This window comes from Arthrobacter sp. ISL-69 (genome assembly GCF_018613775.1).
GTDB lineage: Bacteria > Actinomycetota > Actinomycetes > Actinomycetales > Micrococcaceae > Arthrobacter.
In genome coordinates this window covers 1-55,798 of sequence record NZ_JAGGPO010000024.1, presented here as the reverse complement: position 1 = coordinate 55,798, position 55,798 = coordinate 1, and the positions used below count along the sequence as shown (strand labels likewise).

Annotated in this window: 57 protein-coding genes and 3 pseudogenes (1 of these 60 cut by a window edge); 32 read left to right on the top strand and 28 right to left on the bottom strand. The window is 65.3% G+C overall.

What is annotated here, in order from left to right; all coding sequences use genetic code 11:
• Together J7I79_RS17630 and metE are read left to right on the top strand one after the other, a co-directional pair.
• On the top strand, positions 1-626 hold the 3' portion of the coding sequence (locus J7I79_RS17630; RefSeq protein WP_214955394.1) for a methylenetetrahydrofolate reductase. 346 nt of this gene lie to the left of the window's left edge; the window shows 626 of its 972 coding nt (coding positions 347-972); the start codon falls outside the window, past its left edge; the stop codon is at positions 624-626.
• Positions 627-733: 107 nt separating this feature from the next.
• The gene (gene metE, locus J7I79_RS17625) at positions 734-3,079 is read left to right on the top strand and encodes a 5-methyltetrahydropteroyltriglutamate--homocysteine S-methyltransferase (protein ID WP_214955392.1); all 2,346 of its coding nucleotides are present in this window, start codon (positions 734-736) and stop codon (positions 3,077-3,079) included.
• A 77-nt stretch (positions 3,080-3,156) separates the two neighbouring features.
• On the opposite strand, the gene J7I79_RS17620 is transcribed toward metE, so the two are convergent.
• Positions 3,157-3,663: a DUF2004 domain-containing protein gene (locus tag J7I79_RS17620; protein WP_214955390.1), complete on the bottom strand. Its 507-nt coding sequence runs from the start codon at positions 3,661-3,663 to the stop codon at positions 3,157-3,159.
• Positions 3,664-3,761: 98 nt separating this feature from the next.
• Here J7I79_RS17620 and J7I79_RS17615 point away from each other — a divergent pair, with 98 nt between their 5' ends.
• Positions 3,762-5,162, top strand: a complete 1,401-nt coding sequence (locus J7I79_RS17615; protein ID WP_214955388.1) for an aldehyde dehydrogenase family protein — start codon at positions 3,762-3,764, stop codon at positions 5,160-5,162.
• A 3-nt stretch (positions 5,163-5,165) separates the two neighbouring features.
• Here J7I79_RS17615 and J7I79_RS17610 read toward each other — a convergent pair whose 3' ends face one another.
• Complete coding sequence (locus J7I79_RS17610; RefSeq protein WP_214955386.1) at positions 5,166-6,080, bottom strand: LysR family transcriptional regulator; 915 nt, start codon at positions 6,078-6,080, stop codon at positions 5,166-5,168.
• A 210-nt stretch (positions 6,081-6,290) separates the two neighbouring features.
• Between J7I79_RS17610 and J7I79_RS17605 the strand changes: the two genes are divergently transcribed.
• From J7I79_RS17605 to nrdF, 7 genes are all read left to right on the top strand, one after another.
• Positions 6,291-7,715 (top strand): FAD-dependent oxidoreductase, encoded by a 1,425-nt coding sequence (locus J7I79_RS17605; protein ID WP_214955384.1) that lies wholly within the window; start codon positions 6,291-6,293, stop codon positions 7,713-7,715.
• Positions 7,715-8,446 (top strand): DUF1365 domain-containing protein, encoded by a 732-nt coding sequence (locus J7I79_RS17600; RefSeq protein WP_214955382.1) that lies wholly within the window; start codon positions 7,715-7,717, stop codon positions 8,444-8,446. Before J7I79_RS17605 ends, J7I79_RS17600 begins: the two co-directional genes overlap by 1 nt.
• Positions 8,443-9,864, top strand: coding sequence for a class I SAM-dependent methyltransferase (locus tag J7I79_RS17595; protein WP_396020209.1), 1,422 nt, complete (start codon positions 8,443-8,445; stop codon positions 9,862-9,864). Before J7I79_RS17600 ends, J7I79_RS17595 begins: the two co-directional genes overlap by 4 nt.
• 437 nt (positions 9,865-10,301) lie before the next feature.
• Positions 10,302-10,547 carry a glutaredoxin-like protein NrdH gene (gene nrdH, locus J7I79_RS17590; protein WP_104173085.1) on the top strand — a complete coding sequence of 82 codons (246 nt, stop codon included), beginning with the start codon at positions 10,302-10,304 and terminating at the stop codon, positions 10,545-10,547.
• A 40-nt stretch (positions 10,548-10,587) separates the two neighbouring features.
• Positions 10,588-11,061: a class Ib ribonucleoside-diphosphate reductase assembly flavoprotein NrdI gene (gene nrdI / locus J7I79_RS17585; protein ID WP_181038801.1), complete on the top strand. Its 474-nt coding sequence runs from the start codon at positions 10,588-10,590 to the stop codon at positions 11,059-11,061.
• A gap of 2 nt (positions 11,062-11,063) precedes the next feature.
• Complete coding sequence (nrdE, locus tag J7I79_RS17580) at positions 11,064-13,247, top strand: class 1b ribonucleoside-diphosphate reductase subunit alpha (protein WP_396020208.1); 2,184 nt, start codon at positions 11,064-11,066, stop codon at positions 13,245-13,247.
• A gap of 88 nt (positions 13,248-13,335) precedes the next feature.
• A complete protein-coding gene (nrdF, locus tag J7I79_RS17575) occupies positions 13,336-14,310 on the top strand; it encodes a class 1b ribonucleoside-diphosphate reductase subunit beta (protein ID WP_214955378.1) in 975 nt (324 codons plus the stop codon).
• Positions 14,311-14,501: 191 nt separating this feature from the next.
• Here the strand turns inward: nrdF and J7I79_RS17570 are convergent, their stop codons facing one another.
• A complete protein-coding gene (locus tag J7I79_RS17570; RefSeq protein ID WP_214955376.1) occupies positions 14,502-15,290 on the bottom strand; it encodes an SDR family oxidoreductase in 789 nt (262 codons plus the stop codon).
• Between the two features lie 101 nt (positions 15,291-15,391).
• Between J7I79_RS17570 and J7I79_RS17565 the strand changes: the two genes are divergently transcribed.
• Both J7I79_RS17565 and J7I79_RS17560 read left to right on the top strand, forming a co-directional pair.
• Complete coding sequence (locus J7I79_RS17565) at positions 15,392-16,018, top strand: TetR/AcrR family transcriptional regulator (protein ID WP_214955374.1); 627 nt, start codon at positions 15,392-15,394, stop codon at positions 16,016-16,018.
• Positions 16,019-16,118: 100 nt separating this feature from the next.
• On the top strand, positions 16,119-16,592 hold the full coding sequence (locus J7I79_RS17560; RefSeq protein WP_251042950.1) for a hypothetical protein: 474 nt from the start codon (positions 16,119-16,121) through the stop codon (positions 16,590-16,592).
• Here the strand turns inward: J7I79_RS17560 and J7I79_RS17555 are convergent.
• The 7 genes from J7I79_RS17555 to J7I79_RS17525 all read right to left on the bottom strand — a co-directional run bounded on the left by J7I79_RS17555 (position 16,565) and on the right by J7I79_RS17525 (position 22,079).
• Complete coding sequence (locus J7I79_RS17555; protein WP_311380606.1) at positions 16,565-16,993, bottom strand: VOC family protein; 429 nt, start codon at positions 16,991-16,993, stop codon at positions 16,565-16,567. The genes J7I79_RS17560 and J7I79_RS17555 overlap by 28 nt on opposite strands.
• Before the next feature lie 100 nt (positions 16,994-17,093).
• A complete protein-coding gene (locus J7I79_RS17550; protein WP_214955372.1) occupies positions 17,094-17,906 on the bottom strand; it encodes an alpha/beta fold hydrolase in 813 nt (270 codons plus the stop codon).
• Between the two features lie 49 nt (positions 17,907-17,955).
• Positions 17,956-18,462, bottom strand: coding sequence for a DUF2087 domain-containing protein (locus tag J7I79_RS17545; protein WP_251042949.1), 507 nt, complete (start codon positions 18,460-18,462; stop codon positions 17,956-17,958).
• Between the two features lie 310 nt (positions 18,463-18,772).
• Positions 18,773-20,155 carry an HNH endonuclease signature motif containing protein gene (locus J7I79_RS17540; protein ID WP_214955368.1) on the bottom strand — a complete coding sequence of 461 codons (1,383 nt, stop codon included), beginning with the start codon at positions 20,153-20,155 and terminating at the stop codon, positions 18,773-18,775.
• Between the two features lie 73 nt (positions 20,156-20,228).
• Entirely contained in the window at positions 20,229-20,924 is a 696-nt protein-coding gene (locus tag J7I79_RS17535) for a maleylpyruvate isomerase family mycothiol-dependent enzyme (protein WP_214955366.1), read from the bottom strand.
• Positions 20,925-20,967: 43 nt separating this feature from the next.
• Positions 20,968-21,264: a hypothetical protein gene (locus J7I79_RS17530; RefSeq protein ID WP_214955365.1), complete on the bottom strand. Its 297-nt coding sequence runs from the start codon at positions 21,262-21,264 to the stop codon at positions 20,968-20,970.
• Positions 21,265-21,431: 167 nt separating this feature from the next.
• Positions 21,432-22,079 (bottom strand): hypothetical protein, encoded by a 648-nt coding sequence (locus J7I79_RS17525; protein WP_214955363.1) that lies wholly within the window; start codon positions 22,077-22,079, stop codon positions 21,432-21,434.
• 154 nt (positions 22,080-22,233) lie between these two features.
• Here J7I79_RS17525 and J7I79_RS17520 point away from each other — a divergent pair, with 154 nt between their 5' ends.
• From J7I79_RS17520 to J7I79_RS17500, 5 genes are all read left to right on the top strand, one after another.
• Positions 22,234-23,055 (top strand): amino acid ABC transporter substrate-binding protein, encoded by an 822-nt coding sequence (locus J7I79_RS17520; protein ID WP_214955361.1) that lies wholly within the window; start codon positions 22,234-22,236, stop codon positions 23,053-23,055.
• Between the two features lie 42 nt (positions 23,056-23,097).
• Positions 23,098-23,757 (top strand): amino acid ABC transporter permease, encoded by a 660-nt coding sequence (locus J7I79_RS17515; protein WP_104173191.1) that lies wholly within the window; start codon positions 23,098-23,100, stop codon positions 23,755-23,757.
• Entirely contained in the window at positions 23,744-24,544 is an 801-nt protein-coding gene (locus J7I79_RS17510) for an amino acid ABC transporter ATP-binding protein (protein ID WP_285291473.1), read from the top strand. The genes J7I79_RS17515 and J7I79_RS17510 overlap by 14 nt, the downstream gene beginning before the upstream one ends.
• Positions 24,545-24,617: 73 nt before the next feature.
• Positions 24,618-25,589 (top strand): dienelactone hydrolase family protein, encoded by a 972-nt coding sequence (locus J7I79_RS17505; RefSeq protein WP_214955360.1) that lies wholly within the window; start codon positions 24,618-24,620, stop codon positions 25,587-25,589.
• Positions 25,582-26,409 (top strand): CPBP family intramembrane metalloprotease, encoded by an 828-nt coding sequence (locus J7I79_RS17500; RefSeq protein WP_214955358.1) that lies wholly within the window; start codon positions 25,582-25,584, stop codon positions 26,407-26,409. Before J7I79_RS17505 ends, J7I79_RS17500 begins: the two co-directional genes overlap by 8 nt.
• On the opposite strand, the gene J7I79_RS17495 is transcribed toward J7I79_RS17500, so the two are convergent.
• Positions 26,305-27,324, bottom strand: a complete 1,020-nt coding sequence (locus J7I79_RS17495; RefSeq protein ID WP_214955356.1) for a ribonuclease Z — start codon at positions 27,322-27,324, stop codon at positions 26,305-26,307. The two genes, J7I79_RS17500 and J7I79_RS17495, sit on opposite strands and share 105 nt — an antisense overlap.
• 36 nt (positions 27,325-27,360) lie before the next feature.
• On the opposite strand from J7I79_RS17495, the gene J7I79_RS17490 reads away from it, so the two are divergent.
• Positions 27,361-27,879 carry a DNA alkylation repair protein gene (locus J7I79_RS17490; RefSeq protein ID WP_214955354.1) on the top strand — a complete coding sequence of 173 codons (519 nt, stop codon included), beginning with the start codon at positions 27,361-27,363 and terminating at the stop codon, positions 27,877-27,879.
• On the opposite strand, the gene J7I79_RS17485 is transcribed toward J7I79_RS17490, so the two are convergent.
• Together J7I79_RS17485 and J7I79_RS24305 are read right to left on the bottom strand one after the other, a co-directional pair.
• The gene (locus J7I79_RS17485; RefSeq protein ID WP_214955352.1) at positions 27,846-28,100 is read right to left on the bottom strand and encodes a hypothetical protein; all 255 of its coding nucleotides are present in this window, start codon (positions 28,098-28,100) and stop codon (positions 27,846-27,848) included. The two genes, J7I79_RS17490 and J7I79_RS17485, sit on opposite strands and share 34 nt — an antisense overlap.
• A 22-nt stretch (positions 28,101-28,122) precedes the next feature.
• A complete protein-coding gene (locus J7I79_RS24305) occupies positions 28,123-30,903 on the bottom strand; it encodes a multicopper oxidase domain-containing protein (protein ID WP_311380605.1) in 2,781 nt (926 codons plus the stop codon).
• Between the two features lie 61 nt (positions 30,904-30,964).
• On the opposite strand from J7I79_RS24305, the gene J7I79_RS17465 reads away from it, so the two are divergent.
• Positions 30,965-31,639: a metal-dependent transcriptional regulator gene (locus J7I79_RS17465; protein WP_214955349.1), complete on the top strand. Its 675-nt coding sequence runs from the start codon at positions 30,965-30,967 to the stop codon at positions 31,637-31,639.
• An 18-nt stretch (positions 31,640-31,657) separates the two neighbouring features.
• Here the strand turns inward: J7I79_RS17465 and J7I79_RS17460 are convergent, their stop codons facing one another.
• On the bottom strand, positions 31,658-32,242 hold the full coding sequence (locus J7I79_RS17460; RefSeq protein ID WP_214955347.1) for a hypothetical protein: 585 nt from the start codon (positions 32,240-32,242) through the stop codon (positions 31,658-31,660).
• A 139-nt stretch (positions 32,243-32,381) separates the two neighbouring features.
• On the opposite strand from J7I79_RS17460, the gene J7I79_RS17455 reads away from it, so the two are divergent.
• Positions 32,382-32,576: a DUF1918 domain-containing protein gene (locus J7I79_RS17455; protein WP_214955345.1), complete on the top strand. Its 195-nt coding sequence runs from the start codon at positions 32,382-32,384 to the stop codon at positions 32,574-32,576.
• 411 nt (positions 32,577-32,987) lie between these two features.
• Here J7I79_RS17455 and J7I79_RS17450 read toward each other — a convergent pair.
• A pseudogene (locus tag J7I79_RS17450) lies at positions 32,988-34,055 on the bottom strand (DUF5129 domain-containing protein); the annotation flags it as partial.
• A 97-nt stretch (positions 34,056-34,152) separates the two neighbouring features.
• Here J7I79_RS17450 and J7I79_RS17445 point away from each other — a divergent pair.
• Both J7I79_RS17445 and J7I79_RS17440 read left to right on the top strand, forming a co-directional pair.
• On the top strand, positions 34,153-34,617 hold the full coding sequence (locus tag J7I79_RS17445; RefSeq protein WP_214955343.1) for a hypothetical protein: 465 nt from the start codon (positions 34,153-34,155) through the stop codon (positions 34,615-34,617).
• Positions 34,554-36,284 (top strand): DUF5671 domain-containing protein, encoded by a 1,731-nt coding sequence (locus J7I79_RS17440; protein ID WP_311380604.1) that lies wholly within the window; start codon positions 34,554-34,556, stop codon positions 36,282-36,284. The genes J7I79_RS17445 and J7I79_RS17440 overlap by 64 nt, the downstream gene beginning before the upstream one ends.
• Position 36,285: 1 nt before the next feature.
• Here J7I79_RS17440 and J7I79_RS24300 read toward each other — a convergent pair whose 3' ends face one another.
• The 9 genes and pseudogenes from J7I79_RS24300 to J7I79_RS17405 all read right to left on the bottom strand — a co-directional run bounded on the left by J7I79_RS24300 (position 36,286) and on the right by J7I79_RS17405 (position 43,438).
• The gene (locus J7I79_RS24300) at positions 36,286-37,347 is read right to left on the bottom strand and encodes a SulP family inorganic anion transporter (protein WP_311380603.1); all 1,062 of its coding nucleotides are present in this window, start codon (positions 37,345-37,347) and stop codon (positions 36,286-36,288) included.
• An 86-nt stretch (positions 37,348-37,433) separates the two neighbouring features.
• Positions 37,434-37,850, bottom strand: a pseudogene (locus tag J7I79_RS24295) (SulP family inorganic anion transporter); the annotation flags it as partial.
• Positions 37,851-38,010: 160 nt separating this feature from the next.
• On the bottom strand, positions 38,011-38,709 hold the full coding sequence (locus J7I79_RS17430) for an endonuclease/exonuclease/phosphatase family protein (protein WP_214955452.1): 699 nt from the start codon (positions 38,707-38,709) through the stop codon (positions 38,011-38,013).
• Positions 38,710-38,868: 159 nt separating this feature from the next.
• On the bottom strand, positions 38,869-39,063 hold the full coding sequence (locus J7I79_RS24290) for a hypothetical protein (protein WP_251042947.1): 195 nt from the start codon (positions 39,061-39,063) through the stop codon (positions 38,869-38,871).
• A gap of 74 nt (positions 39,064-39,137) precedes the next feature.
• Entirely contained in the window at positions 39,138-39,689 is a 552-nt protein-coding gene (locus J7I79_RS17425) for a carbohydrate-binding domain-containing protein (RefSeq protein WP_251042946.1), read from the bottom strand.
• Positions 39,690-39,729: 40 nt separating this feature from the next.
• The gene (locus J7I79_RS17420; protein WP_214955341.1) at positions 39,730-40,518 is read right to left on the bottom strand and encodes a polyphosphate polymerase domain-containing protein; all 789 of its coding nucleotides are present in this window, start codon (positions 40,516-40,518) and stop codon (positions 39,730-39,732) included.
• A complete protein-coding gene (locus J7I79_RS17415) occupies positions 40,515-41,276 on the bottom strand; it encodes a DUF4956 domain-containing protein (protein ID WP_311380602.1) in 762 nt (253 codons plus the stop codon). Before J7I79_RS17415 ends, J7I79_RS17420 begins: the two co-directional genes overlap by 4 nt.
• A gap of 74 nt (positions 41,277-41,350) precedes the next feature.
• Complete coding sequence (locus tag J7I79_RS17410; RefSeq protein ID WP_214955339.1) at positions 41,351-42,445, bottom strand: bifunctional glycosyltransferase family 2/GtrA family protein; 1,095 nt, start codon at positions 42,443-42,445, stop codon at positions 41,351-41,353.
• A 9-nt stretch (positions 42,446-42,454) separates the two neighbouring features.
• Positions 42,455-43,438: a phosphodiester glycosidase family protein gene (locus J7I79_RS17405; protein ID WP_214955337.1), complete on the bottom strand. Its 984-nt coding sequence runs from the start codon at positions 43,436-43,438 to the stop codon at positions 42,455-42,457.
• Between the two features lie 164 nt (positions 43,439-43,602).
• On the opposite strand from J7I79_RS17405, the gene J7I79_RS17400 reads away from it, so the two are divergent.
• Positions 43,603-44,406: a thioesterase family protein gene (locus J7I79_RS17400; protein WP_214955335.1), complete on the top strand. Its 804-nt coding sequence runs from the start codon at positions 43,603-43,605 to the stop codon at positions 44,404-44,406.
• Between the two features lie 26 nt (positions 44,407-44,432).
• Here J7I79_RS17400 and J7I79_RS17395 read toward each other — a convergent pair whose 3' ends face one another.
• Positions 44,433-44,822, bottom strand: coding sequence for a DUF2177 family protein (locus J7I79_RS17395; RefSeq protein WP_214955333.1), 390 nt, complete (start codon positions 44,820-44,822; stop codon positions 44,433-44,435).
• Positions 44,823-44,838: 16 nt separating this feature from the next.
• Here J7I79_RS17395 and J7I79_RS17390 point away from each other — a divergent pair, with 16 nt between their 5' ends.
• Positions 44,839-45,588 (top strand): lipoyl protein ligase domain-containing protein, encoded by a 750-nt coding sequence (locus tag J7I79_RS17390; protein WP_214955450.1) that lies wholly within the window; start codon positions 44,839-44,841, stop codon positions 45,586-45,588.
• Positions 45,589-45,673: 85 nt separating this feature from the next.
• Here J7I79_RS17390 and J7I79_RS17385 read toward each other — a convergent pair whose 3' ends face one another.
• Positions 45,674-45,931 (bottom strand): mycoredoxin, encoded by a 258-nt coding sequence (locus tag J7I79_RS17385; RefSeq protein ID WP_011692168.1) that lies wholly within the window; start codon positions 45,929-45,931, stop codon positions 45,674-45,676.
• Between the two features lie 170 nt (positions 45,932-46,101).
• Here J7I79_RS17385 and J7I79_RS17380 point away from each other — a divergent pair, with 170 nt between their 5' ends.
• Positions 46,102-46,848, top strand: coding sequence for an SOS response-associated peptidase (locus J7I79_RS17380; RefSeq protein WP_214955331.1), 747 nt, complete (start codon positions 46,102-46,104; stop codon positions 46,846-46,848).
• Here the strand turns inward: J7I79_RS17380 and J7I79_RS17375 are convergent.
• Positions 46,810-47,295, bottom strand: a complete 486-nt coding sequence (locus J7I79_RS17375; protein WP_251042944.1) for a VOC family protein — start codon at positions 47,293-47,295, stop codon at positions 46,810-46,812. The two genes, J7I79_RS17380 and J7I79_RS17375, sit on opposite strands and share 39 nt — an antisense overlap.
• Positions 47,296-47,309: 14 nt before the next feature.
• On the opposite strand from J7I79_RS17375, the gene J7I79_RS17370 reads away from it, so the two are divergent.
• Entirely contained in the window at positions 47,310-47,636 is a 327-nt protein-coding gene (locus J7I79_RS17370) for a chorismate mutase (protein WP_055803374.1), read from the top strand.
• 44 nt (positions 47,637-47,680) lie between these two features.
• Here J7I79_RS17370 and J7I79_RS17365 read toward each other — a convergent pair whose 3' ends face one another.
• Positions 47,681-48,067 carry a hypothetical protein gene (locus J7I79_RS17365; RefSeq protein ID WP_214955329.1) on the bottom strand — a complete coding sequence of 129 codons (387 nt, stop codon included), beginning with the start codon at positions 48,065-48,067 and terminating at the stop codon, positions 47,681-47,683.
• A 176-nt stretch (positions 48,068-48,243) separates the two neighbouring features.
• Here J7I79_RS17365 and J7I79_RS17360 point away from each other — a divergent pair, with 176 nt between their 5' ends.
• The 6 genes and pseudogenes from J7I79_RS17360 to J7I79_RS24795 form a co-directional block, all read left to right on the top strand.
• Positions 48,244-48,576 (top strand): DUF6504 family protein, encoded by a 333-nt coding sequence (locus J7I79_RS17360; protein WP_214955327.1) that lies wholly within the window; start codon positions 48,244-48,246, stop codon positions 48,574-48,576.
• The gene (locus J7I79_RS17355; RefSeq protein WP_214955325.1) at positions 48,573-52,073 is read left to right on the top strand and encodes a DNA polymerase III subunit alpha; all 3,501 of its coding nucleotides are present in this window, start codon (positions 48,573-48,575) and stop codon (positions 52,071-52,073) included. The genes J7I79_RS17360 and J7I79_RS17355 overlap by 4 nt, the downstream gene beginning before the upstream one ends.
• A 133-nt stretch (positions 52,074-52,206) precedes the next feature.
• Positions 52,207-54,216 (top strand): threonine--tRNA ligase, encoded by a 2,010-nt coding sequence (gene thrS, locus J7I79_RS17350; protein WP_214955323.1) that lies wholly within the window; start codon positions 52,207-52,209, stop codon positions 54,214-54,216.
• Between the two features lie 22 nt (positions 54,217-54,238).
• Positions 54,239-54,829: an HIT domain-containing protein gene (locus J7I79_RS17345; RefSeq protein ID WP_104173040.1), complete on the top strand. Its 591-nt coding sequence runs from the start codon at positions 54,239-54,241 to the stop codon at positions 54,827-54,829.
• On the top strand, positions 54,822-55,460 hold the full coding sequence (pgsA, locus tag J7I79_RS17340) for a phosphatidylinositol phosphate synthase (protein WP_214955321.1): 639 nt from the start codon (positions 54,822-54,824) through the stop codon (positions 55,458-55,460). Before J7I79_RS17345 ends, pgsA begins: the two co-directional genes overlap by 8 nt.
• A 232-nt stretch (positions 55,461-55,692) precedes the next feature.
• A pseudogene (locus tag J7I79_RS24795) lies at positions 55,693-55,798 on the top strand (pyridoxal 5'-phosphate synthase lyase subunit PdxS); the annotation flags it as partial.

Here is a 55,798-nt window from a genome sequence, read left to right as displayed (position 1 = left end):
ACCAGCCCAAGGACGGCGGGACCCCCGTCGTCGGCTCCCTGCGCTACGCCCAGGACCTCATCGAACTGATCCGCCGCGTGGAGCAGCGCCGTTCGGCCCTGCTGTGTGCCGGCAAGGTGGCGGTCGGCGTGGCCGCGTACCCCACCCGGCATCCGGAGTCGCCCACGGAGGCCCACGACGTCGAAGTGCTGCTGGCAAAGCAGCGCTCCGGTGCCGACTTTGCCATCACGCAGGTGTTCTTCCACACCGAGCAGTTCGCCGACCTCATCACGAGGGCACGCCGGGCGGGAGTCACGATTCCCATCATCCCGGGCGTTATGCCACTGACCAGCGTGCGCCGGCTGACCCGCCTGGGTGAGCTCACCGGCGTCGAACCCGCTCCGGAACTGATGGCACGGCTGGCCGCCGCGGACAGCGACGCCGAACGCCGGCTGATCGGCGTCCGCGCCACGGTGGATCTGGCCAATGCCGCCCTGGACGCCGGAGCACCGGGAATCCACCTCTACACCTTCAACGAACATGCGTGCGCGCTGGAGGTCCTGGACAAGCTGGCGCTGCCGCGGCCCGCCCGTCCGGCGAGCAGGCTCAGTGCCATTGCCCGCCGCCACCAGGAAATGGCGAGCTGAGGTTCGGCCCCGCCCGAAAGCACTGCCCGATCCCCTTAGCACCAAGCAGGTAGCACCTGCAGCACCGAACACCCCCGATTTTCACCAACACATCCAAGGAATTTCACATGACTGAGCAGAACACCCCGGCCGTGGCCACTCCGTTCCCGTCCGCCTCGATCCTGGGCTACCCGCGCATCGGCCGCCGCCGCGAACTGAAGAAGGCCATCGAAGCCTACTGGGCCGGCAAGATCGACGCCGCCGCGCTTGACGCCGCCGCCAAGGAAATCCAGCTGGGCACCGCCAAGCGCCTGCAGGGCCTGGGCCTCACCGAAGCCGCAGCCGTACCCGGCACCTTCTCCTTCTACGACCAGGTGCTCGACGCCGCCGCCCACCTCGGCGCCGTGCCGGCCCGTTTCGGCAACCTTCTCAACGCTGAGGGACAGCTGGACATCGACGGCTACTTCACCCTGGCCCGCGGCAACAAGGACCAGCAGCCGCTGGAAATGACCAAGTGGTTCGACACCAACTACCACTACCTGGTGCCGGAAATCGGCCCGGAAACCCACTTCGCGCTGGCCTCCAACCGCATCGTTGAAGAATTCGAATACGCCCTCGCCAACGGTGTGGAGACCCGCCCGTACATCGTCGGCCCGGTCACCTTCCTGCTCCTGAGCAAGGCTTCCGACGACGCCCCGGCCGGCTTCAGCCCGCTGTCCCGCCTCGAGGACGTCCTACCGGTCTACACCGCGCTGCTGGAAAAGCTCGCCGCCGCCGGCGCCAGCTGGGTCCAGCTGGACGAGCCCGCCCTGGTGGTTGACCAGGACACCTCTGCCGAAGAGATCCAGGCCGCGGTGGCCCGCTCCTACGAGGTCCTGTCCTCGGCAGCGCAGCGCCCGCAGCTGTTCGTTTCCACCCCGTACGGTGCACTGAACGGCCAGCTCGGCACCCTTGCCGCCACCAACATCGACGCCCTGCACATCGACGTCTTCAAGGGCGCCGTCCCCTCCGCAGCAGCACTCGCCGCGCTGGGCAGCAAGACCCTGGTTGCCGGCGTCGTGGACGGCCACAACATCTGGCGCAACGACCTGCAGGCCTCGGCGGACAAGATCGCCGAACTGAAGAAGTCCGTGGCCAAGCTGGCTATCAGCACGTCCACCTCCACCCAGCACGTCCCGCATGACGTCGAGGAAGAGGCGCAGCTGTCCGAGCAGCTCCGCAGCTGGCTGGCCTTCGCCGACCAGAAGGCCGTTGAGGTTGTGACCCTTGCCGGCCTGCTGACCGACGCTGCCGCCGTGCAGCCGGCCATCGACGAGGCCACCCGCATCATCGCCAACCGCGCCGCCGCCGAGGGCGTCCAGCGCGCCGACGTGCGTGCCCGCACCGCGGCCCTGACCCCGGCCGACTTCAACCGCTCCGATTACTCGGTCCGTGAAGCCGCCCAGGAAGAGGCCCTGCACCTGCCGCCGCTGCCCACCACCACCATCGGCTCCTTCCCGCAGACCTCCGAAATCCGTTCGGCCCGTGCCCGCAACAACAAGGGCGACCTCACCAACGAGCAGTACGAGCAGCTCATGAAGGACGAGATCAAGCGCGTTGTGGAGCTGCAGGAAGAGCTCGGCTACGACGTCCTGGTGCACGGCGAGCCCGAGCGCAACGACATGGTCCAGTACTTCGCCGAGAACCTGGAAGGCTTCGACGTCACGGTCCACGGCTGGGTCCAGTCCTACGGCTCACGCTGCACCCGCCCGTCCATCCTCTGGGGCGACGTCACCCGCAGCGCCCCCATCACGGTGGCCTGGGCCGAATACGCCCAGTCGCTGACCAGCAAGCCGATGAAGGGCATGCTCACCGGTCCGGTCACCATCCTGGCCTGGTCCTTCGTCCGCGACGACCAGCCGCTGGGTGAGACCGCCAACCAGGTGGGCCTGGCTCTCCGCGACGAAATCGCCGACCTCGAAGCCGCCGGCATCAAGGTCATCCAGGTGGACGAGCCCGCCCTGCGCGAACTCCTTCCCCTGCGCAAGGCCGACCAGGCCTCCTACCTGGACTGGTCCGTGAACTCGTTCCGCCTGGCCACCGCCGGTGCTGCCGACGCCACCCAGATCCACACCCACCTGTGCTACTCCGAGTTCGGCGCCATCATCGACGCCATCGACGGACTGGATGCGGACGTCACCTCCATCGAGGCCGCACGTTCACGCATGGAGGTTGTCCACGACCTCGAGTCCCACGGCTTCGGCCGCGGCGTTGGCCCGGGCGTCTACGACATCCACTCGCCGCGCGTCCCGGGTGAGCAGGAAGTCACCGAGCTGCTCAGCACCGCTGTGAAGCACGTTCCGTCCCGCCAGCTCTGGGTCAACCCGGACTGCGGCCTGAAGACCCGCGGCTACGCCGAGACCGAAGAGTCCCTGCGTAACCTCGTCGCGGCCACCAAGACGGTCCGCGCCGAACTGCTCGAAGCAGCCAAGTAACAGCACCGCACAAAAGTACGACGGCGGCCAGTCACCTCAGGTGACCGGCCGCCGTCGGGCTTTAACAATCGATTGCTTTACGACTCCCAAACGATTTCGTCGTCCACCACGCCGTCCTCGTCGGCGGAAGCCACCAGCACCTCATCGGTGAAGTGCTCGCCCAGCGTGAAGTCCAGGACGAAGTAGCGTTCGGGCTGGCCGGGGTAGATGCCCACATGGCCCAGCTTCAGGGCCTTCAGGAACACGGCATTCGTCAGCTGGCTCCTGTCCTCCACGCCGAACACCTTCTTGAGGTGCTCGTCCTTGATGGCATTGCAATGGAAGTGGCGGTACTCCTGGGGGCTGGTGCCCTCCTGGTCCAGCTCCTCGGCAATCATGTCCCGCACCTGGTCCACGAGCTCGGGCAGATACCGCAACCTGTAGTCCACCTTGTGCATGGCCGCCTCGTCGAAGTGGTCATGCGCGTTGATGTTCAGGTCCAGTTCAACCGGCCGACCCGACAATTCATGTTTGGCGGCGATGTTATGGTCCCGGCCGTGGTTGAGCTCGATCTCTCCAAAGTGGCGGCTGAGTACCTTGTTCATATCTTCAACATAGTCCTCTCGGGCAGTCCATTCCAGCATCGGGGATTTTTTATCTGGGACGGGACCGGGCGGGGTCCCCGCGCAGGTACATTGATCGGATGCACACTGCTGCCGCCGCCGTCGCCCGATCCCGCGAGCTTTTCGACAGCGGGGCGACCCGTCCGCTGGCCTGGCGCCTCGAACAGCTGGGCAATCTGCGCAGGATGCTGACTGAGCGCGGTGGCGATTTTGCCGGCGCTCTGCTCAGCGACCTGGGCAAGCACCGGAGCGAATCGCAGCTGACCGAAATTGGATTCGTCACCGCCGAGGCGGCCCACCTGGAACGGCACCTGGCGGCGTGGCTGCGGCCCCGCCGGGTCGACGTGCCGCTCGCCGTGCGGCCGGCCAGGGCCTGGACCGAGCTGACTCCGCTCGGGGTGGTGCTGGTGATCGGACCCTGGAACTACCCGGTGCAGCTGACCCTCGCACCGGTCGCCGGAGCCCTTGCCGCCGGCAACACCGTGGTCCTGAAGCCGAGCGAGCATGCCCCGGCCACGTCGGCCGCCCTGGCCCGCTGGGTGCCCGAGTACCTGGGCGGCGCCGCCGAGGTGGTGGCCGGCAGCATCCCTGAAACCACGGCCCTGCTGGCGGAACGTTTCGACCACATTTTCTTCACGGGAGGGAAAAACGCCGCCCGCGTGGTCATGCGGGCTGCGGCCAAACACCTGACGCCGGTGACCTTGGAACTGGGAGGCCGGTGCCCGGCCTACGTCGACGGCACTGCTGACCTGGCGACCACGGCCAGGCGCATCGCCTGGGGCCGGTTCGTGAACGCAGGGCAGACGTGTGTGGCGCCCGACTATGTGCTGGGCGCCCCCGAGGTGCTGGACGCCCTCGAGCCGCAGCTGGTCCGGGCCATCACCTCAATGTTCGGAACGGACCCGTCGGCCAGCGTCTCCTATGGCCGGATCATCGACGACCGGCACTTCGTACGGCTCGCGGAGCTGGCTGACGGAAGCACGGTGGTCCACGGCGGCCAGCGGGACCGGGGCAGCCGGTACTTTGCGCCGACCATCCTGCGGCCCGAACCCGGCGATGCTGTCCTGGACGAGGAAATCTTCGGCCCGCTGCTGCCGTTGGTCCCCGTCACCGGAAGGGACGAGGCCATACGCATGATCAACGCCGGTCCCAAGCCGCTCGCCGTGTACGTCTTCAGTCCCGATGACAAGGTCCGGGGGTCCTTCGCGGAGAATACGTCCTCCGGTGCCCTTGCTTACGGGGCGCCGGCGGCGCACGCCGCGGTCCCGGGGCTCCCGTTCGGCGGGGTCGGCGCCAGCGGCATGGGCGCCTACCACGGAGAACATTCCGTGCGGACGTTCTCGCACGAGCGGGCCAGCCTGGACAAGCCTATGTGGCCGGACACCATCGGGCTGGCCTATCCGCCGTACGGCAAGGCAAAGGACCGGCTGGTTACCGCCCTGCTCTCCTATGCAGGGCGGGTGCCGTTCCGTTCCCGCTAGTTTTTACGGGGTGGTTCCCAAGCTGTGCAGCGTATCGGCCAGGAGCTCGACGAAGAGCTGGACCCTGGCCGTCTGCTTGTCATTGATCAGCAGGGCAAAGACGTTCCTGGCCAGCCTGATCTCCGGAACGTCAAGCACCACCACTCCGGCGGGCCGGTGCCGCAGGGCAAGTTCAGGGACGAGGGCGGCGCCAAGCCCCGCGGCGGTCATTTCGAGGCTCGCATGGAAGTCATCGCTGTAGGCGACGACCCGGGGGTGCAGGTTGCAGCTGGCGAACAGCCGTTCAATCACCGTCGCGTCGCTAGTGCCCGGGTGGTGGACAATCCACGGCATGTCGGACAGATGGTCCGCCGCCACCTTGGCGTCGGTGCGGAAACCCCAGGCCGCGGGAAGCACCACACGGAAGTCGTCGTCGCCGATCCACTGCCGGTTCACCGTATGCGGCCACGCCAGGCCGGACTGGCCCACCTGGTAGACCAGGGCTACATCGAGTTCGCCGCCGGTGCGCAGCCCCTGGATGGTCTGCGCGGGCTCGGCCACGGAAACCCGGAGGTCGATGCCGAGCTTCTTCCATGCCGGGTTCCGCAGGATCAGCGGCAGGACGTAGGTGGCGAGGCTGGGGAAGATGCCCAGCCTGAGTTCCTGGCTGGTGGCGTCGTGGGTCCTGGCGGCAGCCGCCATGAGGGCCTCGATGTCCGTCAGGACCTTGGCGGCATGCCGGGTCATCACCAGGGCGGCTTCTGTGGGGTGAATGCTTCTGGCCGAGCGCTGGAAGAGATCCACGCCGGTGTCCCGCTCCAGGGCGGACATCTGCTGGGAGACGGCGGAGGCCGTGTAGCCGAGCCGGTTGGCTGCCGCCGCGAATGAACCCAGCCGGGTGACCTCCACCAGCGTCCGCAAATGAACAGGGTTAATCAATGGTTGCCCTTCGCCTTCGGAAATCCCGCTTCATTGTGGCATATCGCCCCGCGGCCCCGGAATGTCGGCGTCCGTGGGCTGCATCCATGGCGGAGAAACGCGCCAAGGCGGCCGGCTGGAATTAAGACTCATCCGGGCACCTCTCGGTTACGAATTCCCCATAAGACGATCCATCAGGATGATTCAGGCCAAGCCAACAGGAGCAGATCAGTGTCGCAAGCAGCAACGATTCCGGACGGCCGGCGGATAGCCGTGATTGGCAGCGGCGTGGCAGGACTGACCGCAGCCTATGTCCTGAACCAGCGGGACGACGTGACCCTTTTCGAGGCGGAGTCCCGGCTGGGCGGACATGCCCATACCCACGAGGTGATGCAGGCGGACGGCCCTGCCCTGGGCGTAGACACCGGCTTCATCGTGCACAACGAACGCACGTACCCCACGCTGCTGCGGCTCTTCGCGGAGCTGGGCGTTGAGACGCAGGACTCCGAGATGAGCATGTCCGTCCGCTGCGACGGGTGCGGGCTTGAATACGCCGGGGCCCGAAAAGGGCGCGGCATCATCCCCAGGCCCTCCACCCTGCTGCGCGGACGGTACCTGCTGATGCTGCTGGAGGTGACGCGGTTCCACCGCCGTGCCCGCGCCCTGCTGGCCGGGGAACAGCCAGCCACCGCGGATGCCGGCCAGGACGGCATGACTTTGGCAGACTTCCTGGCCCGGGAGAAGTTCAGCCGCTACTTCGTTTCGCACTTCATGACCCCCGTGGTCAGCGCCGTGTGGTCGTGCGATCCTGCCACCGCACTGGCCTACCCGGCACGCTATCTATTCACCTTCCTGGCCCACCACGGCCTCCTGGGTGTCGCGGGCTCGCCGCAATGGCGGACCGTGACCGGCGGATCCCGTGCGTACGTGGACAAGGTGGCCGCCACCCTGCCGGACGTCCGGCTCGCCAGCCCGGTCACCTCCGTGCGCCGCCATGCGGAGGGGATCGAACTCACCACCCCGCAGGGCAGGGAAAGCTTCGACGCCGTCGTGATCGCCACCCATCCCGGGCAGGCGCTGCGCATGCTCACCGACGCCTCGCCGGCGGAGAAGGACGCCTTGGGCAACATGCCCTACTCGGTCAACCAGACAGTCTTCCACCGCGACGAGGCCGTCCTGCCGTCCAGCGGCAATGCCAAGGCCTCCTGGAACTACCGGCTGCCGTCCTGCGACGCGCGGCCGGACAAGGTCCTGGTCAGCTACGACATGACGCGCCTGCAGCGGCTCGCACCTGCCGACGGGGGCCGCTACATCGTGAGCCTGGGGGAGTCCGAACTCATCTCCGACGACACGGTCCTGGACAGGATGGTCTACGAACATCCGCAGTACACGCCGGACTCCCTGCGTGCCCAGCAGCAGATCCTGGCATTGGGGGACGGGCGCCTGGCCTTCGCCGGCGCTTACCACGGCTGGGGTTTCCATGAGGACGGCGCACTCTCCGGCGTTAGAGCTGCCGCCCGGCTTGGCCGGAATTGGAAGCCGAGAAACATGGAACAGCAACCCGTCCCTTCCAATCCCGCGTTGTCCGATTCAGGCCTGTCCGATCCCGGCTTGCCCCATTCCTCCCTGCAGGGCGCAGCCGCGGAGGGAGCCTGATGAGTACCCAGGCAGCCATCTACCGCACGTCCATCGCCCATGTGCGCCGCACACCGCTGCACAACGCGTTCACGTACCGCAGCTATAGCTGGTACGTCGACGTCGACCGGCTCCCGTCCGTGCCCTGGCCGCTCAGGCCACTCGTGGATTTCCGCGTCGCGGACCACCTGGGAGACCCGGACGGCTCGCTCCGCGGCAACGTGGAACGGTTCCTCCGGACCCGGGGGATAGAGCCCGACGGCGGCAGGATCACCATGCTGGCCAGCGCCAGGGTGTTCGGCCACGTCTTCAACCCGCTCAGCCTGTTCTGGTGCCATGGCGCCGCCGGGGACCTGCGCTGCGTCGTCGCCGAAGTGCACAACACTTACGGTGAGCGGCACTGCTACCTGCTCGAAACAGACGCCGCCGGCCGGGCCAGCGTTCCCAAGGCTTTTTACGTTTCTCCGTTCAACGACGTCGAAGGCCAGTACCGGATGAAACTGCCGGTACCGGGGGAGCGCCTCGCAGTATCCATCGTGCTGGAGCGCGAAGGACACCAGCCTTTTGTGGCCACCGTTGACGGCGAACGCCATGAGGCCTCCCTCCCGAACATCCTCGCCGCCGCGCTCGCCGTTCCCCTGGCGCCGCTGCGCGTAGCCGCGCAGATCCGGTGGCAGGGCATCAAGCTCTGGGCGCGCCGGCTGCCCCTCATCAGACGACCACACCACCCCTCACAGGAGGCAGTTCAGTGACAATGACCGAAACGACCGGATCCGCCGCGGGACAGCCTGCGAACCAGGGTTCCACCCCGGCCCGGACCGGCCTCGCCCCCGACAGCGCAGCTCCTTACACCGTTCCGCAGCCGCCCGCAGTGATCGACGCCGACGTGTGGCCGAGCATCGCCACGGTTCCCACGAGCCTCAAGGCGCTGGTGGCCGGCCGGGGCGCCGATGCCATCTTCAAGGCCGCAGTACGGAGGCTTCCCCTCGAAGTCCGCTACCCGGACGGGACAGTCCTTGGCAGGGCAGCGGTGCCAGGCCAGAGCCATCCGGTGATGACCATGAACCGTCCGGAAGCCTTTGCTGCCCGGCTCGGCGACGGCGGGCTGATCGGCCTGGGGGAGTCCTACATGGCAGGAGACTGGGACGCCGATGACCTCACTGCGGTAATGGAAGTCTTCGCCGCCCGCGTCGGGACGCTCGTGCCTGAGCCGCTGCAGAAACTGCGGGCACTTTACCTCCCGCGCCAGCCGCGCAGGGAACGCAACACAGAGCAGAACACCCGCTCGAACATCTCGCGGCACTATGACCTCTCCAACGAGCTGTTTGCCTCGTTCCTGGACAGCACCATGACGTACTCCAGCGCACTCTTTCCGGAGAGCGGCGACGCCCTGCGGACCGTTGCCTGGGACGGTTTCGCCGCCGCCCAGCAGGCGAAGATCGACCGGCTGCTGGACAAAGCCGGCGTCGGGCAGGGGACACGGGTCCTGGAAATCGGCACCGGCTGGGGCGAACTCGCCCTCCGGGCGGCAGCACGCGGAGCCACCGTCTACTCCGTCACGCTGTCCAGCGAACAGCAGGAGCTGGCCCGCCAGCGCGTGGCGGAGGCCGGCTACGCGGACGCCGTCTCCATCGAGCTCAAGGACTACCGGGCGGTGGAAGGCGAGTACGACGCCGTCGTGTCGGTCGAAATGATCGAGGCCGTGGGCTACGAGTACTGGGCCACGTACTTCCAGACGATCGAGCGCGTCCTTGCTCCGGGCGGCAAGGTGGCCATCCAGGCCATCACCATCGCCCACGACCGCCTGATCGCCACCCGGACCAGCTACACGTGGGTGCACAAGTACATCTTCCCCGGCGGCGTCATCCCGTCCGTCCGGGCCATCGAAGAAATCACCGAGAAGCAGACCGGGCTCCGGGTCCGCGAACGCCTGGCCATGGGCGACCACTACGCACAGACCCTGCGCCTCTGGGAGGAGCGGTTCATGTCCCGCGCCGACGAGGTGGCGGCCACGGGGTTCGACGCGATTTTCCAGCGGATGTGGCTTTTCTACCTTTGCTACTCCAGGGCCGGCTTCGAGACGGGCTACCTTGACGTCCAGCAGATTGTCCTGGACCACGCAGCATCCAAGCGCGCAGCCGGCGGTCCCGGCTCCAATCCGCGCTCGTAGTTCCGTTCATCACATCGGGGGTCCTGACGAAGCATTCAGGACCCCTTTTGTGTGCCCCGCGACACGCGCCCGGCGCCGCCGCGACACGCCGTCCACCACGCGACACGCAGGGGATTAAATGTGGCTAAGTACTCCACAGGGTGTGGATTTCGTCCTTGAAAACAGCAGAAACACGGACATTTTTCACCCCATGGCCTGTGGATTAACGGTGCATTAAATGACATACTTGTAATACATCATCTTGGGGTTCGTCCGGGGCGCTTGCACTACATGTAGTATCGACATACAGATTGACCGGGGCATCTGCGTCAGACATAAACATGCATATAGGCTGCCTGGGCAGCCGCCGGCGAGACCAGTATTCGGACATGGATTCCAGTTCGGGCAGGGCTCGCGGATTACGAAGAGCAATGACTTCAACAAAGGGGACAGGGACCATGACTGTAACGGTTTACACAAAGCCGGCCTGTGTTCAGTGCAACGCGACCTACCGTGCGCTGGACAAGAAGGGCATCACCTACCAGAGCGTCGACATCTCGCAGGACGCGGATGCACTCGAGCGCCTGAAGGCCCTGGGCTACATGCAGGCTCCCGTTGTGGTTACCGAGCAGGACCACTGGTCCGGATTCCGTCCGGACAAGATCGAGGAACTGGCACTGGCTGCCGCATCCTCCGTCGCGTAGGGGCAAATTTCCCACCAACAACACAGGCGAGGTGACTCCCGTGGCAGCACTGGCATTGGCCGATGCTCCCCTTGGGGCTCAGGCCGTCAACACGACCCAAAGCCAACTCATCTATTTTTCCTCGGCATCCGAGAACACCCGGCGCTTCGTTGAGAAGCTTGGCCGGGATGTGGCCCGGATTCCCCTGTATCAGCGTGAAGCTGAGCTCGTCGCCACCGAACCCTTCGTCCTGGTGGTTCCCACCTACGGGGGGACCGGCGGCGAAGGCTCAGTGCCGAAACAGGTGATCCGGTTCCTCAACAACCCGCAGAACAGAAAACTGATCCGCGGGGTGATCGGCGCAGGAAACACAAATTTTGGGGACAACTTCTGCATGGCCGGCGACATCATCGCCTTCAAATGCCAGATACCGCACCTCTACCGCTTCGAACTCATGGGGACGCCTGACGACGTCCGCCTGGTAAATCAAGGATTGGACAAGTTTTGGACACTACTGTCGCAGACACAGAAGTAACCATGCCTGAGGGTCAGGGCTCCCGCGCGGGAGCCGCCGTCGAGAAGACCGCAGAGAAGCCCGCGCTGCCTGCCGCCTACAAAGGCCTGGGCTACCACGAGCTGAATGCCATGCTGAACCTGTACGGACCGAACGGCGAGATCCAGTTCGAGGCGGACCGCGAGGCTGCCCACCAGTACTTCCTGCAGCACGTCAACAACAACACCGTGTTCTTCCACGACCTGGAAGAGAAGCTCGACTACCTCGTGAAGAACCAGTACTACGAGCGCGAGACCCTCGACCAGTACACGATGAACTTCATCCGCGAGCTCTACAAGCGCGCATACAAGAAGAAGTTCCGTTTCGAGACCTTCCTCGGCGCCTTCAAGTTCTACACGTCCTACACGCTGAAGACATTCGACGGCAATCGCTTCCTGGAGCGCTACGAGGACCGCGTCTGCATGGTGGCCCTGCACCTGGCCCGCGGCGACGAGCAGCTCGCCCTGCAGATGGTGGACGAGATCATCGAGGGCCGCTTCCAGCCGGCCACGCCCACGTTCCTCAACGCCGGCAAGCGCCAGCGCGGCGAACTGGTTTCCTGCTTCCTGCTGCGCATCGAAGACAACATGGAGTCGATCGGCCGCTCCATCAACTCCGCCCTGCAGCTGTCCAAGCGCGGCGGCGGCGTGGCCTTCGCGCTGACCAACATCCGCGAAGTCGGCGCCCCGATCAAGCAGATCGAAAACCAGTCCTCCGGGGTCATCCCCGTGATGAAGCTCCTCGAGGACAGCTTCTCCTACGCCAACCAGCTCGGTGCCCGCCAGGGTGCCGGAGCCGTGTACCTGCACGCCCACCACCCGGACATCTACCGGTTCCTGGACACCAAGCGGGAAAACGCGGACGAGAAGATCCGTATCAAGACCCTCTCGCTCGGCGTCGTGATCCCGGACATCACATTCGAGCTGGCCAAGCGCGACGAGGACATGTATCTGTTCTCCCCGTACGACGTCGAACGCGTCTACGGCATGCCGTTCTCCGACGTCTCGGTCACCGAGAAGTACTACGAGATGGTGGACGATTCCCGGATCAAGAAGACCAAGATCAAGGCCCGCGAGTTCTTCCAGACCCTCGCCGAGATCCAGTTCGAATCCGGCTACCCGTACATCATGTTCGAGGACACCGTGAACCGGGAAAACCCGATCGACGGCAAGATCATCATGTCCAACCTGTGCTCCGAGATCCTTCAGGTCTCCCAGCCCACCACGTACCACGATGACCTGTCCTACGACCAGACCGGCAAGGACATCTCCTGCAACCTGGGTTCGCTGAACATCGCGAAGACCATGGATTCGCCGGACTTCGGCCTGACCATCGAGACGGCCATCCGGTCCCTCTCCGCTGTGTCCGACATGTCCAACATCACCTCAGTGCCTTCCATCGCCCGCGGCAACGACCAGAGCCACGCCATCGGGCTGGGCCAGATGAACCTGCACGGGTACCTGGCTCGCGAGCGGGTCCACTACGGTTCCGAAGAGGGCCTGGACTTCACCAACATCTACTTCTACTCGGTGGTGTACCACGCGATCCGCGCCTCCAACCTGCTGTCCATCCAGACCGGGCAGACCTTCGGCGGCTTCGAGAAGTCCAAGTACGCCTCCGGCGAGTTCTTCGACAAGTACACGGAGCAGGAGTGGGTGCCGCAGACCGAGAAGGTCGCGGAGCTGTTCAAGAACATCCACATCCCCACGCAGGATGACTGGCGCGAGCTGAAGGCTTCCGTCATGGAGCACGGCATCTACAACCAGAACCTGCAGGCCGTCCCGCCGACGGGCTCGATCAGCTACATCAACAACTCCACCTCCTCGATCCACCCGGTGGCGTCCAAGATCGAGATCCGCAAGGAAGGCAAGCTGGGCCGCGTGTACTACCCGGCGCCGTACCTGACGAACGACAACCTGGAGTACTACCAGGACGCGTACGAGCTGGGCTACGAGAAGGTCATCGACACCTACGCCGCCGCCACGCAGCACGTGGACCAGGGCCTGTCCCTGACGCTGTTCTTCAAGGACACCGCCACCACGCGCGACATCAACAAGGCCCAGATCTACGCCTGGAAAAAGGGCATCAAGACCATCTACTACATCCGTCTCCGCCAGCTCGCGCTGGAAGGGACAGAGGTGGACAACTGCGTCAGCTGCATGCTGTAGCAACCGCCACCGGTTGAGTACGACGGCGGGCGCCCGCCCGCCGTCGTACGCTTAAGTTAACGAAGAACCCAACTTTTTAGGGGATGACATGACCGAAAAGGTCAAGCTGCTTAGCCACGTCGAGGCGATCAACTGGAACCGCATCCAGGATGAGAAGGATGTGGATGTCTGGAACCGCCTGGTCAACAACTTCTGGCTTCCGGAGAAGATCCCGCTGTCCAACGACGTGCAGTCGTGGGCCACGCTGACCCCGGACGAGCAGCAGCTCACCATGCGTGTGTTCACCGGGCTGACCCTGCTGGACACCATCCAGGGCACTGTCGGCGCCGTCTCGTTGATCCCGGATGCGATCACTCCGCATGAAGAAGCCGTGTACACGAACATCGCCTTCATGGAGTCCGTGCACGCCAAGAGCTATTCCTCCATCTTCTCCACGCTGGCCTCCACTAAGGAGATCGACGAGGCGTTCCGCTGGTCCACTGAGAACGCGAACCTTCAGAAGAAGGCCCAGATCGTCATGGACTACTACCAGGGCGACGATCCCCTGAAGCGCAAGGTGGCCTCGACGCTGCTGGAGAGCTTCCTGTTCTACTCGGGCTTCTACCTGCCCATGTACTGGTCCTCACGGGCCAAGCTGACGAACACGGCCGACCTGATCCGCCTGATCATCCGCGACGAGGCCGTGCACGGCTACTACATCGGCTACAAGTTCCAGAAGGGCCTGGAGAAGGTTTCCGAGGAGCGCCGCCAAGAGATCAAGGACTACACCTTCGAACTGCTCTTCGAGCTGTACGAGAACGAGGTCCAGTACACGCACGATCTCTACGACTCCGTCGGCCTGGCCGAGGACGTCAAGAAGTTCCTGCACTACAACGCCAACAAGGCGCTCATGAACCTGGGCTACGAGGCCATGTTCCCGGCTTCCGTCACCGACGTGAACCCGGCCATCCTGTCGGCCCTGTCCCCGAACGCGGACGAGAACCACGACTTCTTCTCGGGCTCCGGTTCGAGCTATGTGATTGGCAAGGCTGTTAATACTGAGGATGATGACTGGGACTTCTAGTCCTTCTTCTTCATCCGGCCAGGACCCCTATGCGTGCGCATGGGGGTCCTGTGTGTGAGATAACAAAATAGATGGCATTTTGACCAACTAGGTGGCACCGCGACAAACGACTTGGCGCGGTGCCACCTTTTTGCCCCGTTCTGGAGGCTACACATCGGCAGTACTCGCGCGCTGAAGACGTCAGGGCTGGACTAGTCCTGTACGGCTCGGCCGGCGATGGCGAGGGAGATGTGTCGGGGGAGGCGCTGGGCCATTCCGGCAAGCATGCGATTTCCCCAGCCGGAGACGACGCTTACGGGTGTAGTGCGGCGGTCGAGGGCGCGAAGGGCAGTGTCGATGACCTGGCTGGCGCTCTGCAGCCGGCCGACCGCTGCGGCCTGGCTCCCGAGTACATCGAAGAACTCGGTGCGGGTAGCCCCCGGGCAGAGTGCGAGCACACGAAGGCCCGATTCCTTTGTCTCGTGTGCCAGCGCTTCCGTGAAGCTCAGGACAAAGGCCTTGGTTGCTCCGTAAACCGCCATTCCAGGCACCGGCTGAAATGCGGCGGTGCTGGCCACGTTGATGAGTGCGCCCTTTCCTGTGGAGAGCATCTCCGGGAGGAATGCCCGCGTGGTGTCGACGAGGGAAGCCACGTTGAGGGAGATCTCAGAGGCGATGATTGCGGGGTCTTCCTCCACCAACGGGCCGCGCGTGCCGAAGCCCGCGTTGTTGATCAGGGTGTCGATGCGGATACCGCGGCTGGTGAGCTCGTCGTGGACCTCCGTTCCGGCTCCCGGGCGGCTCAGGTCCTTCGATAGCGTTGTTACGGAAATGCCGTGGGCGTGGCGCAGCTCCCGGGCAAGATCCTCAAGCCTGTCGGTCCGCCGTGCAACCAGGACAAGGTTGGCCCCGCGCGCCGCAAACCGCGTGGCGAACTCGGAACCGAGCCCGGAGCTTGCTCCAGTGATGAGTGCCGTCGTTCCGGTGAAGGTCATGGTCATGTCGAATCCGATCTATGTTGCGGCTGCTTATGTAGCCAATGCCAACATAGTAGGCAGTGGCACCATTGTTGTCAATGACTACATCCTGGTTATACTGAAGCATGATCGACCAGCCCTACCATCACGGCAACCTCCGCGAGGCGTTGCTCGCACGTGCAACGGAAATCATCGAGGAAGCAGGCGTCGAGGGACTTTCCCTGCGGCAACTCGCACGTGACCTGGGCGTTAGCCACGCGGCGCCCGGAAAGCACTTCCGTGACAAACAGGCGCTTATCGATGCCCTAGCCCTTGACGGCTTCCGTGAAATGAACGTCCGGATAAAGGGGGCGTCCGAAGCTGACGGAGACCACCGTTCACGCTTTGTCCGGATCGCAAGAGCCTACGTGGACTTCGCAGTCACCCACCCGGTCCAGTTGGTCGTGATGCACTCCACCAAGCACCACCGGGATGCCAGCGAAGAACTGCGCAACATCGGCGAAGCCGGCATGCGGATCGCCAGAGGACTCATCGCAGAAGCCCAGGAAGCCGGGGAGCTGGCTTCAGGCGACGCCGAGAGGCTCGCGCTCGTATGCTTCGTGAGCCTCCATGGTGCCGCACTTCTGGCGGCGGGCGACCTCCTCGATGGAGCATCCGTGGACGACCTGACCCTTGCGACAACCGACCTGTTGTGGGCGGGAATGGTCGCAGGCATGCCCGCGCCCCACGGTAGCTTGCCCGATCGCGCCTGAGATGCCATCGCCACGCGCCTCCAGGAGTCTCTCTTGACAGGCCAACGACCACGGGACTCCTATCGAGTACGTACATGAAATAAGAGAGGGGGTGGTGGCTATGCCTGCCATCCAAACTACCCCGGGGAACCAGACCCGTCTCCGGGCGGGAGCCGCTGTCATGACGCTTGCCGGGCTGGTCTTCGTTGCGTACGCCGTAGTCTTCCTGGGACTCAACTTTACGGGCGCCTTCCTCGAGCTGGGCGTCGGCCTCGACCAAGTGGACAAGGGGATGGCGGAGGTCGAGGCGTTCAGCCCGCAGCTGCATCACTACATCAGCCATCTGCACATTGCGCTCAGCGGCTTCATCGCTGCGACTGGACTGGCCATCGCATGCCAGTCCTGGTACGGAGTGCGGCGAGGAGAACGGTGGGCCTTCGCCACAGCCGTTGTGGTCCCGACCGTCGGACTCGCAGTGGCCCTCCTACAGCGGAATGCGAAGCCATGTGATGAAAAACGACTGAGATTCCGAACTGTGCCGCTGATGTGCGGAATGGAATCTCACATCTACCGAAGGTTCTTCGGAGCAAGTTGAACAGTCGCCACAAGCTCTATCTCGAAACCATCGGAGTTGGTCAGGTATGCCGCATAGTGGTCCGGACCACCCGCATGCGGGTACTTGTCGGCAAACAACTGGCTCCAACCGTGCTGTGAACTCTCCCGCGCCAGAGCGTCCACACGCTGCCGGTTTCCGGCCTTGAACGCCAGGTGATTCAGTCCGGCCGAGGTGCGCTGGTGCTCGCGGCTACTCAGGTCCGGGGATTCCTCCACGACGATGTAAAGACCGCCCCGTCGCCAACTGATTCCATTTGTCCAGATTTGATAGGTTTCATATCCCAAGCTGGAGAGAATCCAGCCCCATTCATCCTTGGCCCTCTTGAAGTCGGGCACCCACAGTTCGATATGGTGCATGGCACCTTCGGAATCATCGTCCACGTCGCGAGTCTCTCACACACCTCGTGGCTATGTGGCCGTGTCGCCCGATGACCGCGTCGCCTGCCTTATCTGGGCGGGTCGCGCAGCACTGCCGATTACGTCATGTCGTCGAGTGCTCCCGCACACGCGTGAGCCATTCGGCAACAAGGGCTTGGACGAGGCCGGGTTGCTCGTGCATCAGAGCGTGGCCGGCGCGATCAAGTACGCCAAATGTGGCGCGGGGGTAGTGCTCGATCAACGCCCCAGGGCCTGTGTATCCTGCCGTGGCATCCTGTCGCCCTGCAAGGACCATCACTGGATGAGGATAGGCTTTCGAAGCTTCCGGCCGATCCCGTAGCTCCCAGTGCGAAAAGATTCGCATCAGGCCCGACTCGTCAGCGAGCGAGTCTGCGGGAGCCACATGTTCCTGGAACCGGCGCAGCGTTTCAGCCGTCTGCACAACGAAGTAGCTGCGGTACGTAGCCTCGAGATCCGGGTCCAAATCGCCGGTCAGGTCGTCCGACGAAACAAGGACCTCGTGCGTGGGTACGTCATGTGTATGCGCGCCAACCGGGCAGATTAGCGCCAGCCCGACGGCCTGATCAGGTCTCAGATTGGCAATTGCCCGGGCTAGGTAGCCACCGTAAGAGTGGCCAATGACAAGAAACGGTTCATCACCAATGACGCTGTCGATAAGGCCAAGCAGGAGATCAAGTACGTCATCGTTGCCCGTGATCGTCTCGGGCGCCGGGGTGCGGCCCATCCCGGGCAGGTCCGGATACAGGCGCCGAAAGCCTGGAACGTTGGAGAATATCGGTTCAAGAGCGCCGGCGATCTCGCGGTGATCCACGCCAGCCCCGTGCAGAGCGAGAACGGGCGTACCGCTGCCGTGCTCGGCGTAATGCACAGGCACGTCGCTGACCGTGACTTCCATCCAGACAGTGTAGTGCGCATCCGACTGCGGAGATGCGGCACCCGAGCGCCTATCTTCCCTCCGGCCGGGAGTAGGACGAGCCCGAGGGGGTCCGTTCCAATAGTCCGAAGTCGATCATGTAGCGGCGCAGCATCACGACGTCATCGGTATAGCTGAGGAGCCGTTCATTAATCCGTTTTTCCGTCAGACGTTCGCCCGGCTCGATGGCTTCGCTGACAATCCACGCCAGGAGCTCCCGCCGTTCCGCCATGTTGGCCGGATACCTCTCGATCCTGCCCAGGCGCATGAAGCGAGCAAATCCGGTCTGCGCCTGTCGCCGAGGTTGTTGCGTGAGGAGGTCCCGGAAGATCGCCTCAGGCGCCGCCAGTTCGCTGGCAGCATTCCGTTCGACGAGCCCGGACTCAAGCAGGGTGGCGATGGCACGTTTTCGCCTTTGGTCATTCAGCCCGGATATCTCCTCGGGGAGCCGGGCGCCGAGCACTATCTGGGCGTATGCGGTCCGCGTGTCGTGGTTGGCGAGGGTCGCGATCACCCGCCGCCAGTGCGGTCCGCTCATCCTCGTCCCTCCAGCCACAGCCTCTCCTCACTCTGCGTCTGAGCTGGTCACCGTCTACGTGGTCAACAGTCAAAATCGTAGTCCTGCAGGGGTGTAACGGAAACCGCAAGCAATGTTGCAGACACCGCTTGCAACATTGCGTCGTCGGACCCTTCGGTCGCCTCATCACCCCGCAGAACTGGCATGAGTCCCATCCGGTAAGTACCGTCGTCGTAACACCAGATTGGTATTCGGGCAGGCGCGGTCGGATCCAGTGTCCCGGAGTCCGTGTTCACTACCTGTCGGGGAATCAACGAGCGCAACGGCGCACTTATGCCGTGCGTCTGGTTCTGTGAGGATGATGGCGCGGAGCTGTTCCGGGCAGCGGTGGAGCAGTCGAGTAGTAGCTGTGACCGGTAGGCGTGGTCAGTTCAATTGAATGTCGGGGCCCTGGCCGCGGCCTTGCGTTCCAGCCTGCGATTTCTTTCGTTTGATTGCATGCCTCGCAGAGTCCGGCGCCGTTTCCGGCTCTCGTGGCGCCCCCGTTGTGCCACGGCACAACGTGATCGTAGTGGCGGATCGGGGCGTCACAGTACGGAGTGCGGCAGGTGGTGTCCCGGGCTTGGATAAACCGGCGCAGTGCTGCCGGGAAGAGTCTTGCTCGGGAGTCCATGGCGATCAGATCGCCTGTTCCGGGAGAGGTATATAGCCTGCGGAGCCAGATGTTGGGGGCATCCCCGCTGGCGTCTGCGGACCGGCCAGCGCCACTGTCCTTGGGGGAGCGGGGTTGTCCGGAACTGACAATCTCCCGGGCCCACCCAGCCGGTACGACACCGTAACCCCCAAACCGTGCTGGTTCACTATCGCCCTGAAATAGCGTCCGGTCGGTCATGATGAGCTGGATCTCAACCCCCGAAATGCCGCCGGGCGTGCCGGCGGTCCGTTCGACCAAGGCGTCAGCCATGATCTGACCGCGGGAGCGTGTGTCCCCGCCCGAGCGCAGGGTGTCGGCGTGACGGCTCAGCGCGGCGTGTACAGCCACACCATTTGCAACCGGGAGCAAGGCAGTCAGGTACGTCATGGTGTCCGGTGCCGGGCGCAGACTGACGTGCCGCTCGGCGGCAGCATGGCTGGCCCGTTCGGTGACCGAACGAGGGTCCCTGCGATAGGCGGCCGCCCGGGCCGCAGAGACCACTGCCCGGTCTCCGGCGCCGGCGAACGTCCCGGCATCGGCGCAGAGCTCTTCGTCAACCGCGCACCGGTCCGCGGCATTCAGGCATGCCGATTCCTTCACCAGCAGAGTTGCGCGCCATTCGTTCAACAGACCGACATCCAGCGCAGCCAGGGTGTGCGGCATCTCCGTCACCAGAGCCTTGGCAAGACCGAGGAGTCGGCTGCCGCGGGCGGGGGACTCACACCGTGCCAGCGCAATTTGGGCTGCGATGCCTTGGCCCAGCTCCGAAGTGGGTGTCCCCTTCTCAACCTGAGCGCGGCGCTCGACGCCATCAAATGCCACGGCAGCCCGTGCCTGCAGGCCTGCCGCAGCGGACTTTAGCTCCTCCAGTCCGCGCAGCTGATCGATCAGCCCGGCGCTATTGGTACTGAGCCGGACTGCGCCCAGCGCGACGATCAGGTCCTCTATTGAGGCGCCGTGAGGTGCAACGCCGTGTGGCGACCCGGCTCCAGTCGGCCGGAAATCCTGAATACCGTCCATAGCCAAAGTCTGCCAGCGACCTCTGACAATAAACGTGTTCCGCTTACGGCTGACCCCCGAGTCCGTTGCCGGCTCACGGTGTCAGCGGGCCACGCAGGACGCGAAGGGCAAGGGAAACGTCACCACCAATGACGGCCGTATCTTCGAGGTTTGACCGGCCCCAGAGGCCCAGATACATTTCGGGCAGTTGCGCGGTGATGGATGCCGCAGCGGGTCCCGGACCCACCGTCCAGCTGCCGGCCCCGGGCACGTGGAATGACACGGCCTTCTCCGGCTGCTGCATCCGCTCGAGCCGCAGCTGCCGCGGGGTGAACATGGCCAGGACCTCGTCGACGCCGTCGAGCATGAAGTCCGCTCCAAGGTCCGGCACCTCCCGGCCGGAAGCCTGGCTGGCATCGATGAGGTGGATGGTGTGTTCGTGCGCCTGACGGCGAAGCCAGAAACCGGCCGTGCGCGGCGGCGGTCCGAAGTTCCAGCACGGTGCCTCCGGGTCAAGTGCCGCCATAGTCTCGAGGAACGGTCCCGTGCCATCGAGAAACCACGCGGAGGCACCCAAGGCCGGGGGCGCCGGCTCCTCGACATATTTGCCGCCCAGAACCACGGCGGCCGCCCAGCGTTCGATTGAGCCGAGATGCCCGAACAGCTGATCGAGTGACCATCCAGGGCACGCCGGCACGGAACGCGACAGCACGTCGTCGGACTGGCGGGCGAGCGAGCTTAGTGTTTCAAGTGAGCTGGCCAGCTCGGCAAGATAGCGTTCGGACGACATGGGATGAGCCTAACTCGCGGCTTCGCTCCCAGCCCTGATGAGATTACGAACGGGAACGGGCTGCCTCTGAGTCGCGGTCAATCCTCACGTCAAAGTCCAGGCCGATGCCATTGCCTGACAGGCGGCGGAGGAGGTATGCGCGGAGCGCATCGTTGGTGGCAGTGTGCGCGCTGTGGATGGCTTCCCCGCTGAGGAGGGCAAACGAGTCGCCGACATGGAAGACCGTCAGGAAGCAGTCCTCGAGTTGGTCCGTCCGCAGGTTGCGGACGATTTCCCGGAAGCTGCCCTCCGAGCCGCTCCTGGGCATGGTTGTCACCGAAAAGGTCACTGTGCTTGGCATTCTCGCTGGTCCTCTGTAGCCTCCAGCCGGGGACCTCCCCCCGGCCTCTATGACAGGCTAGCCGCTGCGTTCTGCAGGCAGAACCCTTACTGGACAGTAAGTTGAGGAATTCATGAATTCGGCAACTGGCGTATTGCAGGGGCCCGGCAATCCGGAGCTGCGGATCGCTAGGCCGTGCGCGATTCGACGAATTCCCTCAGCTCCAACGGGTCCAGCAGGAGCCCGTGGCTGGTTGCCCAATGGACGTTGAGGCCTCCAACCTCGTCGTGAATGGAGACGCGGGCAAGGTTTACTCCCGGCGTGGACCAGGCGTAGGCATCGCGCACCGCATCGTAGAGAGCGCGCTGCTTCCACCGGGACGAGCCCTTATCGCTAAACACTCCCGGCGCGTCGGAGCCGCCAAACATGGCGTCCGACGACGGGCTGGCCCACCTGCCGCCGGACTTCCCGTCCTTCAGGCACATTCCTTCCATGCTCCCGCTGTAGTTGCGGTACTGCTGCGCCCAGGGGAGTTCCGATGACCACGGAGTTTGAAGGGTCATCGGCCGGTAGCGGTTGAAGTGCAGGGCCTCGTCGAACTCGACGAACAACCCGTCCGAACACGCAAAGTCCCACACCCCGGCCGTGAACTCGGCGTCGTCCCTGACACCGCCCAGTGCGCGGTAGACGTCGACGATGGAGGCCCGCACTTCGTCGGAAAGCTGCTTCGTGGTCGCCGCCACCACGCCGTGCTCGCGTGGTGTGTCCAGAACGTCGTACCCGGCTGCCGCTAACGAGGCCTTGAATGCGCTGGCCCGCTTCCCGTGCTTTCCCATGGTCGAATCCTAGCGAGCCGGGTCGGGGAACCATCAGGCCCGCACATCCGCATCCTGTATTCGCCAAAGGCAGATGTTGCTATCGTCGGTAGTGGATTGCCGGCCTGCGGTATCGCTGGCAAGCCCTCTTCCGGCTACAGGACGAAGGTTCATCATGAAGCGCACACGTCTTTCCGCTATCGGCCTCATTGCAGCGGCAGCACTCGCCCTGGCCGGCTGCGGCTCCGGCTCCACCGCTCCGACCGGTTCGGCCCCGGCGGGAGGCGCGGACACGTCGCTGAGCGACGTCAAGAGCGCAGGCGAGCTCAAGGTCGGCACGGAAGGCACCTACAAGCCCTTCTCGTTCCATGCCGACGGAAGCGGCGACTTGACCGGCTACGACGTCGAGATCATCACGGCCGTCGCCGGGAAGCTCGGCGTCAAAGCGTCCTTCCAGGAAACGCAGTTCGACGCCATCTTCGCCGGCCTTGAGGCCAAACGGTTCGACGTCGTCGCCAACCAGGTCTCGATCACCGACGAACGCAAGGCGAAATACGAATTCTCGGAGCCGTACACAGTGAGCACCGGCGTCATCGTCACCAAGGCTGATGACAGCAGCGTCAGCTCCTTCGACAGCCTCAAGGGCAAGACCACCGCGCAATCCCTGACGAGCAACTGGTACAAGCTGGCGCAGGAAAGCGGCGCTAATGTGGAGGCAGTGGAGGGATGGGCGCAGGCCGTGACGCTGCTGAAGCAAGGGCGCGTTGACGCCACCATCAACGACAAACTGACCTACCTCGACTATCAAAAGACCGCAAAAGATGACGAAATCAAAATCGCCGCCGAGACCACCGACAAGTCGCTCAGTGCGTTCGCGTTCCGCAAGGGATCAACGAGCCTGACGGAGGCCGTGAACACCGCCCTCGGCGAGCTGCAGACCGACGGCACGCTTGCCAAGATTTCGCAGAAGTACTTCGACGCTGACGTTTCGAAATAGCGGTATGGAGACCGACGGAGAACGCAGCGTCAGAGCGTGAATATCAATTGGGACCTCGTATGGAGCTCGCTTGGCCCCATCCTGATGGGTGCCGTCACGGGCACGATTCCGCTGGCCCTGGCGTCGTTCGGACTCGGACTGCTGCTGGCCCTCCTCATCGCCCTCATGCGGCTGAGCCGGAACCCCGTGTTCGCTGCCATTGCGCGGATCTACATCTCGGTCATCCGCGGCACACCACTCCTGGTCCAGTTGTTCGTCATCTTCTACGGTCTGCCTTCAATCGGAGTCACCATCAGCCCCTGGCCCAGCGCCATCATCGCCTTCTCCCTGAACGTGGGCGGTTACGCAGCGGAGGTGATCCGGGCGGCCATTCTTTCCGTTCCCAAGGGGCAGTGGGAGGCCGGGCACACGATCGGCATGTCCCGCCGTCAGTCGCTGGTGCGGATCATCCTGCCGCAGGCCGCCCGGGTCTCGGTCCCGCCCCTTTCCAACACCTTCATCAGCCTGGTCAAGGACACGTCGCTGGCATCCCTGATCCTCGTCACCGAGCTGTTCCGCCAGGCGCAGCAGGTGGCGGCCTTCAGCCAGGAGTTCATGCTGCTGTATCTGGAGGCAGCCGTCATCTACTGGGTCGTCTGCCTGGTCCTTGCCGGCGGCCAATCCGTCCTGGAGAAGAGATTGGACCGCTATGTCGCCCACTGAATCCACGCTCGCTGAATCCACGCCCACCGGCGACCCCGCGCTGCTGGCCGTCAGGGAACTGCGGAAGGCCTTCGGCAGTCACGAAGTGCTCAAATCCGTCGACATCGACGTCCGCCGCGGCGAAGTCGTCGCCCTGATCGGGCCGTCGGGGTCCGGAAAAACGACGGTCCTGCGGTGCCTCAACGGACTGGAAATACCCGACGACGGCGTGGTGGACTTTGTCGGGCAGCTCGCCGTCGACTTTTCCGCACCGGTGTCCAAGAAGCAGCTGGCCTCCTTACGGGACCGCAGTGCCATGGTGTTCCAGCACTACAATCTCTTCCCGCACAAAACGGTCCTGGAGAACATCATCGAAGGGCCCGTGCAGGTGCAGAAGCGCCCCAAAGCCGAGGCCATCGCTGCGGCCAGGGAGCTTCTGGCCCGGGTCGGGCTCGAAGCCAAGGAAAAGAGCTACCCGTTCGAACTCTCCGGCGGGCAGCAGCAGCGCGTGGGCATCGTGCGTGCACTGGCCCTGCGTCCGCAGCTCCTGCTTTTTGACGAGCCCACGTCGGCCCTGGACCCGGAGCTGGTGGGGGACGTCCTGACGGTCATCAAGGAGCTGGCCGATGAAGGCTGGACCATGGTGGTGGTCACCCACGAGCTGGCGTTCGCCCGCCAGGTCGCAGACGAAGTCATCTTCATGGACGGTGGCGTCGTCGTCGAACGCGGGCACCCGGACACGGTCCTGCGTGACCCGCGGGAGGAACGCACGCGGCAGTTCGTGGACCGGCTGCTGAACCCGTTCTAGCGCCGTAACCGGACCCCTTGCCCCGTGATGGACGGGCGGAGGAGGATATTTGGTAACCGGTAGGAGGCGCTCCATGACCCAGCTTGGCAAGTTCGAGAAGTACCTGATCGAGGAATTCTTCGACGACTACCGCGCCGGGGCCATGAGCCAACACACGTTCACGCGCCGGGTGGCGTTCATTACCGGCAGCATGGCCGCCGCCGCGGGCGCCATGGCCCTGGTTGGCTGCACGCCGCAGGAACTTCCACGAAGCACCGACCCGATGCCCACCCCGTCCTCGCCTTCGCCGGGCGGCGGCACCGCTTCCGCCGCCGCCGTGCCCGGCGCCAAGAGCCCGCTCTCCGTTCCCGAGGGTGCGGCCGGCCTGGTGGCCGCAACGGTGCGGTTCCCCTCCGGCGGCACCGACATCAGCGCCTACCTTGCCCGGCCGGAGGGCGACGAAGCGGGACCGGCCGTGCTGGTCTGCCATGAGAACCGCGGGCTGACCCCGCATATCCAGGACGTGGCGCGCCGCTTCGCCAAGGCCGGGTACGCGGCCCTGGCCCTCGACCTGCTGAGCAGGGAGGGCGGAACGGCGAGCCTGGACCGGGACGCCGTCCCCGGAGCGCTGACGAAGGCGGGTGCATCCCGGCACGTGGTTGACTTCTCAGCGGCGTTCGATTACCTCAACGCGCAGCCCTACGTCGATTCCGGGCGGATTGCCATGACAGGCTACTGCTTCGGCGGAGGCATCACATGGCAGGCGGCGACGGAGCTGACCGGGCTGAAGGCGACGTCGGCGTTCTACGGACCCGCCCCCGGCCAGGACAAGCTCTCCGCGATCAGGCCGGCGGTCCTCGGCGTCTACGCCGAACTCGACGACCGGATCACCGGCGCGTTGCCTGCCTTCCGGGACGCCCTGGCGGCCACTGACGTCCGCCATGAGCTCAAGGTGTATCCCGGCGTCGACCATGCATTCCACAATGACACCGGCGAGCGCTACAACGAGGCGCAGGCCACCGCTGCCTGGAACGACACCCTGGCTTGGTTCGGCAAGTATGTCTAACCGTGCGCTCGCAGGCGGAATCAGGATCCGCAACGGCATCTCGCTGAAGCTGCTTCCCTCGGCGCTTGTGTCGTTCTCCGGCTTCGTCCTGTTCGTACTGGAACAACGGATCGCCGGGTATGGTCTTTTGGCGATGGCGCTTGTACTGGCGGCAGTCATCGACAGGGCGTTCCTGCGCGACCTGGCCCTGATCACGGCCGGACTCGTGGCTATCAGCCTTGTTCCGATCACCACGGATATCAGCACCGGGCACATGGTCGTCATGGGCACGGCGATGATCCTTGCCGTGGGAATCCCGTACTTTGTTTCGCGGTTCGCATTCAAGGACCATGCGGTCAGGTTTCCCGTGATGACCGGGCACCCCTGGACGCGGACCGAGAAGTGGTATTTGGCCGCCGTCGTCGTCATGGGCTACGCGCTTCTTCCGGCGTACATGGTCAATACCGGGGTCTACACCAACTGGCCCGCGGTCTCGGACCCGGAAGGGGTCTTCCGCCTCTTCCTGGGCACGAATGTGCTGGGGATCTGGGACGAGCTGTTCTTCATCTGCACCGTCTTTGTGCTCCTGCGCCGGCACCTGCCCCTGGCGCAGGCAAACGTCCTGCAGGCTGTCCTGTTCACGTCGTTCCTGTGGGAACTGGGCTTCCATGCCTGGGCGCCGGCCTTCATCTTTCCGTTCGCCCTGCTCCAGGCACTCATTTTCACGAAGACGAAGTCACTGTCCTACATCGTGGCCGTCCACCTGCTGTTCGACTTCGTCCTGTTCCTTGTCCTGCTTCATGCCCACAACCGCGCCTGGATCGACATCTTCATCTACTGACGACGGCGGGACGGCGCCGGCCAACAGGCCATTCCGCTGCCGCTTGGGCAGGGGGACCCTGTCCAGGTCCTCTGCCGCGACGACGGCGGCCCGGCCGGCGCGGGCAGCGGCCTGTTCGGCCAGGACGCGAACATCGACGTACCGCGACGAAAAATGTGTGAGGACCAGTGTCCCGGCTCCGGCGGTGGACGCCAGCGCCCCTGCCTGCCCGGCGGTGAGGTGCAGGTACTGGGCGGCCAGGGCGGCGTCCTCATTGCTGAACGTTGACTCCGCCACCAGGAGGTCCACCCCGTCGGCGAGCTCCTCGGCGCCGTCGCACTCCGCTGTATCCATGACGAAGGCGAAGCTCTGGCCGGGACGCGGAACGCTCACTTGTTCCAGCCGGACCCCGTCCACGATCCCTTGCTGCTGGAGCCGTGCGATATCCGGCCCGGAGATCCCTGCCTTTGCGACTTGATCCGGCACGATGGTGCGGCCGTCCGGCTCGACCAGCCGATAGCCGAAAGTGTCGATGCGGTGCCGCAGCGGCCGCACCTCCAGGCCCGGTGCCACCGGCCCCGGACCGGCGTGCGGGTGCAGCCGCAGGTCCAGGCCCGGGGAGGCCAGGGACACGAGGGCGCGGACCACCTCCTCGCCCGCGGCTGGGAAATGCAGGTGCACCGGGTGCGGCACTCCGTCGAGGACCATACGCGACAGGACACCCGGAAGCCCGAAGCAGTGGTCCCCGTGAACGTGCGTGAGGCAGATCCGCGTGACCTGGCTGGCCGAGACGCCGGCGTGGATCATCTGCCGCTGGGTGCCTTCACCCGGATCGAAAAGCAGGCCCTCGCCGTCCCACCGCAGCAGGTAGCCGTTGTGGTTGCGGCTCCGCGTGGGAACCTGCGAGGCAGTGCCGAGGACGACCAGTTCACGCATGGGACTGAGTGTCTCACTGTTTGGGAGAATGGTCGGGTGACTGACGCCTGTGACTTCGTGGATGCCTCGCTGCAGCGGGAAAGCTCCTGGCTCCGGGCGGAAGAGGCCCAGGCCCGGCTGGGCGACGGGCTGGAGTACTACGGCGCGTCTGTGGGTGCGGTGCGGGGAACCATCCGCAACATGCTGCGCCGCCACCGTGACCTGGTTCACGATGACATCACGGCCCTCAGCACTGAGCTGTGGTCGGTCCCCGTCTTCGAGCGCCGCCAGGCGGCGGTTGTGCTGCTGCAGTCCCGGGTGTCCCTGCTTAACAACTCCGACCTCACCCGGATTGAGGGTTTTGTACGGGAGGCGCAGTTGGGTGAGCTGGTGGACCCGCTGGCCGCCGACGTCGTCCGTCCGTTGATAGCTGGGCTGGAAGGACAGGCGAGAGAGCGGGCGGATGTTGTGCTGGACCGGTGGGCGCGTGATCCCGACCCTTGGCTGCGTCGCGCAGCCGGGCTGTCACGGGCGGACGGCCCTCAGCCGCCGGCCCGCCGCTCCACCACCGCGTAGGCCTTTTCTTCCAGGAACTCCCAGTCGGTGACCACCATGAACCCGAGGGCGCTGACACGGTCGTTGAGGACCAGCATGTCGAAGCCGCCGTCCCGCGGCTCGGCATCCCACGTCGCAACATGGAGTTCCTTGCCTTCGAGGATCAGGAGCTCCGTGTTGACGTCGAAGTCCTCCTGCAGCTGATCGCTCAGCTGGCAGATGGCCACGCAGTAGTTATTCATCTAGTCCGCCGGACGCCGGCGGTCAGGCCGGGAAGGCTGCCCTGTAGCGGTAGAGGAAGGCAGCAACCTGGTCGCGGTTGACGGGCAGTCCGGGCCGGAAGGTCCTGGTGCCGTCGGCTTCCGCCCAGCCGTTGGTGATTCCCTGGGATGAAAGCCATGCGACCTCCGTGTAGAACGCGTTCTGCTGGGAGATATCGACAAAGGGCGGTGCCGTGGGCGTGTAGGCAGGGCTGCCGGCGAATCGGTACATAAATGCGGCGACCTGGTCGCGGTTAACAGCCACTGTTGGTCGGAAGGTCCGGGTTCCATTGGCTTCCGCCCAGCCGTTGGTGATTCCCTGGGACGCGAGCCACAGGATCTCCTTGTAGAAAGGGGTATCAGGCGTGACATCCACAAACGGGGAGCCCGCCGGTGTATAGGCCGGGCTCCCGGCCATCCGGTAGAAGAACGCCGCCATCATGTCCCTGCTGGCAGCAACACCGGGACGGAACGTGCGGGTGCCGTCGCTTTCGTACCAGCCCCCGGCAATTCCCTGGTTCGCCATCCAGCTGACCTCCGTGTACAGCGCGTAGCCCGGCGGGATGTCGGCGAACGAGATTGACGGCGACGGCGACGGCGAGGGAGAGGGAGACGGCGGTGGCGACTGTACGGGGGACTGGCCCAATGCCTGCGCTACTGTCCGCACCGACGTCGTCCCGGTTGCCGTATGCGAAGCCAGCCACGTGACGAAGGATTCGAACAGTGCAGGAGTGATTGACAGCGTCGGATCCGTGCCCACAGCGATTGCGTGGAAGGTCAGTTGCACCCAGCCGCCGGTGGTCTCTGCATCGGTCACGCGGGCCTGCAGATCCGCCAGGCTCCAGGTGCTGTCAACCTGGTCCGGAGCCTTGGTGACCATGGGATTGCCCGGCGGCAGCGACTCCGCAACGGGGCATGCGGCACAGCTGGCCGGCGAGCGCAGGTCACCCAGGCCACGTGAGCTGGCGAAGCCGCAATCGCGGACTGCAGCCTGGGCGGTCGCATTCTCCGCGGCGAAGGGATACGCGAAGTTTCTGACCGTGAAACCCCACCCCTCAAGCGTCGTCTTGCTGTTGCAGACTTCCGCGCGGGCGGCCGCGGCGCTGAGCGTGGTCAGGTCCGGATGCGTGACGCTGTGGCCGCCGATTTCGTTTCCGTCCGCAGCAAGGGTCTGCAGGTTCCCCCGGGTGAGGAAACCGGATGTGTCAACAAAGGAGGTGGTGATGTAGTAGGTTCCCACCAGCCCGTGGGACTTGAGCACCTGGGAGGCTGCCAGCTGACTGCCGATGCCGTCGTCGAAAGTGAGGCTGACGATTGTTGGGCCGGCCGCCTTCGAAGAGTTGGCTATGCCAACCACGGTGCTCACCGTGAGCAGCAAAACACCTACGATCGCAGTCCACCGCCGACCGTACCGGTCCTTGGCGGAAGTGTCCTCCGGAGGGTCCGCCAAGTGCCGTGCTTGACTGCGGACAGGGTGGGTCATCCAGCGCATGATTCCTCCAAGCGTGTGAGTCCCCCCGCAAGAACATGCACGTAGACTACGCCTCGCGGCGTGAAGGCAAAACACTCCATTTGACAAACGGCGAAACCAAGTATAAGAATGCTCGCTACTCGCATCTGAGCCCCGCGGCGCTCGCCGTGCCGTTACTGAATCCGGGCCACCACTCAGGCCTGGACTAGAAGCCCGGTGGCAAACATCAATGCCAGCCCCAGGATGATTCCGGCGCTGGTGAGCGGCGTGAAGGTCCTTCCTGCGTGGTCCTTCATCATGGGCAGGAGTTTGATGGCCACCTGGGCCACGGCGCCGGCGCCGACGCCCAGCAGGAAAGCCGACAGGGCGGGCTGGTAGACCGTGGCCCCGATCAGGGCTCCTGCAATGGCCGGAACTCCCGCGATCGATGGCCAGCCCTTCGGTGGTGTTGTGGATGGCGAAACCGACGATCAGCGTGGCCCCGAGCGCGAGCGAGCCGACGCTGTAGGCCGATCCAATCGCGAGGCCCTCGCCGAGGTTGTGCTTGACCCGCACGGGGAAGTCCATGAAGCGGAACGGGAGGCCGTTCACCGAATAAAACTCGTTGTCGTCCCCGCCGTCGGTGTTGTAGCCGTTCATGACCATCACCATCTCGTCGTCGGCTTTCGGCCGCCCTTCCTTGGGCTCGATGATGAAGCCGCCGTAGAGACCCTTGGCGATGTGCGGGGCCAGGGGCGACTGGTGGCAGTGGTACAGATGTGTGCCGAACGGGGTGGCGTCGAACTCGTAGGTGAAGCTCTGCCCCGGTGCGATGGACCCGGCTCCGATGCCCGGTGTGCCGTCCATTTCCGCCCGGTGGACGCCGTGGAAATGCATCGTGTGGGGGTGGGCCCCGGCGTTCGTGAAGTTGATGCGTAGCGCGTCGCCCTCTCGCGCCCAGAGCGTGGGGCCGGGAATGCGCCCGTTGTAGCTCCAGCCCGCGAAAGTGACGCTAGGTGCGATCTCAAAGTCCTTGTCCACCGCGACGATGTCCCATTCACGCAGCGTCCTGCCGTCCGGCAGGGTGCTGGTCTTCCCCTGGTCAAAGTCCCGCAGGATGGCCGTGGGGTCGATGCCGGCCCGTTCAGGCAGGACTGATCCCCCGTCGAAACCGGCATGTCCGGCGTGGCTGACGCCGGTGCCAACGGCCGACGGCAGGGCGGAAAAGGCGGAAAAGGCCGGGACGGCGGCGAGGCCGGCTGCCGGACAGCATGGAGCGCCGGCTAGGCAGCGCCCCGAGGTATTTTTCGGCAGACCGATCCCTGTGCATTCCACTCGGCGAACATTATTGTTCATTACGCCTAACAATCGGCTGGCGCTTGCTACCATGGATGGCATGCCGGTCTCCGATTTGTCCTCAGCAGCCCAGGACTACCTGAAGCTGATCTGGTCAGCCACGGAGTGGTCTGCCACACCCGTGACCATCGGCGTTATGGCCGAGCGGCTCGGGGTCAGGCCGTCCACCGTCTCAGATGGCATCAAGAAGCTGGCACGCCAGGGACTGGTTGCTCATGCCCCGTACGGAAGCATCGAGCTGACCGACGCGGGCCGGGAGCACGCCGTCGCCATGGTCCGCCGGCATCGGCTCCTGGAGACGTTCCTGGTGGACGTACTGGGCTACGGCTGGGACGAAGTCCACGATGAGGCCGAAGTCCTGGAACACGCGGTGTCGGACAAACTGATTGGACGCCTGGACCGAAAACTTGGTCATCCCACCCGGGACCCGCACGGTGATCCCATACCCACTCCGGACGGAAAGCCACACCTCCCGGAGGGAACGCAGCTCTCCGCCGCGGCCGCCGGCGGCACAGTGGCCATCACCCGGATCTCAGACGCGGATCCGCAGATGCTGCGCTACTTCACCCAGCTTGGGCTCGCCCCGGATACCAGGCTCACCGTCAGGGAGCACCGCCCCTATGCGGATGTGACCACGATCCGGCTGCATGGACCCGACCGGGACATCGACCTCGGGGCGTCGGCCTCGGATGCCATCTGGGTGGTGGCTGTCTAGACTGGGGCCGCCCGCTGTTCAGGGCGGCGAGATGGACAGCTGTGCTGTGGCCTCGCCTTGCGCGAACTTGATGCGCAGAAGGGCGTCGCGGGTGTCCGCCGGTACCGTAAAGCGGACGTCGCCCGACTTGCTCGCATCGCCCGCCACGAGATCGTTCAGGCCGGAATCGGGCGAATGGTTGATGCCGCCCGCGTTCAGCCTGAACGTTGAGTCCCAGAAGTTCACGTCATACCGGCCGTGGTTGGTGCAACGGACAGTGAACGTCAGCGCCACCTTCCCGGCGACGTCGGGGCGCACCCGCGCACCGAGAATTTCATATTCGACGTCGGCGGACCTGTACTTTCGCTCGGCCGGCAAGGCCACCGTCCACCCCGCACTCTCACCGGCACCGGTCATGGTTCCGCTTGGTTGGGGCTGGACGCCGGGCTGTGAAGCGCCGGCTGCGGGGGAGCTGCCCGCTGTGGCGGCGGGACGGCCGCCGTCGAACACTCCGAGTTGGCCCAGCCCCAGCAGCAGCCCCGTAACCGCGGTGATCACCGCAGCGGCGGCCGTCAGCAGACCGGGCAGCGTGGCCCACCAGCTGGTGGGCTTTTCATCCGCCATAGCCGTTCCCCCTCGGTCCCGAGCCAAGGTCAAAGATCAGTGATCTCCCCATACTCCTGCCAAGCGGCCGCGAGCGCCAGATGCCGGCCCTGTTGCAGGCGCCCCGAGACTCGTACTCTGGTTCTTGGAGGTGATTGCCATGAAGGCAGCCCAGGGAGACCGGATCACGATCCGGGGCAAGACGGTCGAATCGTCAGATCGGCACGGCCAGATTGTTGAGGTCCACGGCGCTGACGGAGCGCCGCCGTATGTGGTGCGTTTCGACGACGGCCATGAAACCACCGTCATTCCCGGCGGGGATTTCGTCGTTGACAGGATCCAGCCGCCGCACTGACACGGTCCGGCAGCAGTCAAAAGCTGGACGAACTCCCTGACCCGGAGAAGCTACCGCCGCTGCTGCCGTACCCGTTGTGCTGCCGTCTCCGCCACGGGCGCTGCCGACGCTGCTCACACCTGTGTTGAAGCCGGCGTTGAACGTGGGAACCGAAAAGAAGTAGTAGGACGGATAGACCGTCCCAAGGATGCTGGGCTCGTAGGCCCGGCCGTACTCGGCCTTGCTTCCGGCCTGCGCGCTTTCCATTTCGTTGCGCATGAGGTCGGCTTCGCGCTCGTTTTTGGCGAAGCCCGCGATGACCGTGTCGGCGTGGTCCTTCAGCAGCTCGGACAGGTGAGTCCGCGCGTCCCGCAGCCGGTCCAGTGCTGTTTCCGGAGCGATTGAGCCGTCGGCGAGTTCGGCCGACCACCGTTCGATCTCCCGGTGGCTCTGGTCGCGGAAGGACCGGAGCGCTGCGGCCGTCGCGGAATCCCCTTCGGCGTGCCGCTTGCCGAGCATCTGTTCCAGGACAGCCAGGTCACTGCGGAAGGGCGCCAGCTGCCGGTCCCACGCGGATGCCCACGCGGACCCCCGGTTCAGGAGCGCGTTGGTGTCCGCAATGACGTCGTCCAGCGCGTCGAGCTCAGCGGCGGCGTCGGCAAAGCTTTGAATCAGTTTGAGGTTTGGCCGCCGGCTCATGGCGCGCGGAGTCATCTCGTGCGCCCGGTTGGATAGCGCGGTGGCAGCGTTGTACCTATTCAGGAACGTGCGGTGCTTCTCCAGCACGGTGCTGCCGTACCGCGAAGACTCCGGTATGGTCTCGGCATTGAGCTCGGTGACCTGCAGATCCATGCTGACGTTGGCGTAGCTCGCATCACCGCGGGCCAGCTCCTTGCGGCTGTCCGCCCGGGTCCGCCAGCGCACAATCAGCCACGTTGCGGCGCCGAGTACGGCGGCGGCACCGGCGCTCCAGGCCGTCGCGAGGAAGGCGATGGAACGGTACCACGGCTGGTTGATCAGCTCGGCGCCGCGCCGGATGCCCGCGATGGTGCCGTCGGTCCACTGGGCGTCACGGAGCAGATCCTTGGATGCGTTCTGGATGTCCTCGCGCTGTTCAACGGAAACCTTGCGGTCCTCGCCCATATAGGTGCCCACATGCCGCCCCAACGGGTCCAGGGCGAAGATGAAGAGGCCGTCCGCCCATTTCTGGCCGTCCCCGCTGATCCACTCCGGATGTTCAGCACGGGCAAAGCGAAGCACCTCCTCGTTGAAAGTGTCCTCCGCCGAACCCCTGTACGTGAAAATGGCAACCCTGGTGGGTTCATAGAAGTCCAACGACTCCACCGCCGGAATCAGCCGGTCGCGGTCCAGCACGCCGGCGCTGTCTTCCACCACGATCTCTGCCGGCGGTTCCGCATGGGCGGCAGCCGTCCCGCACAACGGGCCGAGAAGTACCAGCAGCCCGGTGGCCAATGCCCTTCGAATGTTTCCTTTTCCCATGAAGCAACGATTGTCTCCCGCGGCGCCGATGGCAACCCCCGCCGGGAGGGCCGAAAGTACCGTAGCTAGAGGGTAGGGAGTGGGCCATACTGACCACATGGACGCAGCGGCAGGAAAACCGAACAGGATCCTCGTGATTATCGTGGCGATTATTGCCGTCCTGGTGGTGGCGGCCCTCGCGGCGGTTTTCTCGAGGGGAGAACCTGCCCTGCTGGACGAGTCAACGCCACAGGGCGTGGTTCAGCGTTACTCGGCCGCCGTCATCGGCGGGGACGAGTCTGCTGCCATGGCGTACCTCACGGAGTCCGCCCGGACCCAGTGCGTCGATTTCGAACGGGCTTCCACGGACAACCTGCGGGTCACGCTGGTTTCCACCACGGAGCGGGCCGCGTCCGCGGACGTGCGCGTGCTGATAGTGGTGTCGAACGGGAGCGGCCCCTTCGGCAACTCGGAGTACGAGACCGAGGACGTCTTCGACCTCGTCAAAACGAACGGCAGGTGGCTGATCGGCTCCTCTCCCTGGCAACTCAGGGTCTGCGCGAACCGGGCGGTGAAGCCGTGAGCGCCGCCCGGACGGCGCCGGCGCCGGCGGCCGGGTCCGCCCAGCCCACGGTCCGCCGCCTGATCGTCTACACGCTGCTGTTCGCCTTGGTGGTGGTGGCCGCGATAGGCCTTAGCGGCCTGCTGGGACGGCTGCTGGGTGCGGGCACCGTGGTCGCTGGGGGTGACGTGGCGGGTCTGGCCCGTTCGCTCGCATTCACCCTGATCGGCGGCCCCATGGCAGCTGCCCTGTGGTGGTTCGTCTGGCGTCGGCTTGAGGACCCGACGGAGCGGCAGTCCGTGGGCTGGGGGCTGTACCTGACCATCATGTACGCCGTCGCACTCATCACGGCTGCAACATGGCTGCTCGGTGCCCTGGCCTCGGTTGCCGGAGGCGAATGGCAGGGGTGGCGGCTGTCACTGTCCAACGGGCTGGTCTGGGCAGGGGTGTTGGCGTGGCACCGCTGGATGCTGCGCCATCCGCGCAAGAATCCCCTGCTGATGCCGGACGTGCCCACCGTGGTAGGGGCATTCTTCGGGCTTATCATCGGCGTGGGCGGCACCGTTACGGCGATGGCAACACTTCTGGACACCGCCATCCGTGGCTTCACCGCGTCAGCCTCAGTCGGGGAACCGTGGTGGCGGTCCGTGCTGCAGTCGCTTGTCTGGGCCGCCGGAGGCGGGGCCATCTGGTGGTGGCACTGGATCCACGAAGCCGGACGCCGGCTGAAGACAGGTTTTGCCGATGTCGGGCTGGTGGTGGTCGGTATCCTCGGAGCGATCATCCTCGCGCTTGGCGGCATCGGCACTGTCCTGTTTGTCCTCCTCCGGCTCGCCTTTGACCGCACGGACCCCGTCAGCGAACTCCTGGAACCGCTGGGCGCAGCCATGGCGGCGGGCGCCGTCGGCTCCTTGGTCTGGGCCTACCACCGCGCCGTCTCGCTGGGACGTGCCGCGGCCACCCTGCAGGCAGCGAAGCTGGTGACCTCCGGGGTTGCCCTGGCCGCGGCTGCCACCGGAATCGGCGTTGTGGTCAATTCCGTACTCAGTATCGCGGCCACTCCGCTTGCCGGCAGCGGCACACGGGCCCTGCTGCTGGGTGGCATCAGCGCCCTGGCGGTCGGCGGTCCGCTGTGGTGGCTCACCTGGAAACCCGGAGTCCCGCCGGAGCCGACCGAGCTTGGGCGCCGGGGACGGCGGGTGTACCTCATCGCAGTATTTGGCCTGAGCGCGGTGGTCGCCGTCATCACGCTCCTGGTGATCGGATACCGCGTCTTCGAATTCGTGCTCGGCGACGTCTCGGGCGGAAGCCTGGTGGACCGGACCCGCGCACCGCTTGGCCTGCTCGTGGCAACAGGGCTTGCCGCCGGATACCACTTCGCGGTGTGGCGGCACGACCGTGCCCTCACGGCCGCTGCCGCGCCCGCGCGGAAGCGGACCGTCGGGAAGGTGATCCTGGTGACCGCCGGCGACCCGGAACCGCTGGCCCGCGTTGCCGCCGAGGTCACCGGCGCGAGTGTCACCGTCTGGATAAAGGCCGGCGCCGGGTCCTCCGATGCAACTGAGGGAGCAGCGGATGAGTTGCCCGACCGGCTGGCCCGTGCACTGGACGGCGTCGCCGCGGACCGGGTTTTGGTGGTCACAGGCCCCGGATCCCGCGTCGAGGTCATCCCGCTGGCTCCCGCGTGAGCTAGGGCCCGAACGCCCGCTTGTAGTTGCGCACCGCGTTGTTGACCGTGGGGAAGAAATGGTCCGGGCCGAACCTGCTGCTCACACCGAACCTGAGCAGGCGGTCCTTAACCGGGCCCTTCAGCTCCGCAAAGACCAGGCTGATGCCCTGGCTCGCGAGTTCGTCGTCTAGCTCCACGAGATCGTCCAACGCGGTGGTGTCCAGGTCCGTAATGGCCTCGGAGGCCACAATCACGCATTTCACCGGTCCGGGGGCATTGGCCACGAGGCTGCGGATGTGCTCGGCAAACACCTCGCCATTGGCGAAAAAGAGCGGTGCGTCAAAGCGGGCGATCACCAGTCCCGGGACGCGCTGGCCCTCCGGATGCCTGCTGATGTCGTGGTAGCCCGGTACGTCCTCCAGGCTGGCCAGTTCGGTCCGGTAGGGATCCCACGCCCGCCGGATGAATGCGATCAGGGACAGCGCGATGGCGATGACGATGCCCTGCAGGACGCCCATGAAGGCGACACCGAGGAAGGTGGCCCCAAGGAGCGCCGTTTCCACCCGGCTCATCCGGACCAGCCGGAACAGGGTCTTGACGTCCACCAGCGAGGAGACCGCCACCATGACGACGCCGGCAAGCGTGGCGGTGGGAAGGAAGGCAGTCACCCCCGGGGTTACCAGCATGAACACGATCACCAGGGCCGCGGCCACGATGCCGCTGAACGGGGTGCGGGCACCGGCGTCGAGCGCTATGGGAGTCCGGGACGAGCTGCCGCAGACGGGGAAGCCGCCCAGCAGGCCGCTGGCCACGTTGGCAATCCCCAGTGCCCCCATTTCCTGGTTGCCGCTGGTGTGGATGCCACTGCGGCCTGCGAGGCTTTTGGATAAGGCTGAGGTATCGGCGAAGGCGATGAGCGCGATGCCGGCCGCCGGACCAACGAGTCCTGCGACATCATCCAAGGTGATGCCGCCCAAGGCGGGCGCGGGAAGCCCTTGGGGGAGGGCTCCGACCATGGGCATGGCATCCTTGAGGCCGAAGGCGGCGGCCGCCGCGATGGACGCCGCCACAGCCAGCAGCACGCCGGGCACCTTCCCGGGCAGGAACCGGCCGGCACGATGATGATCACTGTGGCCGCTCCGAACAGTTGCGCCACAGGATTCACGGCTCCTTGGAGCACTGCCTCCGCCGTGCCCGCGGCGGTTGCCTGCAACGAGCCGCCTGAAACCTGGATTCCGAGAAGCCGGGGCAGTTGGCTGACCATGACCGCGAGCGCAATGCCGTTGAGGTATCCCACCCGGATCGGCTTCGAGAGCAGCCCGGTGATAAATCCCAGCCGGAACATCCGGCCGGCGATGAGGAACCCTCCGATCAGGACGGCCAGCACACCGGCCAGCGCCACGGCATGGGACGGTTCCCGTCCGGCGAGCGGAAGCAGCGCGGCGGCGATCATGGGCGCCAGCGACGAATCCGGTCCCACGATGAGGACGCGGGAAGGGCCGAAGACGGCATAGAACAGCATGGGAACCACCGAGGCGTACAGTCCCGTGACTGCCGGCAGGCCGGCGGCCTCCGCGTAGGCCATGCCGGCGGGAATCAGCGCCGCGCTGAGGGCCGCGCCCGCCGCAAAGTCGGCCCTGAGCCACGACCGCTGATAGGTCCGGGCCAGCTCGATGCCCGGTACGGCTTTCAGGATCCAATCGCGGCGCAAATGGTGCCTCCCGGGCTGGTGGTCGGCGTCGGGGCTAAGGCGTTCCTTGGATCGGGCCGGAATCGTGGCCATATTCGGCGGATACCAGGATGGGAAGGTGGTCCGACGCGCCGCGCGGCAAGGTCTCCACGTTCTCGATGTCCAGCCCAAGGGAGGTGGCAAAGTCGAAATGCCCATTGAAGACCTTGTACCTCGTATAGGTCCGCCGGTCACTGAGCGAGAGCTCATAGCCGGAATTCTTCATGTGTTCCGTGAGGTTCTTCGTGAAGAAAGGGTAGTTGAAGTCACCCACCATAAGAGTCATCAGTCCGCTGCCCATGCCGAGGAGCTCCGCGTGTGCCGCCTTGATCTGTTTCCGGCGCAACGAATTGGAAGCCGTCAGGGGCGCCGCGTGGAAGGAAGCGATCACCAGCTCATGGTCCGTTTCGTTGTCTACGACCCTCGTGCCGATCAGCCGCTCATGCGCCGGTGCCAGAACCCGGTCGTGCAGTGATTTCTTCAGGGCGAAAGTGTTGGTTTCGAAGGCCGTGAAGCGGTCCATCCGGTAGTAGATGGCAAGTCCCAGCCTGTTGCCCTTGGTCGAATCGGCCAGGTGCAGGGGCCCCAGCGTGTCCGGTAAATCCGTGGTGTCGCACTCCTGCAGGCACAAGGCATCTATCCCGAAGTCGCGGGCCAGATCGAGCAGTTCGCCGCGCGCCGCGTGCTTTCGAAGGTTGTAGCTGATGACCCGTATCAGGGGAATACCTCTTCCGAGCGTAGTTAGGAGAACCAGTTCCTGAGTCTACCCAGTTGAGGGTGCCGCGCACAGGAAGACAGCACTGGAAGACGGCACACGGGAACGGGGGGACGCGGCCAAGCCGTTGTCCCCCGCCGTTATCCTGTGGCGGGCCGGTTAGCGGCCGCCGGGACCGCGGGCCGCCGTGTATTCGCCGGCGGTCACGGTGCCCTGCTCCTGTGCGCCCTCGAGAGTTCCGTCACCGAGACCGGCGGTGACCTGGGCCGTCCCGCCGGTGTAGACCGTGTATTCCTCACCGGCTGTGATGGCTGCGGAGGAGAAGACCAGCGAGGCTGCCTGCTTCGCCGTCACGAAGGTCGCCACCACGGCGCCGCTCGAATCCGCGAGCTGGATGGTGGTGCCGGCCGGAAAGGCAGAGCCGAAGGTCAGCTGGACGCCGGACTGCGATGTGCGTATGTGGCAGCGTCGCTCAGGGGGTTGGACGTGCCGTCTTCGAGGACGACGATGGCTTCGTTGGCGCTCTGCACCACAAACGGGGAGCCGGTGGAGCTGGTTATATCCGCGCCGTCGAGGATGATGCGCACCACGTCTTCCTCGCCGGCGGCGACCACTACCTGCCCGTCCGACAGAGATCCACTCAGGCGGTACGTGCCGGCCGCGCTGATGGTGACAGTGTCGCCGTCGACCTTCACAGCGTCCGACGACGTGCCGGAGGCCACAGTGCTGGCGCCGTCCGCCAGGGTCACGGCTACTTCGGACGCCGCGTCCCAGGTGAGGTCGTCGGCGTCGTAGTGCGTGTCCGCCGCGAGGGTGTCCAGGGAGACGGCCTCGGCGGTTCCGGACGACGCTGCCGTTCCCGAGGTTGTGGTGCCGGTGATCGAGGTGCCGGTGGATGCCGTGCCGGCGGCGGAGCAGCCTGCCAGTCCCACGGCGAGGGCGAGGGCGGTGACGGACAGGGCGGTGCGGAAGCGTTTCATGGTGTGTTCCTTCTGTGAAGTATTCGGGGGAGCAGCAGGGTCAGGCGGCGGGGCGGAGAGCCAGGTTCCGGCGCAGTGTCCGGTTCCAGCGGTTGGCTGGCAGGTCAGGGCAGAGCGCCGCCATGCCGGTGGCGAACTTGGATATCCGGGAGGGCCGCACTCCGTGGGCCCAGAGGTGCCGGTCCAGCGGGCCGGCCGTCGATCCGGACTTGGTCTCGAGGATCACGGCGCCGTCCAGTACCCAGGCCTGCTGGCCGGGGCGCTGCCAGGTCACGTCCGTGTCGATGGTGGCCCGGCTGCCGGATTCGGGCAGGTACAGGGTGGTGCGGCAGTAGCGGGTTTCGAGCACGGGCCCCAAAGGTCCGGAGGGCACGTCGCCCACCGCGGCGGCGAGGGTTTCGTGGACGTAGTCCAGGCCTTCGGCCGTCAGCCGGGCGCGGTCGCTGAGGTCGTAGGGGATGCGTTCCTTGACCGTGGCCTCGCGGGCGCCTTCCGTCTTGACTTCCAGGAAGCTGATGGCGCTGTCCACATAGGTCCTGGTGCGGACCTTGTAGCGGCGACGGCGGCCGTGGGCTGCCAGCAGGTAGCTGTCCAGCTGCGCGGTGTCGAAGTACACCGAGTCGTAGGCGAAGCAGCGGGAGCCGTCCATCTCCAGCACCCGGACCTCGGCGTCGAACGTGGCCAGGAGCTGCTGTGCCAGCGTCTCGGGGACCACGTACTTGCGGTCCACCCGGGTCTGCAGTGCGGCTTCGGCGTTCAGTTCGTCCAGCCCGACTGGCGGCAGCAGGCGTAGGGTGCCCAGGATGCCGGCTTGCGCCGGGGCGCTCATGCCGCGGCTGCCGAGGCATGGACGGGGTTGGCCGCGCGGCTGGAAGGCACAGCCGCCGCGGGGTCCGCGGGGAACTCCACCGAGGGCCGGTCCGCCGCGGGGTCCGCCGCGTGGCGGGCAGCCGCCGTCGGGAAGGGGGCGAGGGCTGCCGGTTCCATTACGGGGGTCCCGGCCGACGGGATTTGCAGGGCGGCAGGGCCGGCGGGGAACGCAGCCGGAACGTAGGCGTAGCGCACATCGACGACCGTTTTGTCGTTGACGAGGTCCAGCTCCTGCACGGTGGCCGAGTGGACCTTGCCGTGGACCACCTCTTCGAGCCGGGCGTAGAGTTCCTCATCCACGGCGATGGCACGGTCCAGGATCACTGTCTGGTGGCGGTAGGCCGGCAGGACCCGTGAGTGGTCGCCCACGAACATCACCAGCAGGATCATAGCCATCAGCGCCAGCGGCAGCCACACGGGGTCGATTCCAAGGCCGGCGATCAGGCCAAGGGCCAGGGCAGAGAAGTAGTACGCAACCTCGTGCTGGGCAAGTTCGGTGGAGCGGAGCCGGATGATGGACAACACCCCGAAGAGGCCGAGTCCCAGGCCGACGCCGGCGGCCGATCCGGAGAGTGCGGCGGCAACGGCCATGACGCCGACATTCATGCCGAGGTAGGACACCACCAGGTCGCGGCGCCGGTGCCGGCGCAGGTAGAGGGCGAAGGTCAGGATGCTGATGGCGGCCAGGTCGGCGGCGATAAGGATGAGCGGTGTCATGGAATTCTCCGAATCTGATTGGTGGATTGGTCTTTACGATCCACGGCCAAACTGTGCAGGTGCTGTGATGGAACCTAGGCCGGAATATGAGTGTCGGCTGAGTGTTCGTTGCGGGTTTCCTCCGCGGGTTTGACGGCGCCCTTTGCGAAGAGAAACCGCTGCTGTACCGCGTAGCTGATGGCCAGCAGGGCGACTTCAGCGAGGATCTTGGCGGCCAGCGGGGGCAGGGACACCGCGTCAAGGGCTGCGATGAGCGCGAAGTTGGCGGCAAGCAGCACCAGTACAAGGCTGAAATAGCGGACGCCGGTTTGCGCTGCAGGCTTCTCCCGGCCGTGCCGGAACACCACCTTGCGGTTGACGGCGAAGTTGATGGCCGAACTCACGGCCCGGGCGCCGACCAACGCAAGCAGCAGCGAGTCGGTGGCCGCGTTGAGGATCAGGAACATCACGGTGTCCACCAGGAACGCCGTGAACGAGGACGCCAGGAATTTCAGCAGCGGCGCATAGATCCGGGCGGAGTCCGCCAGCGGCCGGAAATGCGACCCGGCATTGTGATCCAGGTACACAGTGGCGATGTCCACGCTCCTGATCGCGTAGCCTGCCTGCCTGGCCTCGAGCAGGAGATTCAGCTCGTACTCGTAGCGCTCGCCCGGGACGGACCGGAGCCAGGGGAGCATGGAGGCGGGGTAGCCGCGGAGGCCGGTCTGCGTGTCGGCAATGCGCTCGCCGGTGGCCAGGGTGAACAGCAGCCTGGTGGCGTTGTTGCCGAACCTGCTGCGGGCGGGGACGTTGCCGGTGAAGCTTCGGGTGCCCAGCACCATGGCCGTCGGGCCGTCCTGTTCCGGGCCGCTCTCTGCCGCGGCCGCCACGCGAAGGATGTCCACGATGGTGTGCTGGCCGTCGCTGTCGGCGCAGACCACGTTCCGGCCGGGCAGGTGGTCCGCAATGAAGCCGAAACCGGTCTTGAGGGCGAAGCCCTTTCCCCGGTTGCGGGAGTAGCCGATGACGTGGCAGCCAAGCGCCCTGACGCCGTCGAACACCTCGCGGTATGCGGGGCCGCTGCCGTCATCGACCACCACCACGGTGGCCCGCGGTTCGGTCTCCCGGATGGAGCGGATCAGGGCGGATAGTTGCTGGTCCGGCTCGTAGGCCGGGATCAGGATGATCACGGCCGGCCCCTACTCCGCGATGTAGAGGATGTCGGACGTGCCGCGTTCCTTGTTGTCGCCCAGCGGGTTGTTGACCAGCTCCCCGTTGAAATACATGGTGGAGGATCCGCCGCCGTCGATGTTGTACGCCGTGGTGGAGCCGAGGTCCTTCATGATCTGCGCCAGCCCGGTCATGGTCACGCCGGAGCTGTAGCCGGGGCTCCGGCCGTCCACCACCACGAACACCAGGTGGTTTTCGTCGATGATGCCGACGGCGGTGCGGGGCTGCTCGCCCTGGATGGAGTGGTTGCCGAAGTTGGTGTCCACCTCCACGTCCTCGATGCCGTCGGCGATCTCGCCGTCGTTCAGCAGGGACGGGCCGAAGGAGAGGGTGTTCCAGACGCCGTCCGCCAGCAGCTGCTCGGCGGTGGTGGCGGTTTCGTCGTAGACCTTGACGCTGCCGTCGCGGTAGAAGGCCAGGCCCTGCCGGGCGCCTTCGTCGCGGAACACCACGCCGTTGCGGATCACGATGCCGGTGTCGCGAAAGCCGTAGTAGTCGCCGTTGATGGCAAACACCGCGTTGTTATCCTCAGCGATCGCGGAGGTGGTCTCGGTGATGTTCTCGCCGAAGCTGTTGTTGGCGAATGCGGACTGCAGCGTGGTGGCGTCATCCAGTACGACGTCGGCAACGTAGTACGTGACGGTGCTGTCACCGCTGCCGGCGGTCACCGTGGAGATATTGATGTCGGAGCTGTCCGAGACGTAGGAAGTGTCCGTGGTGACGACTGCGGTGCTGCTTGTTTCGCTGGTGGAATCACTGGTGGTGCCCGCCGTGGTCCCGCTCTGGCTTGCCTGGTAGGCGGAGACGTCCGAGATTTCCACGTGCTGGACCACAAAGCGGTCCAGCGCCCACGCAGTGGCCCCGCCGGCCGACAGGGTGAGGGCAACGGCCCCGGCGACGACGGCGCGGCGTACGCGGCCGCCTTTACGATGTTGGTTCTTGAGAGGAGTCATGCATTATTTCTAGGCTCCGGACTTATACCGGCCATGAGGTCAGGATAAGAGGAAGCTGTGAGACCATCGCCAGGACGTTTGGGCGGCTGCAGCCCGAAGCCCGGGGTCCGCTGCAGGCGATAGTGTGTTCTGGGATCATCACCAGCCGCGCGAAAGGGTCGACGTTGACTGCAGCACTTCCGGAACTTGCCGAGGGCGACTTCTACTACGAGTCACTGGGAGACGGGCGTTTCCGTTCGACCATTCACGCCCAGGGTGCCTGGAACGAGCACGAACAGCACATGGCGCCGGCCTCAGGACTCATGGCGGATTGCCTGGAGCGGCACAACCCGCGGGACGATGTCCGGATGGCGCGACTGAGCTACGAAATCCTGGGACTGATCCCGGGCGGCGAATTCGAGGTGGTCACCACCATGCTCCGGCCCGGACGCACCATCGAACTGCTGCAGGCGGAACTCGTTGCCGACGGGCGCGTGGCGATCCGCGCCACGGCCTGGCGGATGATTACGTCCGACACAGCGGACGTCGCAGCAATCGAAGACGCCCGAATTCCCGGGCCGGACGAGTGCTCACCGTACGACGGCGCCAGCGTCTGGCCGGGAGGCTACATCCGTTCCCTGGAAATGCGCGTTGCCGACGGGCACCGTCCGGGCTCCGGGAAGGTCTGGCTTCGCACCGGACACCCGCTCACGGATACCGCGGACAGCGGGGACGTGGCGCGGCTGATGGGGCTGGTGGATACCGCGAACGGAATAGCGGCCCGCGTCCCCCCGGGAAGGGACAGCTACGCCTTCCCCAACCTGGACCTGCAGATCCATATGTACCGGAAACCCGCCGGCGACTGGCTTGGCCTGGACAACGCGGTCTCCTTCGGCGCAGACGGCATCGGGCTGACGTCCACGGTGCTCCACGACCTCAGCGGACCCTTTGGCCGGGCCGAACAGATCCTGACCATCCGCAGGACCTAGCTCCACGGAATGTGGTTCTGCGGCGCTCAGTTCCCGTGGAAGACGAGCCAGCCGGCCAGCGTGGCCAGGGCCGTCAATGCTGCGCCCCAGAGGATGTCCACGACAATGAGCTGCAGCGGCCAGGTCTTCAGCGTCGCGGCATTGGTGAGGTCGTACGTGGCGTAGGCGAACGCGCCCAGTGCGGCGCCGTAGCCCACCGCGCTGAGCCAGCTGCCGCCGTCGAGCGCGGGACGCAGGGCGAAAAACACAATGCCGGCAATGTAGATCACGTAGAACACCACCGCGTACCCTAGATTGGGCCGGTCGGCCAGCAGTTCACCAATCTGTCCGCGGTAAAACGGGTTCATCGTCTTGAGCCAGATGGCATCGATGGCGGCGAACGCGGCGGCGACGACCAGGAATTGCAGAATGACCATAAGGGAGCTTAGCAAGATGCAGCACGCGGCCGGCGCACCAGCCACGCTGACCATCGTCCGGCAGGAGGAGTCGCTGGGGGCGGCCCGGGATCTGGAATTCGGCATTGAACTGCTGGGGATGGCCAAGACCGGCAGGACCGGTCCGACCCTGCGGTTGTACCGTCCGGCGCCCACAGTGGCCTTCGGCCAGCGGGACGCGCACCTCCCCGGCTTTGAGGCAGCGGCCCTGGCCTGCCGGGAGCTCGGTTTTGAGCCCTTGGTCCGGAAGGCCGGCGGCCGGGCGGCGGCTTACCACGAGGGAACACTGATCGTCGATCACGTGGAACCGCATGCCGACGCCATCGCCGGCGCCAAAGGGCGTTTCGCCTTCTTCGGGGAGATGCTGGCGGGTGCCCTCCGGAGTGCGGGAGTCCACGCCGCCGTCGGTGAAATCCCGGGCGAGTACTGTCCGGGGGAGTTCAGCGTCCACGGCCAGGACCCGGCCGATCCGCAGCACAGGGTCAAACTGATCGGCACAGCCCAGCGCGTTGTGTCCGGCGGGTGGCTGTTCAGCTCGGTCATCGTGGTGGAAAACTCCGGGCCGATCCGCCGTGTTCTGGAAGCCAGCTATGCCGCCCTTGGACTGGACTGGGACCCGGCCACTGCGGGCGCCGTCGACGACCTCGTCCCGGGACTTGACGTAGCGGCAGTCGAGGCGGCTGTTATTGACACGTATGCCGGGTACGCGCGGCTGGAGTATGCGGACTTCGCCAGCCTGCGCGGCTAACTGCCAGTGCACTGGCGGACATGCAAGAGGCCGGGCACCCAGGTGCCCGGCCTTGCTTTTTGAACAGCTTTACGCCGGACGGGGCCTAGGCCGCGAGCCGGCTCTTGACTTCGGCCGCCGACGGGTTGGTGGCGGCGGTGCCGTCCGGGAAAAGGACTGTGGGGACGGTGCGGTTGCCTCCGTTGAGCTGCTCCACGAGATCGGCGGTGCCTTCAACTTCTTCGATGTTGATCTCGGTGTAACCGATGCCCTGGGCGTCCAGCTGCTTCTTCAGCCGGTTGCAGTAACCGCACCAGGTGGTCGAAAACATGGTGATGGTGCCGGATTCGGGAGTGAAATCCACGGAGTTCTCCTCAAGCTCGTTGTTGCTCGTCGTTATCAAAGCAGATGTCTTTACCCTCAACCGTAACCCGGTGGCCGGTATTCCCGCGGCGGCAGGCCCTCCCTGCCTCCCCACGATGACGGCCGGTGACGCCGGGTGACACCGACTGCGGGCGGTGGCATGCTGGTGCCATGTGTGGACGCTACGTGATGGCCAGGGCGGTCGGGGACCTGCTGGCTGAGTTTGACGCTGAATTGGAAGAGGAGCTGGTGGTTCCGCCCTCGTGGAATGTGGCCCCTACCGCTGATGTGCCCATCCTGTTGGAGCGGCTGGTGGACGGCAGCCCGGTCCGGCAGCTGCACGTGGCGCGCTGGGGACTCGTGCCCTCCTGGGCCAAGGATCCTTCCATCGGCTCGAAAATGATCAATGCGCGGAGCGAGAGCGTCCTGGAGAAGCCGGCCTTCCGCAAGGCTACGAGGTCAAGACGCTGCGCTGTGCCGGCGGACGGCTATTACGAATGGAAGGGTGAGGGGCGCAGCAAGCAGCCCTATTACGTGCACCCGAAGGACGGCCTGCCGCTGGTGTTCGCCGGGCTGTATGAGTGGTGGAAGGATCCATCCAAGCCCGAGGGCGACCCGCACCGCTGGATGTTGTCCACCTCCATCATGACTACCGACTCGCCGCCCGAGGGCTATGCCGGCGGGATGCTCGCCGAGCTTACTGCCCTGCACGACAGGGTGCCGCTGCCCATGGACCGCACCACCATGCAGGCATGGCTGGACCCCCAGGCGGATGACGCCGCCGGTTTGGTGGACCTGGTGAGGGCAGGGGCGCACGACGTCGCCGAAGGGTGGACGATCGATGCCGTTGGCACCGCCGTCGGGAACGTCAGGAATGATTCAGCGGAACTCATCCAGCCGGTGGAAGGCCTGTTCTAGGCGAGAGACTTTTTGGGCGCGCCTCAGAACCGTGACTGTGCCGCCGGCGTCAACCGACCACGTGGGATTGAAGGCAATTTCCCAGCGGAAGCCGTCCGGATCCGCGAAGTACCCGGTGTAGCCGCCCCACGGCTGGGTTTTCGGCCGGCCCACCACCGTTGCCCCCGCGGCCTCGGCTTCGGCCATGACCCGGTCAACGTCCGCCGCGCTGCCAACGTTGTGGCTCAGGGTGATGCAGGGGATCCCGGCGGGGCTGTCCACGGAGGCCTCGGCCTGCATCTGGCCTGCATCCCAGAGGGAAAGAATGAGGCCGTGGTTTGCCTGGATGAACACCACGTCGCCGGGGACTTCCCGGTGCACCGGCCAACCCAGGCCGTTGACGTAGAACCTGCGTGCGGCGTCAACACTACGGACGCCAAGTGAAATGAAGTCGACTCGAGGCTGCATTCTTAGATACTGTCATGCACATGCCCACAAATCACGGACACGACAAAGACGCCCAGGCCGACAGGGAGCAGCTCGCAGCTGTCCGCGTGGCCGTCGATGAAGTTGATGAGCAGATCGTCACCCTGATTGCGCGCCGTGAACGCCTGATCCGGATTTCCGGCACCCTCAAGGGCGATGACGCAGAGGTCCGCGCCCCCGGCCGGGTGGAGAAGGTCATCGAGCACGTCCGTGCCGCCGCGGAGAAGAAGGACATCGACCCGGACATCGTGGAGAAGACCTACCGTGCCATGATCACGGCCTTCACTGAACTTGAGATGAAAGTGCACAACGCCAGCAGCTAGCGGCGTTGTTCGCGGCGCCATCCCGGGCTGACGTCCGGGCGAATCTAGAGGGATTCCTCCACGGGCACGTTCGCCTGGAAGTCCCTGCCGTCGGCTTCGCTGAAAGCGGTCATGAGGTGACCCTTCTCCAGCCCCAGGACGGTACTCATGGGAAAATTCCCGGTAATGGTGCTGCCTGAAAGTTCCACGCCGCTGAGGTCAAAATTCTCCTCGGTGCCGTCATGGCTGAAGCAATAGAAGGACACGGCTTCGCCGTTCATGAACTCGATTCCCATTCGTCGCTGATGGGAATGATCCGGCGTGGCGGCCACTAGGCCCACCACGTAGGCGCCCGATCCGGGGATATTCCCGTCTATAGCAAAAGTCGCCACCAAGGTTGAGTCCTTGGCGGCGATGGATACATGCTTCAGGAGTGCGTTATGGGAGCTCATGGCTCCATCCTTCCCCCTGCGCTCCCGTCCGTCCACCCCTGATCTAGGTTTTGTCACCGCCCCGGCGTAGACTTGATTTATTCGAAGATATATTCGAACGAATCATTTCAAGTCTCTTCCTGCCACCCGATACGGTCACCCGTTGCGGGGCGGGAAGAGTGTTCCGGGAGGCGCCCATGGGCATGTTCAGCGAGGGTGTCGATGTCGTCTGCACGCCCGCCGGCCAGCCGCTGGAACTCACCTGGGCCGGAAGGCAATACACGGTCTGCGCCGAACCCGTGCGCTGGTATGAACGGCGTCAGTGGTGGGTAGAGGAAACCCGGGCGCCCCTTGGTACCGGTCCGGGTCTGGTGGATCACGAGATCTGGCGCGTCCAGGTCCGGCTTTCCGATGCCATGGCCGCGCCGGGCCCGGAAACCAGCCTCACCCTTGACCTGACGCGGAGCATCAGCAGCGGGCGCTGGAGGCTGCTGCGGATCCACGATGCCCTCCGGCCGCAATCAGCATGAGCTTCACCCATCTCCACGTGTCCACCGCCTTCAGCGCGCACTACGGCGTCTCCTGGCCGGATGAGCTGGCGCAGTCGGCCGCCGCAGACGGCGCCACGGCGTTGGCCTGCACCGACAGGGACGGACTGTACGGCACCGTTAAACACCTCAAAGCCTGCATGGCGGCGGGACTGGATCCCGTCGTCGGGGTTGACCTTGCGGTCTTCGACGACGACGGCGACCTCCGCACCCAGCTCGCGGGCCGCGTCGTCGTGCTCGCCCACGGAAACAACAAGGGCGCAGGCTACCGCGCCCTCTGCCGGCTTATTTCGGATGCCCATGCCCGCACCTCCGGCAAGGCCGGGGGAGCAGTACCCGTTGCGGTGACCCGCGCCGAACTCGCTTCCAGGACCCTGCATCCGGAGACACTGGAGCCGGTACTGACCGTCCTGATCGGGCCGGATTCCGACGTCGGGAGGGCAATGGGCGGCCGCCGGTACCTCCGTCCCCGCACCCTTTTCAAGCAGTGGCTGGAGAGTATGCCCAAGGGCACAGTGGCCGCAGAAGTGGTGTCACACCTCAGCGCCCCCGGTGAGCCGTTGAGCACCGCCCATGCCGTGCGCATGCTCAAGCTCGCTGCCGAGCACGGCGTACCCGCTGTGCTGACCAACGCCGTGCGGTACTGCGCGGAGGACGGGGCGGCGACGGCGGATGTCCTGGATTCAGCCCGCACCCTGAAGTCGCTGCCCGAGCTGACCGCGGAGCCGCTGCTGCAGCCGAACGGCCAGGGCTGGCTGAAATCGGCGGCCCACATGCTCCAGCTCGGCAAGGAGATCATCCATTCCGCGGGCTACGGGGCCACCGACCTCACCAGGCTGCTCGGCCAAACCGAGGCGCTCGCGGACCGCTGCCGGATGGATCCCGTCACGGACATGGGATGGAAACAGCCCGTTGTTCCGGAGGCAGCTGTCATCGGCATCGACGGCGACCCGCTGGTTGAGCTGACCCAACGCTGCGAGGCGGGAATAGGCCGGCGATTCCCCGGGATATCGGGTCGGGCTGAAGCGCAAATGCGGGCACGGCTGGACCACGAACTGCGGATTATCGCCAACCTTGGCTTTGCCTCCTACTTCCTCACCGTGGCTGAGGTATCCCGCATGATCCTGGATATGGGGGTCAGGGCGGCCGCCAGGGGATCCGGCGCCTCCAGCCTGGTCAACTACCTGATCGACATCAGCCAGGTGAACCCCCTGCAGCACGATCTCATCTTCGAACGGTTCCTCTCCCGTGACAGAGCCACCCTTCCGGACATCGACATCGACGTCGAAAGTGCCGAGCGGCACAACGTCTACCGAAGGATCTTTGACCGCTTCGGCGCGGAACGGGTCACCCTCATGAGCATGCAGAACGGGTACCGCGCTCGCGGTGCCGTCCGCGACGCCGGGCTGGCGCTTGGCATGGACGACGGCGACATCGGCGAAATCGCCAAGCAGCTGTGGCGCTTCTCGGCCAGGAAATTCCGTGAAGCCCTGGTGGAGAAGCCGGAGCTGAAGGAATTTGCGGGCCGGGTGGAGCAGCGCGATTTCGCAGAAAACCAGCAGCTGGACCTGCTCGTGGACCTGACCGAGAGGCTCGACCGTCTGCCAAGGCACATTTCCATGCATCCCTGTGGCGTGATCCTTGGCGACGCCACCCTGCTGGACCGGACACCCGTCCAGCCCAGCGGGCTGGGCCTGCCCATGAGCCAGTTCGACAAACACGACATGGATCCGATGGGCATGCTCAAGCTGGACGTCCTTGGCGTCCGGATGCAGAGCGCCATGGCCTTCGCCGTCCGGGAGGTCATCCGGCTGCACCCCTCCAAGGCCGAGGTGGTGACTGCCGGCGCCCATCCGGTGGGGCCGGAGGGCACGGGTCCTGACTACATCGCCGCTGACGGGCACATCGACCTCAACGCCGTGCCGCTGGATGACGAACCAACCTATGAACTGATCCGCAGCACCCACACGCTGGGCTGTTTCCAGATCGAATCACCCGGGCAGCGGGAACTGATCGGCAAGATGGCGCCCAGGGAATTCAACGACCTCATCATCGACATTTCCCTGTTCCGGCCCGGACCCATGAAATCGGACATGGTGCGCCCCTTCCTGGAACACCGCCACGGTTTTGCGCCTGAGGTCTATCCGCATCCGGACCTCAAGCCCGTGCTCCAGGAAACCCACGGCGTGACGGTCTTCCACGAACAGATCCTGAAGACCTTCGATGTCATGACAAAGTGCGGGCTGGCCCGGGCTGATGAATTCCGCCGAGCCTTGGGGAACGAGCTCATTGAACCCAAGGTGGAGGAATTCTTCCGCAAGGAAGCCCGGGCAAGGGGCTACACCCCCGAGGTGGTGGACAAGGTCTGGGGAACGCTGAAGGCCTTTGGCAGCTTTGGCTTCTGCAAGGCACACGGGGCAGCCTTCGCCGTGCCTACCTATCAGTCGGCCTGGCTGAAGGCCCACCACCCGGAGGCTTTCCTGGCCGGGTTGTGGGAACACGATCCGGGCATGTACCCCAAGAGGCTCCTTGTGGCCGAAGCCCGGCGGCTGGGGATCCCCATCCTGCCCCTCGACATCAACAGAAGCCAGGCGGAATATCGCGTGGAAACTGTGGAATCCGGGAAGGACCGCGGGAAGCTGGGCATCCGGCTGAGCCTGAACGGCATCTACGGACTTTCCGGTGCTGAACTCAAAAGGATCGTGGCAGGGCAGCCCTATGACTCGCTGGCCGACCTTCGTGCCCGCTCCCGGCTGAGTAAGCCAAGCATCAAACGGCTTGCCCAGCTGGGAGCATTCGACTCACTGCATCGGGAGTCCGGGGGAGCAGCCAACAGGGCTGACCTCGTCCAACACCTGCAGACCCTCCAGAACCGTCCTTCCAAGAAGGGCGTTGAGGTCATAGACGGCCAGCTTTCCCTGCCCCTGGGTGATGTTGAACTCAGGAACCTGAAAGCTGAACTTCCCGCACCCACCATGGTGGAGAACGTCAGGGCTGAACTTGACCTGATGGCGGTGGATGTCAGTGAGCACCTGATGTCCAGCCACCGGCCCCTGCTGGACCGGCTGGGCGTCACCACGGCGGATCAGCTCCTGGGGCTCCGGAACGGCACTGAAGTGCTGGTCGCCGGTGTCCGGATCGCCACCCAGACTCCGCCTATGCGGGGAGGCCGCCGCGTGGTGTTCATCAGTATCGATGACGGCACCGGCTGCGTGGACTCAGTGTTCTTCCACGAAGCCCAGGAGCTGGCCGGCCCGTTGCTGTTCGGCACCCGGCTGCTCCTTATCCGGGGCAACACCCGCCGGACCGGACCCCGCGGAATCAGTATCAGTGCCACCATGGCCTGGGACCTCAGCCGCACCGAGACGCTGCCGTTCCCGGAAAAACAATCCACTGGCCAGAGGGAACAGGACCTGCAGTTACAGGGGCCGCTGGATGGAATCAGCCGCAACCTGGCCATCACCGGACTCGGCAGCTGACCTGCACCTCAGGACAGTGAGCGGCACGTGCCGCTTTGGTCGGCCCATCTCCCAACCGATAGCATGGACGAGGCTGGCTGTGGTCCCCGTACGCCACAAGCTACGAAGCCTTAACTTTGAATAGGAGACACCCGTGTCAGATGCCCAGAAGATCACCCTCATCGTCGACGGCGAAGAGACCAAGGTGACTACCGGGACTACCGGCGCGGAACTCTTCTTTGAGCGCCGCGACGTCGTTGTTGCCCGTGTAAATGGCGAACTGAAAGACCTGGACCAGCCGCTCCCCGACGGAGCGGACATCGAAGGTGTCACCATCGATTCCCCGGACGGCCTCAATGTCCTCCGGCACTCGACTGCCCACGTCATGGCCCAGGCCGTGCAGCAGCTGCGCCCGGACGCCAAGCTGGGCATCGGCCCCTACATCACTGACGGCTTCTACTTCGACTTCGACGTCGCTGAGCCGTTCACCCCGGAAGACCTGAAGGCCCTGGAAAAGATGATGCTCAAGATCATCAACCAGAACCAGAAGTTCGTCCGCCGCGTGGTGTCCGAGGACGAGGCACGCGAAGCGATGAAGGACGAGCCCTACAAGCTCGAACTGCTGGGCAGGAAGAACGACGCCGCCGACGCCGGCGAAGGGGTCAACGTCGAGGTTGGTGCCGGAGACATCACCATCTACGACAATGTGGACCGCAAGAGCGGCGACACCGTCTGGTGCGACCTGTGCCGCGGCCCGCACCTGCCCAACACCAAGCTCATCTCCAATGCCTTCGCCCTGACCCGGTCCTCGGCCGCCTACTGGCTGGGCAACCAGAACAACCAGCAGCTGCAGCGCGTCTACGGCACTGCCTGGCCCACCAAGGACGCCCTCAAGGCCTACCAGGAGCGCATCGCCGAGGCCGAGCGCCGCGATCACCGCAAGCTGGGCGCCGAGCTGGACCTGTTCTCCTTCCCGGACGAGCTGGGGTCCGGCCTGCCGGTGTTCCACCCCAAGGGCGGCATCATCCGCAAGGCCATGGAGGACTACTCCCGCCAGCGCCACGTGGACGCCGGCTACGAGTTCGTCTACACCCCGCACATCACCAAGGGGCACCTCTACGAAGTCTCGGGCCACCTGGACTGGTACAAGGAGGGCATGTTCCCGGCGATGCACATCGACGCGGAACTGAACGAGGACGGCACCGTGCGCAAGCCCGGCCAGGACTACTACCTGAAGCCGATGAACTGCCCCATGCACAACCTGATCTTCCGCTCGCGGGGACGCTCCTACCGCGAACTGCCCCTGCGGCTGTTCGAATTCGGTTCGGTGTACCGGTACGAAAAGTCCGGCGTGGTGCACGGCCTGACCCGCGTGCGCGGCATGACCCAGGACGACGCCCACATCTACTGCACCCGCGAGCAGATGAAGGACGAGCTCACCACCACGCTGAACTTCGTGCTGGGCCTCCTCAAGGACTACGGCCTGGATGACTTCTACCTGGAGCTCTCGACCAAGAACGAAGACAAGTTCGTGGGCGACGACGCCACCTGGGAGGAAGCCACCCGGACCCTCGCCGAAGTGGCCGAAGCCTCCGGCCTGGAGCTCATTCCCGATCCGGGCGGAGCCGCGTTCTACGGTCCCAAGATCTCGGTCCAGGCAAAGGACGCCCTCGGCCGCACCTGGCAGATGTCCACCATCCAGCTGGACTTCAACCTGCCTGAGCGCTTCGAACTCGAATTCCAGGCCGCCGACGGCACCCGTCAGCGCCCGGTGATGATCCACCGCGCCCTGTTCGGTTCCGTGGAGCGGTTCATGGGTGTGCTGACCGAGCACTACGCCGGCGCCTTCCCGGCGTGGCTGGCACCCGTGCAGGTGGTGGGCATCCCGGTCGCCGAAGCTTTCAACGACTACATGTTCGACGTCGTCGGCCAACTCAAAGCGGCCGGCATCCGGGCCGAGGTGGACATCTCCTCGGACCGTTTCCCGAAGAAGATCCGCACCGCCAGCAAGGACAAGATCCCGTTCGTGCTGATCGCCGGCGGCGAGGACGCCGAGGCCGGAGCCGTGTCGTTCCGGTTCCGCGACGGCAGCCAGGACAACGGCGTGCCGGTGGCCGAGGCCGTCCAGAGGATTGTCGAAGCCGTCCGCAACCGGACCAGCTAGCGGAAGCGGAAAGGCAAACGACGTGCAGGAAACCACAGGCGCTGGCGGAGGATATCCGGGCGACGGCGAGGCGACCGATGATTTCGGCCTGGCCGGAGTTCCGGACGCTTTCCAGCGCCTGTGGACTCCGCACCGTATGGCCTACATCAAGGGCGGGCAGCATCAGTTCAAGAATGAGGAAGACTGCCCTTTCTGTGTGGCCCCTGCGCGCAGCGACGACGACTCCCTGATCGTTTACCGCGGCCGAACGGCGTACGTGGTGCTGAACCTGTTTCCCTACAACCCGGGCCACCTGCTGATCTGCCCGTACCGCCACGTGCCGGACTACACGGACCTGACAGTGGAGGAAACGGCGGAGTTCGCGGCCCTGACGCAGACGTCCATGCGGGTCCTGCGGAAAGTGGCCAATCCCGGCGGCTTCAACCTCGGGATGAACCAGGGCGTTGTCGGCGGCGCCGGAATTGCCGGCCACCTTCACCAGCACGTGGTTCCGCGCTGGGGCGGGGACGGAAACTTCTTCCCCATCATCGCCCAGACGAAAGCCATCACCCAGACGCTCGGCGAGGTCCGCCAGCAGGTCGCCGAGGCCTGGCCCGAGGACGAACGTGCTTAACCGGCATGCCCGGGGGTTCTTCACCGCACTGTTCTCCCCGCTTGCCCGCTGGCTCCTGAAAATCGGGGTCTCCCCGGATGCCATCACCATCGTGGGAACGGCCGGCGTGGTGGTGGGCGCCCTGGTGTTCTATCCTTTGGGCCAGCTGTGGTGGGGGACCCTTTTCATCACGGCCTTTATCTTCTCGGACGTCCTGGATGGCATCATGGCGCGCCTGCAGGAACGCGGCGGACGGTGGGGCAACTTCCTGGACTCCACCCTGGACAGGGTTGCCGACGGCGCCCTGTTTGCGGGCCTTGCCATCTGGTACTTCACCGGAGGCGCGGACCGCGCCATAGCCATCGCCGCCGTCGTGTGCCTGGTGCTTGGCATGGTGGTTTCCTACGCACGGGCCAAGGCCGAGGCCCTCGGGTTCCAGGCCAACGTGGGCATCGCCGAACGCGCCGAACGGCTGGTATCGGTGCTGGTGGTGACGGGCTTCACCGGGATCGGGCTCCCCAGCGTGGTTCTGCTGGCGACGCTGATCCTGCTCGCCGCCGCCAGCCTGGTCACCGTTGTCCAGCGGATCGCCACGGTGTACCGGCAATCGCTTGAAGAGCCGAACGGCACGGCCTCGCAGCAGCCTGCCTGAGCGGTCACGGCATGCTCCGGCGCCTGTCCGGCAGCGCCCATGGAGAGAGCGGGACTGCCGGGGTAACCCGAATTCAGCAGCGTCGCGGCGTGGGACTAGTATTAGGAGTACCTGGTCATTGGATCCGGTAATCCGGTGTGCGCGCGGCGTGACTTTTCCCGTCTGTGCCGACGCCTGCGCCGGGACCGAGAGACCGGATCTACGTAACATCTAGCTACCCATAGGGGTTTTTGTGTCTACACCTGATGTAAGCAGCGAAGCCGGCTCGTCCGCCAACAGCGTCACGGGCAGCAACCGCGTCAAGCGCGGCATGGCAGAGATGCTCAAGGGCGGCGTCA

Excerpts from the sequence above, each read along its gene's own strand:
- metE (WP_214955392.1), top strand. The coding sequence starts at position 734 with ATGACTGAGCAGAACACCCCGGCCGTGGCCACTCCGTTCCCGTCCGCC.
- J7I79_RS17620 (WP_214955390.1), bottom strand. The coding sequence starts at position 3,663 with ATGAACAAGGTACTCAGCCGCCACTTTGGAGAGATCGAGCTCAACCAC.
- J7I79_RS17615 (WP_214955388.1), top strand. The coding sequence starts at position 3,762 with ATGCACACTGCTGCCGCCGCCGTCGCCCGATCCCGCGAGCTTTTCGAC.
- J7I79_RS17600 (WP_214955382.1), top strand. The coding sequence starts at position 7,715 with ATGAGTACCCAGGCAGCCATCTACCGCACGTCCATCGCCCATGTGCGC.
- nrdH (WP_104173085.1), top strand. The coding sequence starts at position 10,302 with ATGACTGTAACGGTTTACACAAAGCCGGCCTGTGTTCAGTGCAACGCG.
- nrdE (WP_396020208.1), top strand. The coding sequence starts at position 11,064 with ATGCCTGAGGGTCAGGGCTCCCGCGCGGGAGCCGCCGTCGAGAAGACC.
- nrdF (WP_214955378.1), top strand. The coding sequence starts at position 13,336 with ATGACCGAAAAGGTCAAGCTGCTTAGCCACGTCGAGGCGATCAACTGG.
- J7I79_RS17570 (WP_214955376.1), bottom strand. The coding sequence starts at position 15,290 with ATGACCATGACCTTCACCGGAACGACGGCACTCATCACTGGAGCAAGC.
- J7I79_RS17565 (WP_214955374.1), top strand. The coding sequence starts at position 15,392 with ATGATCGACCAGCCCTACCATCACGGCAACCTCCGCGAGGCGTTGCTC.
- J7I79_RS17560 (WP_251042950.1), top strand. The coding sequence starts at position 16,119 with ATGCCTGCCATCCAAACTACCCCGGGGAACCAGACCCGTCTCCGGGCG.
- J7I79_RS17550 (WP_214955372.1), bottom strand. The coding sequence starts at position 17,906 with ATGGAAGTCACGGTCAGCGACGTGCCTGTGCATTACGCCGAGCACGGC.
- J7I79_RS17545 (WP_251042949.1), bottom strand. The coding sequence starts at position 18,462 with ATGAGCGGACCGCACTGGCGGCGGGTGATCGCGACCCTCGCCAACCAC.
- J7I79_RS17540 (WP_214955368.1), bottom strand. The coding sequence starts at position 20,155 with ATGGACGGTATTCAGGATTTCCGGCCGACTGGAGCCGGGTCGCCACAC.
- J7I79_RS17535 (WP_214955366.1), bottom strand. The coding sequence starts at position 20,924 with ATGTCGTCCGAACGCTATCTTGCCGAGCTGGCCAGCTCACTTGAAACA.
- J7I79_RS17530 (WP_214955365.1), bottom strand. The coding sequence starts at position 21,264 with ATGCCAAGCACAGTGACCTTTTCGGTGACAACCATGCCCAGGAGCGGC.
- J7I79_RS17525 (WP_214955363.1), bottom strand. The coding sequence starts at position 22,079 with ATGGGAAAGCACGGGAAGCGGGCCAGCGCATTCAAGGCCTCGTTAGCG.
- J7I79_RS17520 (WP_214955361.1), top strand. The coding sequence starts at position 22,234 with ATGAAGCGCACACGTCTTTCCGCTATCGGCCTCATTGCAGCGGCAGCA.
- J7I79_RS17510 (WP_285291473.1), top strand. The coding sequence starts at position 23,744 with ATGTCGCCCACTGAATCCACGCTCGCTGAATCCACGCCCACCGGCGAC.
- J7I79_RS17505 (WP_214955360.1), top strand. The coding sequence starts at position 24,618 with ATGACCCAGCTTGGCAAGTTCGAGAAGTACCTGATCGAGGAATTCTTC.
- J7I79_RS17500 (WP_214955358.1), top strand. The coding sequence starts at position 25,582 with ATGTCTAACCGTGCGCTCGCAGGCGGAATCAGGATCCGCAACGGCATC.
- J7I79_RS17495 (WP_214955356.1), bottom strand. The coding sequence starts at position 27,324 with ATGCGTGAACTGGTCGTCCTCGGCACTGCCTCGCAGGTTCCCACGCGG.
- J7I79_RS17485 (WP_214955352.1), bottom strand. The coding sequence starts at position 28,100 with ATGAATAACTACTGCGTGGCCATCTGCCAGCTGAGCGATCAGCTGCAG.
- J7I79_RS17465 (WP_214955349.1), top strand. The coding sequence starts at position 30,965 with ATGCCGGTCTCCGATTTGTCCTCAGCAGCCCAGGACTACCTGAAGCTG.
- J7I79_RS17460 (WP_214955347.1), bottom strand. The coding sequence starts at position 32,242 with ATGGCGGATGAAAAGCCCACCAGCTGGTGGGCCACGCTGCCCGGTCTG.
- J7I79_RS17455 (WP_214955345.1), top strand. The coding sequence starts at position 32,382 with ATGAAGGCAGCCCAGGGAGACCGGATCACGATCCGGGGCAAGACGGTC.
- J7I79_RS17445 (WP_214955343.1), top strand. The coding sequence starts at position 34,153 with ATGGACGCAGCGGCAGGAAAACCGAACAGGATCCTCGTGATTATCGTG.
- J7I79_RS17425 (WP_251042946.1), bottom strand. The coding sequence starts at position 39,689 with ATGAAACGCTTCCGCACCGCCCTGTCCGTCACCGCCCTCGCCCTCGCC.
- J7I79_RS17420 (WP_214955341.1), bottom strand. The coding sequence starts at position 40,518 with ATGAGCGCCCCGGCGCAAGCCGGCATCCTGGGCACCCTACGCCTGCTG.
- J7I79_RS17415 (WP_311380602.1), bottom strand. The coding sequence starts at position 41,276 with ATGACACCGCTCATCCTTATCGCCGCCGACCTGGCCGCCATCAGCATC.
- J7I79_RS17405 (WP_214955337.1), bottom strand. The coding sequence starts at position 43,438 with ATGACTCCTCTCAAGAACCAACATCGTAAAGGCGGCCGCGTACGCCGC.
- J7I79_RS17395 (WP_214955333.1), bottom strand. The coding sequence starts at position 44,822 with ATGGTCATTCTGCAATTCCTGGTCGTCGCCGCCGCGTTCGCCGCCATC.
- J7I79_RS17390 (WP_214955450.1), top strand. The coding sequence starts at position 44,839 with ATGCAGCACGCGGCCGGCGCACCAGCCACGCTGACCATCGTCCGGCAG.
- J7I79_RS17380 (WP_214955331.1), top strand. The coding sequence starts at position 46,102 with ATGTGTGGACGCTACGTGATGGCCAGGGCGGTCGGGGACCTGCTGGCT.
- J7I79_RS17375 (WP_251042944.1), bottom strand. The coding sequence starts at position 47,295 with ATGCAGCCTCGAGTCGACTTCATTTCACTTGGCGTCCGTAGTGTTGAC.
- J7I79_RS17370 (WP_055803374.1), top strand. The coding sequence starts at position 47,310 with ATGCACATGCCCACAAATCACGGACACGACAAAGACGCCCAGGCCGAC.
- J7I79_RS17365 (WP_214955329.1), bottom strand. The coding sequence starts at position 48,067 with ATGAGCTCCCATAACGCACTCCTGAAGCATGTATCCATCGCCGCCAAG.
- J7I79_RS17360 (WP_214955327.1), top strand. The coding sequence starts at position 48,244 with ATGGGCATGTTCAGCGAGGGTGTCGATGTCGTCTGCACGCCCGCCGGC.
- J7I79_RS17355 (WP_214955325.1), top strand. The coding sequence starts at position 48,573 with ATGAGCTTCACCCATCTCCACGTGTCCACCGCCTTCAGCGCGCACTAC.